Source organism: Dactylosporangium sp. NPDC049742 (assembly GCF_040674675.1).
In the GTDB taxonomy this organism is placed as follows: domain Bacteria; phylum Actinomycetota; class Actinomycetes; order Mycobacteriales; family Micromonosporaceae; genus Dactylosporangium; species Dactylosporangium maewongense.
The window spans coordinates 56,888-103,029 of sequence record NZ_JBFANF010000045.1; the positions used below are offsets into that span (position 1 = coordinate 56,888).

Sequence of the window (46,142 nt, forward strand, 5' to 3'; positions counted from 1 at the left end):
CTTGTTGGCGCCGTCGACGTGCGCGAACGCGTAGTTGATGTGGGTGATCTTGTCCCACGGGATGTTGCTGGCCAGGTACGCGGGCGCGCCGTTCTTGCCGGTCCGCCAGCTGGTGAAGTAGCCGATGATCCGGCGGCCGTGGTCGGCGCCCAGGTTCTCCCGGCCGTTGGTGTCGTAGACCTGGCAGTACGGCACGGTGACGCCCGGGGTCGGGTAGAGCCCGTCCGGGCGGCAGGCCGCGTGGTCGACCTCCGCGTTGGCGGTGGTCACGAAGAACGCCGCGCTCGCGGCCACGAGGGCCGCCGTCGCGGCGGACAAGAGGTGCAGGGTGCGTCGTCGCATAGAACCCTCCGCCAACCGTTAATAAAGTTAACAGTAAAGTGTCCTAGATGTATAACGGCATCGACGAGGGTGCGCAAGAGCCAGCCTTAGCGGAGCCTTAGTACGCGACTTATTTCTTTCGTTTACTGTTTGACTGCGCTGTACAGGTTGCGCATCGCGAGGATCGAGGACCGGACCTCCTGGAGCAGCTCGGTGGTCGCCAGGGGGCGCCCCCACTCGGCCGTCGCGAGGTCGTCCATGCCGATGGTCTCGATGCCGCAGCCGTACGTGAGGCCGAGCAGCCGGACCGCGTCGCAGTGCTGGTGCCGCACGTAGGGGTCGTTGGTCACCAGCAGCACCCGGTCCGTCGGCAGCGGCCTCCTGACGTGCTCGGCCCAGCCGATCAGGGTGCAGGCGGTGCTGGCCCGCAGCGGGAGCCGGGTCGACGCGGCCGCCAGGACGTGGATGTCGCCGTCCGGCCACGTCTGGTGCCACCAGCCGTCGCCGGACTCGGTCGTCGCCGGCTCCGGCAGGTCGAGGAACCGGCGCAGCGCGGCCGTCACCATGTCGGCCTCGGTCTCCAGCTCACCGAGGCCGAGGCGGAGACCTTCCCGGTGCTCCCGGTCGTCGCGGTGCCGCAGGCTGCCCAGCCCGGCGACGGTCGCGGCCGTCGTGCCGCCGCGGAGCAGCCTCGCCGTGAAGTCGGCGCGGCCGAGGGTGACCCGGATGCCGCCGCCGAGGACGACGACGTGGTCGTAGTGCTCATGGACGGGCTCCGGGCGGCCGCCGTTGCCGAGGGCGTGGATGAGGTCGCGGATCCGCTCGTCGTCCGCGCCGAAGCCGACGCGCGCGGTGTCGAACCGCTCCTTCGTCCCGGCCCTGAAGTCCCAGACCTTCGAGAAGCCCGCGACGTGGTCCAGCGTCTCCCGCGCCGGCGCGTCGGGCACCGCGCCGCCGAACCTGGCCACGAGCTCGCGCATCTGGGGCGAGGTCACCCAGCCCTCGATCGCGGCGGACGGATCCGTCCCGCCGGGCTCGCACGGCGGCAGCGGGAACGGCTCCATGCCGGCGAAGCCTACCTTCTCCAAAGTGGACGGTCGGGAGTATGACGCGATGATCGACTGCGAGATACCGTGTCGATACGCTCACGCCCCGGAGGTGGCCCCGCATGACGACCGCAGCACTTGCCCGCGGTGCGAACACCGCGATCGACGAGACGGCGGTCACGGCCCTCGTGGCCTGGCGCGCCGGCGTGACCGTCGACGCGTGCGCGCTGCTGGTCGGCGAGGGCGGCAAGGTGCGCGGCGACGCCGACTTCGTCTTCTACAACCAGCCGCGGGACGCCACCGGCGCGGTGACGCTCAGCGCCGACGGCCCGCGCGCGGCGACCCTCGCGGTCGACCTGGCCCGGGTCCCCGCGGACGTGGCGAGCGTCGTCATCGCGGGGTCGATGGACGACGGCACGTTCGACACCGTGCCGGACCTCGAGGTCACCGTGAAGGGCCGCCGCGGGCAGGTCGTCGCGCGGTTCCCCGTCCGCGACGTGGAGCCGGTCACCGCGATGGTGTTCGGCGAGTTCTACCGGCGGCAGGGCAAGTGGAAGTTCCGCGCGGTCGGGCAGGGCTGGTCCTCCGGCCTGGCCGGCCTCGCGACCGACTACGGCGTCTCGGTCGACTCCGACGACTCCGTCGCCGAGGTGTCGGGTGCGTTGCCGGCGGAGCGCCCGCGCCCCGACTGGTACGTCGCACCTCATGACCCTTCGCTGCTGCGGTGGTGGAACGGCACCGAGTGGACGATGCAGACGGTTCCGCTCATCCACGACACGCCGGCGGTCTGCGGCCGGTGCGGCGGGCCGAAGTACCGCAGCTACGCCGGCGTGCCCGCCACCTGCCGCCGGTGCGACCCCGAGATCGCCAACGTGCTCAACGTGTGGCGGGCCAGGGCGACCCGGGTCCTCGCCGCCACCGGCACGGCCGAGCCGGCCTGGTCGGAGCTGTGGGCCGAGCTGCGCTACCACCGGGTGCGCGAGGACGCCGGCCGCGAGACGCTGCGCCCGGTCGCCCTGCACCACCTGCACCAGCTGCTGACGTTCGCGTTCGCGGACGAGGTGATCGAGCAGCACGAGATGGACGCGTTCGACGACGCGGTCCGCGCGCTCGGCGTCGTCGACCCCGCGATCAGCCAGATGCGCCGCCGGCTGCGGCGCGGCCTCGAGCTCGGGCTGATCAGCGGCGGCGACGTGCCCCGGGTCGCCTCCAGCACCCTGCACCTCGACGCGGAGGAGATCCTGCACCTGGAGGTGCCGGCGACGCGGGTACGGCAGCTGGCCAGCGGCACGAAGCGCGACGGCGGCCGGCTGATCGTCACCAACACCAAGCTGCGCTTCGTCGGCGACGGCGCCGGCTCCGACCTCGTCTGGGCGAAGGTCATCGAGGCGCGCCCCGAGTACGGCACCGTCGTCGTCGCCGCGACCACCTCCCGGGGCGGCGGCACGTACGAGGTCGGCGACCCCGAGTACGTGGCCGCCGTGCTCACCGGGGTGCTGCGCGTGGCGAAACGCACCGCGGTGGCGCCGGCGCAGCGCGACTCCCGCTCCGTGTCGCCGGCGATCCGGGCCGAGGTGTGGCGCCGCGACGGCGGCGCGTGCGTGGAGTGCCAGGCCACCGAGTACCTGGAGTTCGACCACGTCATCCCGTGGAGCCGCGGCGGCGCGACCAGCGTCGGCAACCTGCAGCTGCTGTGCCGCCGCTGCAACCTCGCCAAGGGCGCCCGGATCTAGCTTTCCTGGACTTCCAGGTCCAGCCAGGCCGCGAGGTCTTTGACTTCCTTGTCGACCGCGGCCCTCTCGAACGGCTCGTCCTCATGGACCGCGTTGACCCGCAGGACCCGCTGCTTCCGGTCCGCGGTCGCGTCGAGCTTGCCGACGAGCCGGTCGCCGACCAGGATCGGCAGCGCGTAGTAGCCCCACCGGCGTTTCGCGGCCGGCTTGTACATCTCCAGGCCGTACTCGAACCCGAACAGCTCCAGGGTCCGCTTCCGGTCGTGGATGAGCCGGTCGAACGGCGACAGCAGCGCGGCCCTGCCCTCGAACGGCTCACCCAGGCGCTCCAGCTGCGCCGGGTCGACCCGCCAGACGCCCTTGACCCCCTCGACCACGGCCGGCTCGCCGACGTCACCGACGCCCCACGGCTCGATCGGCACCTCGGTCGTCTTCGCCCGCGCGATGCCCAGCGCCCGCAGTCGCCGCTCGCCCCGCCGCCGGACCGCCTCCTCCGCCGGCACCGGCGGATCGTCCGGGTACACCCGCCCGGCCAGATCCCACAGCCGGTCCCGCCCCTGCCGCCCCGCGACCGCCACCTCACCGCACGCCGCCATCAGGTCGAGCAGCCGGATGACGTTCTGGTCGTTGGTCCAGCCCGTCGACGCCCACGGCACCACGCACGTGTCGGGGATGGCCCGCGACGGCAACGGCCCCTCCGCCGTCAGCCTGGCGAGGATGTCCTTCCGGCACGCGTCGTTGGCCCCCATCCACTCCGGGTGCCGCCGATACTTGAACGCCCCGGGCGCGTCGTCACGGCGCAGCGCCATCTCCGCCGTGTACAGCGCCAGATCCTCCGCCGGCCGGACCGTCGCCGCCAGCTCGATCACCTCCCGCCGCTGCAACGCCCCGACCAACTCCGAGGGCGTGTACCCGCCGGAGCCGAGCCTGCTCCACGCCACGAGGTCCGCGGTCGGCGCGATGGCGGCGGTCGGGTCGATCTGCAGCAGCGCCAGGTGCCGCACCGTCTCGAGCAGCCCCGCCGGCCGCTCGTTACCCAGCAGCTGCGCCCGCACGGCGATCCGCCGCGCCTCAACGATCGATATCCGGAGCGTCGTCACCCTGCGAGGCTAGCCCTTCGATCTTGGCTGCCCTTCCGGGGTGGCTTTCCTCGCGTGGCCGCCTGTGTACCGCGAACCGACTCAGCTCCGACCGCATGGCACACCGGTGAGCCTGAACATCACGATGGCCAGGCCGACCACCGACGGCACCCTCACCTTCCGCGACGTTCCGCCCGGGGTCGACGCCAGCGCCGGCGGCGAGAGCACCCGCCAGTGGCTGTACTCCTCGCAGATCGTCCGCGACCTGGGCGCCGTCTACCTGCCCCGCCTCGCCGACGACCGGCTCGTCGTCCCGCCGGAGGAGACCGTCGCCTTCCTGCGCGAGTGCGCCCGGGTACTCGCCGAACTGCCCGCGGTACCCGCCGCACCCCCCCCCACTTCGAGGCCGACGAGTTCTACATCGAACGCTGCCTGATGACCATCATGCACGTCACCCACCTGGCCCGCCGCGCCAACTTCGGCGCCGTTATCTGGCGACCCCCGCCCCGCTGCCCGGGCGACGTTCAAAAGATCAAGCAGCGATCGCCTCCATTTCCCAAACCACCTCAAACCTGGCAATTCGCCCACCATGCCCATGGACGTGATCGTGTGCGCCGCCCGACCGACACCGCCGCCCGGCATTTGCTCTGTCCGGGTGAGCGCCGCCGCCCAGGAGTGGGTCGCTGTCCGGTCGAGAGGGAGGCGGGCGCCATCCGGTGAGTGCTGCCTGGTCGACGCTGCTGGGTGCTTGATCGACGCTGCCCGGCTGGTGCATGCCGCATTGGTGAATCCCCCGTCGGGTGGGTATCGCTGTCTGTGGCGGGCGCCCAGTTTCGTGGACGCCGCCGGCTGGGCGGGCGTCCCTGTCCGGTGAGCACCGTCTGGTGGGCGCTCAGTTCGTGGTGGGCGCTCAGTTCGTGGACGCTGGCCAGCGAACGCCGCTTGGTGAATGCCCCGTCCGGTGGGCGCCCCTGTCCGGTGAGTGACGTCCCCGAGCGAACACCAACGCCTGGCGGGTGTCCCTGTCCAGTGGGCGCCAGCCGGTCAGCGCCACCACCTGGTCGACGCCGCCCGCCGGGTAAGCACCGCTTCGCACCTGGTCGACGCTGCTGCCCGGTAGGCGCCGCCTCGTCGGTGCCTCCAGTCGATGGACGGCGTTGCCCCTGGTGGGCACCGCCGCGCCCTGGTGGGCAACCGTGGACAACCGCTGCCCTGGTGGGGCACCGCCGCGCCGGTGAGCGTCGCCGGTCGATATGCGCTGCCTGCCGGTGAACGCGGTTGCCCGGGTGAGTGCCGCCGGGCTGGTGAGAGTCGCCGGGGGCGGTGGGCGTCGTCGTCGATGCGTGAGGCGAGGAACTGGTCGAGGCCGGTGCGCCGGGGACCGCTTGCAAGCAAACCTTACCCCAGCGATGGAAATTGATCTCCGGAGTCGTTGCTGTCCGTAGTCTACGCTGGTCCGCCTGGTGGACAGGGGCTTGCGGAAGGTGAGGGGACCGGCACGTCGGGTGGGGGCGGCGTGCCGGTCCGCGGGGTGGTCAGCGCTTCATGCCGTGCTCGATCGCCTCGATGATGCGGGGGCGCAGCTCGGCGGCGCTGATGATGGCGTCCACGGAGCCGACGGTGACGGCGCGCTGGATGTTGTGTACGCGGTCGAACTCGGCGGCCACCTCGCCCAGCTTCTCGGCGCGGACCGCGGAGTGGACCTCGGCGAGCTGCGCGTTGAGGGCCGCCCGTTCCGCGCCGGTCGCGGCGGCGACCCGGGCCTGCAGGTCGGTGACCCGCGGGTCGGTGGCGGTGCGGTTGTTGACGTCGCCCGTGAAGACCACCGCGGCGGCCGGGGCGCCGCCCAGCACCGACGCGAACGAACCTTCGAGGGCGAGGACGGTCATGTTCGGGTTGAGGGCCTTGGAGAACACCACGAAGGCGCCGCCGTGGTAGCGGGAGATGACGCAGAAGACGATCGGGCCGTCGAAGTTGACGATCGCGCGGCCGATCTCGGCGCCGTACTCCAGCTGCAGCTTGCGCATCGACTCGGGGGAGCCGTCGAAGCCCGACAGGTTGGCGAGGACGACGAGCGGGCGGTTGCCGGAGGCGGCGTTGATCGCGCGGGCGGTCTTCTTCGACGAGCGGGGGAAGAGCGTGCCGGCGGTGTACGTGTCGGGGCCGTCGGTGGGCGGGAAGCCGCGCCGCGGCACGGAGCGGGACTCGATGCCGATGAGGCAGACGGGCCAGCCGCCGATGTGCACGTCCTGCACCGCCGACGTCTCCGCGTCGGCCATGCCGGCCCAGCGCTCCAGGACCGGGTGGTCCTGGTCGGAGACGGCCCGCATGACGGTCCGGATGTCGAAGGGCTTCTTCCGGTCGGGGTTGTGCGAGGCGGAGAAGATCTGCCCGACCGTGGTGAAGTCGCTGCCGGCGACATTGTGCGGAAAGTCCGAGACGTCCCGGCCGAAGGCATCCGAGGTAACAGCGCGACGCGGGCCGATCTCGCCGGGCACCACGTACGTGTGGTCGTAGTGCGCCATGAGGATGTCCCGGGCGGCCGGCAGGTGCGGCGCCCAGTACTGCGCCTGGCCGTTGGGGCCCATGACCCGGTCGTAGCCGCCGATGCCGTAGTTGTCCTCGGCGGAGACACCACCGGAGAAGTCCAGCGACTGCTTGCCGGTGAGGACCATCGCCGAGTCGGGGGTCATGACCAGGATGCCCTTGGTGTGCATGAGCATCGTCGCCTCGGCGTTCCAGTACGGCTGGGCGCCGACGTTGATCCCGGCGACCACGATGTTGATCTCACCGCCGGCCTGGGTGAACGTGACGATCCGCTTGAGGGCGGCGGCGACCCAGTCCATGTTCTCGGTGCCGGAGCTCATCGAGATCTTCGCGCCCGCGGACAGCGCGAACCACTCCAGGGGAACCTGCATCGACGCGGCGAGGTCGAGGGCGGCGATCACCCGGGAGCACTCGGGCTCGGCGAGGGCGCCGAGCGCCTTGGTCGGGTCGCCGAGGAGCACGACGCGGGTGATGCCCTCGGGGTGCCGGTCGGTCGGCGTGGTGACGACCCCGCAGACGATCGCCGCGGTGTTGCGCCCCTTCGGCCGGTCGACCGGCACCAGGACGCCTTCGACGAGGTCGTGCTCGACGAAGGAGCCGAGCAGCGAGGTCAGCTCGTACGGGTAGACGTTGCCGCGCCGGGCCGCCCGCAGGACCTTCTGGCGGTAGTCGTCCAGGGGCTGCAGCGGCTCGGTCGACGGCTTGTCGACGGACACCTGCACGCCGTGGCCGTGGTTGAGGGTGATGCGGACCGCGACCTCGCTGAGGTCACCCGCCGAGGTGCGCTGGCGGGCGATGAACTGCACCTCCTCGAGACCGGCGCCGGCCGTCGTCGGCAGGATGCGCTGGACGAGCGCGTTGAGCTCCTCGCCGGTCAGCTCGGTCGACGGCCACACGTACATGAGGATCCGGTTGGTGTCGAACCGCTTGTTCTGCGGGCGCTGCGCCTGGATGTTGCGGATCGCGTCGAGCCCGGCGGTGATCGCGTCCTCGACGGCGGGCAGCGCGACCAGGCGGCCGTCGGCCTCGCGCAGCGGCGTCAGGTCGCGGACCTGGCCCATCGCGATGAGCCGCTCGTCGGACGGGTTGCTGCGCGCGACCGCCTTGAACAGGTAGATCTCCTCGTCCGCGGACGGCAGGCGGGTGAGGTCGAACTCGCGCAGCCGGTGCAGCTGCAGCCGCTGCGCGATCTGCGGGTGCAGCCCACGCAGCAGCCGGTCCTCATCAAAGCCACCGGCGGAGGGGCGGAAGGTGAAGTGGTGGTGCATGACGGCGCCGCTGGTGCCGGCCACGGTGGTGGTGATGCGCCGGACCCCGTTGGGCAGCGGCTGCTCCGTCAGCAGTTGCCGCAGCCGTACGGCCATCGCGTCCGCGTCCGGCTGGTCCTCCCAGGTGACGTAGAGGTCCGCGACGAGACCGTGCTCGGCGACGCCCGCGGCCAGCTCGCCGACTGCCCCGATCGCGGCCGGAAGGGCGGCGATGTCCACGGCGGTGGTGACCACGCGCACGGTGTCCGAGGAGCCGGTCCGCTCGGCCGAGACGAAGCGGCAGCCGCCCGCCTCCCGCACGGTGACGCCGGACAGCGCCCGGTTGCCGTAGTACCGGCGGGTCACGACCTCCAGCAGCGCCGAGGTGTCGCGGCCGGGGCGCCCGATCCGCTGGCCGATGAGCCGCACGAGCGGCTCGGCGCTGGCGACCATCGCCTGGATCCGCTCGGCGCGGTCGGGCGCGTCGGGGTTGCGGTCGAGGTGCTGCAGGTCGGCGCGGACCGCGGCGTAGACCTTGGCGCGGTTGCGGCGCAGCAGCGGCTGGGCGAACCAGCGGAAGACGACGCCGCGGGCGAGGTCCGACACGGCGGGGAAGCGCACCTGGGTGGCCTCGACGAGGTGCTCGAGGGCCAGGCCCGCCCGCTCGCTCATCGACTCCACCGGCGGCGGGCCGGCCAGCCAGTGGCGCAGCAGCTCCGACACGACGGCGACGTCGGTGGACATCCGCTGCTGGGCGAGGAAGATGCGGAAGACCGCGGACTCCAGCTCCGGCGTGCGGTCCAGCTCGGTGACGCCGTAGTGGCCGAGGGCCTTGCGCAGCTTGGCCTGGAACCCGTCGGGGAGGCCGGCCCGGTCGACGTCGAGGCTCTGCAGGTAGCTGTGGAAGTACTCGCGCGGGCTGTGCACGGGGCTGCCCGGCTCCTCCTCGAACTCGCCGCCGGGCTTGTTGCGGCTGAGCTCCGAGAGGTCGGCGAACGTGGTGAGCAGGTCGATCTCGCCCTGCACCGGCCGGCCGCCCACCTCGGCGCGGGCGGCGAGGTAGCCGGTCAGCAGCCGCCGGCCGTCCTGCGGGTCGACGTCGAAGCCGAGCAGCAGGCTGCACAGGTCCTGCAGGCCGCGCTCGACCCGCTCGGCCGCGCTCACGCCGTCCCGCTCGGGTGGCAGCTCGATCTCGGCGACCTCCGGCGCGGCCTCCGCCTCGGTGGCCTCGCCGTCGGCGAGGGGCTCCAGGCGCATCAGCGGCGCGCCGGTCTCCACCTGGCTGCCGACGGACACGGGGCACTCGCGGACCCGGGCGCGGAACGGCGCGCGCAGCACCGTCTCCATCTTCATGCTCTCCAGCACGAGGATCGGCGCGCCGGCCTCGACCTCGTCGCCGACCGCGAGGGGGGTCGCGACGACCAGCGCCGGCGCGGGGGAGCGCACGACGCCGCCCTCGTCGCGGCTGACGCGGTGGGTGATGCCGTCGACCTCGACGAGGTGGACCGGGCCGTGGGTGGCGGTGACGAGCCGGAAGCGGTGGCCGTTGACGACGATCCGGCCGCTGTGGGCGTCGAAGCGCTCGATCTCGACGTCGACGGGGTGCACGTCACCGCCGCCGGAGACGCCGACCCGGTAGCGCTTCTGGCCCACGCGGGCGACGCTCACCCGGTACCCGACGCCGCGCAGCTTCAGGTCGAGGGGGCGGCCGGTCTCGTGCTGGACCTGGGGGCGCCCGCCGTGCGCGGTGGACAGCAGCCGGTGCCGGCTGATCTCCTCCTCGTCCTGGTATGCCTCGATCGCGGCGGCGGCGAGGGCGACCGCGGAGTGGCGGTGGCTGACGAGCCGGCCCTCGGCGCGGACCCGGTCGATCCAGCCGGTGTCGGCGCTGGCGTCGATGACCTCGGGCTGGTCGAGCAGGTCGAGCACGAAGCTCTTGTTCGTGGTGCCGCCCTCGATGATGACGGTCGTCTCGGCCATCGCGCGGCGCAGGCGGCCGAGGGCCTCGTCGCGGTCCCGGCCGTACGCGATGATCTTCGCGATCATGGAGTCGAAGTCGGCGGGGATGGTGTCGCCCTCGCTGACGCCGGTGTCGACGCGGATGCCGGGGCCGGCGGGCAGGACCAGGCGGGTGATGCGGCCGGGTGACGGCGCGAAGTCCCGGTCGGGGTCCTCGGCGTTGAGCCGGGCCTCGACGGCGTGGCCGGCCTCGCCCGGCTTCGGCCCGTCCAGGCGCCCGCCGCCGGCGACGTGCAGCTGCAGCCTGACCAGGTCGGTGCCGGTGGTGATCTCGGTGATCGGGTGCTCGACCTGCAGCCGGGTGTTGACCTCGAGGAACGCGAACAGCCGCTCACCCGGGTGGTAGAGGAACTCGACGGTGCACGCGCCGCGGTACCCGACGCTGACGGCCAGCCGCTCCGCGGACGCCTTGAGGCCGGCGGCCTGCGCGGGCTCGAGGACCGGCGACGCGGACTCCTCGATGATCTTCTGGTTGCGCCGCTGCACGGAGCAGTCGCGCACGCCGAGCGCCCACGCGGTGCCCTGCCCGTCGGCGATGACCTGGACCTCGACGTGCCGGGCGCCGGTGACGAGGCGCTCCAGGAAGACCACGCCGGAGCCGAACGCGCGCAGCGCCTCCTGGCTGGTCCGCTCGTAGGCGTCGGTCAGGTCCGCGGCGGAGGTGACCTTGCGGATGCCGCGCCCGCCGCCGCCGGCGGTCGCCTTGAGCATCAGCGGGTAGCCGATCTGCTCGCCCGCGCGCAGTGCCTCGTCCAGTGTGGACACCGCGCCGCGGCTCCACGGCGCGACCGGCACCCCCACCTCCTCGGCCACCAGCTTCGAGCCGATCTTGTCGCCGAGCTTGCGCATCGCCTCGGCGCTCGGGCCGACGAACGTCACCCCGAGCTTCTCGCACAGCTCCGCGAACGCGGGGTCCTCGGCGACGAAGCCCCAGCCGACCCAGGCGGCGTCGGCCCGGGTCTCGACCAGGGCCCGTTCGAGGACGGCGTGGTCCAGGTACGGCCGGGCGGAGGCGGGGCCGAGCGGGTAGGCGACGTCGGCCTCCCGCACGAACGTCGCGGTGCGGTCGGCGTCCGTGTAGAGGGCGATCGTCTCGATCCGCTCCCCGGTTTCGGCCGAAAGATCCCGGACCGCGTGGATGAGCCGCATCGCGGCCTCACCACGGTTGACGATGGCGACACGACTGAACACCGGTTGAGCCTCCCAATTGCCCCACACACAGCAGGCGACGTCCGGGTCCCGGAGCGCCGCCTGCACCTGGCTACACCCTGCGTGATTACCGCCGAGTACGCCACTGTGCCGCACGACGCATCCCGCACCCCTCGTGTTGTAAGAATCCTACAAAGGACATCCGGGTCGACGCTCGGGTGGACAGTGACCGGCATCACCCAACTATCACCTTGCGTACCCACTTCGTTCATCTCCGACACTGCGCAGTCACCCCCGACGCCGCGCGGTCAGGTCCGGCGCCGCGCGGTCAGCGTGTCTCCCACATCGAGGCCGAGGTGGGCGGCTCGAACTCCTCGAAGACCAGGAGGGTGCGGGTGTTCACCACGCCGGGCATGCCCTGGATGACGTCGAGGACGAGGCGGCGCAGGTCCGCGTTGTCCTTGGCGCGGACCAGCAGGATCACGTCGAACTCGCCGCCGACGAGGGCGATGTGCACGACGCCCGGCAGGGCCCGCAGGCGCTCGCCGACCACCCGCCACTCGGCCTGGCGCAGGTTGACCGTCACGTACGCCGACGTGCCCATGCCGGCGGCCACGTGGTCGACGTCGGCGTGGAAGCCGCGGATGACCCCGGTGTCGCGCAGGCGCTGGACCCGGGCGTAGGCGTTCGCGCGGGAGATGTGCAGCAGCTCGGCCAGGGTGCGCATCGACATGCGGCCGTCCCGGCTGAGCTCCACGAGGATGCGCCGGTCGATGTCGTCGAGCGGGGCGGCCACCTGTCTCGCCCACCTTCCTGAACGAGCCCTTAGGTTGGACGTTTGGCATCGTACGACGCCCTGGACACGAACATCTTCTCGGTTTGCCGCCGGGAGTGGAACGCGAATGGCGCGAGGCCCAGGATTGCGGCATGACGCGTGACCCGAGTCACCTGCTGCCGGGCGACGAACCGGTCGCCCTCATCGACGCGCGCGGCGAGGCCCTCGACCCAGGGCGCCACGCGCTTCCGGACAACGAAGCGCTCGTCAAGGCGCTCGGCGCGCTGCTCACCGCGCGGCGGCTCAACGACCAGGCCTACGCGCTCGTGCGGCAGGGGCGGCTCGCCGTGTACCCGTCGTCGCACGGGCAGGAGGCGTGCCAGGTCGCCGCGGCGCAGGTACTCGACGCCGGAGACTGGCTCTTCCCCACCTACCGGGACACGGTCGCCGCGGCCGTCAAGGGCGTCGACCCCGTCGAGGCGCTCAGCCTGCTCAAGGGCGACTGGCACTGCGGGTACGACCCGTACGAGCACAACGTCGCCCCGCACGCGACGCCCCTGGCCACCCAGCTGCCGCACGCGGTCGGGGTCGCGCACGCGGCCAGGCTCCGCGGCGAGCCGACCGTCGTCATGGCGATGTGCGGCGACGGCGGCACCAGCGAGGGCGACTTCCACGAGGCGCTCAACTTCGCCGCCGTGTTCCAGGCGCCGGTGGTCTTCTTCGTCCAGAACAACGGCTACGCCATCAGCGTCCCGCTGTCGCGGCAGACCGCGGCGCCGTCCCTGGCGCACAAGGGGATCGGCTACGGCATCAAGGGTGAACGCGTCGACGGCAACGACATGGCCGCCCTGCTCGCCGTGCTCGGCGCCGCCGTCGAGCGGGCCCGGTCCGGCGGCGGGCCGCAGCTGGTCGAGGCGCACACGTACCGGATGCAGGCGCACACCAACGCCGACGACGCCACCCGGTACCGCGACGACGCCGAGGTCGCGGCGTGGGTCGAGCGCGACCCGATCGCCCGGCTGCGCGCCTACCTGACCGGCCGGGGGCTGATCGACGACGCGGCGATCGCGGCCTTCACCGAGGAGGCCGAGCGGGTCGCCACGCACCTGCGCGACGGCCTCAACCGCGACGTCGAGCCGGACCCCGCCGACCTGTTCGCCCACGTGTACGCGACCCCCACACCCCAGCTGCGCGAGCAGGCGGCGATGGTGGCGGACGAGCTCAGCCGCGAAGGAAGCACCCGATGACCACAACCACGCACGAGAAGCTGTCGATGGCGCAGGCGCTCAACCGGGCCCTGCGCGACGCGCTCGAAGCAGACCCCACGGTGGTCGTGTTCGGCGAGGACGTCGGCGCGCTCGGCGGCGTCTTCCGGATCACCGACGGCATCACCGCCGACTTCGGCGAGGCACGCTGCTTCGACACGCCGCTCGCGGAGTCCGGGATCGTCGGGATGGCCGTGGGGATGGCGATGAACGGGATGCGTCCCGTCGTCGAGATGCAGTTCGACGCGTTCGCCTACCCCGCGTTCGAGCAGATCGTCAGCCACGTCGCGAAGATGCGCAACCGCACCCGCGGGCGGGTGGCGCTGCCGATGGTCATCCGCGTCCCGTACGCCGGCGGCATCGGCGGCGTCGAGCACCACTGCGACTCGTCGGAGGCCTACTACGCCCACACCCCCGGGCTGCACGTGGTCGCGCCGTCGACGCCGTCGGACGCCTACACGCTGCTGCGGGCGGCGATCGCGTCGCCGGACCCGGTCGTCTTCCTCGAGCCGAAGAAGCTCTACTGGAGCAAGGAGGAGGTCGAGCTGCCGTCCGGGGCGCCCGGCATCGGCACCGCCGTGGTCCGCCGCGACGGCACCGACGCGACCCTCATCGCCTACGGGCCCGCCGTCCCCGTCGCGCTCGAGGCCGCCGAGGCCGCCGCGCAGGAGGGGCGGAGCCTGCAGGTGGTCGACCTGCGCTCGATCGTGCCGTTCGACGACGAGACCGTGTGCGCGGCGGTGCGCTCCACCGGCCGGGCCGTGGTCGTCGCCGAGGCCGCCGGGTTCGCCGGGGTCTCCGCCGAGATCGTCGCCCGGGTCACCGAGCGCTGCTTCAACGCCCTGGCCGCGCCGATCCGCCGGGTCGCCGGGTTCGACATCCCGTACCCGCCGCCGAAGCTGGAGCACTTCCAGCTGCCCGGCGTGGACCGGGTCCTGGACGCCGTCGACGACCTGCAGTGGGAGCAGTGATGGCGACGTTCCTGCTGCCGGACCTCGGTGAGGGGCTCACCGAGGCGGAGGTCGTGCGGTGGCTCGTCGCCGAGGGCGACACGGTCGCCGTCGACCAGAGCGTCGTCGAGGTCGAGACGGCGAAGTCCGTGGTGGAGGTGCCGTCGCCGTACGCGGGCCGGGTCGAGACCCTGCACGCCCGGCCCGGCGCCACGGTCCAGGTCGGCAAGCCGCTCATCTCGATCGCCGCCGTGCAGCGCGAGCCCGCGAGCGTGGCGGCGGCCGCCAAGGAGGCCTACCGGGAGGAGGAGCGGGCCGGCTCCGGCAACGTCCTCATCGGCTACGGCACCACCGGCGCCACCACGACGGGCCGCACCCGCCGCCCGCGCGCCAACGTCCGCCCGGCCGCGCCCGCGTTCCCCGCCCCGGCGGTCCGGAAGGTCCCCCTCGTCGTCTCGCCGCTGGTGCGCAACCTGGCCCGCGCCAACGGCGTGGACCTGCGCACCCTGCAGGGGACCGGCGAGGGTGGCGTCATCACCCGCGCCGACGTGGAGCGCGCCACCGTCACGACAGCCGTCGCCGCGTCGGTACCGGGGGAGCGCCGGATCCCCCTGAGCGGCTTCCGCCGCAGCGTGTCGGCGGCACTGAGCCGCAGCCGGGCAGAGATCCCCGAGGCGACCGTCTGGGTCGACGTCGACGCGACGAAGCTGTGGCAGCTGCGCGAGAGCGTCCCCGCCGGGCCGGGCCTGATCGCGTACGTCGCCCGGTTCGTGGTCGCGGCCCTGCGCGAGTACCCGGTGTTCAACGCCCGCCTCGACACCGGCCGCCAGGAGATCGTCGAGCTCGACCGGGTCGACCTCGGCATCGCCGTGCAGGGCGCCCGCGGCCTCGTGGTGCCCGCGGTCATGGACGCCGGCGCGATGACGACCGCCCGGCTCGACCAGGAGATCCGCGCGGTCACGGCCAGGGCGCGGGAGGGCCGTTCGACGGCGGAGGAGCTGTCGGCGGGCACGTTCACGCTCAACAACTACGGCGCGTTCCGGGTCGACGGCAGCGCGGCCATCATCAACCACCCGCAGGTCGCGATCCTCGGCCTGGGCCGGATCATCGACCGGCCGTGGGTCGTCGACGGCCAGCTGTGCGTCCGTAAGATCGCGCAGATGAGCTTCGTGTTCGACCACCGCGTGTGCGACGGCGGCACCGCCGCCGGGTTCATGCGCAGCGTCGCCGACGCCATCGAGGAGCCCGCCTCCGTCATCGCCAGGCTGTGACGGTCGTCCTGCTCGACGGGTCGCCCCTGCCGGGCGGCCCGTCCGCCGACGTCGCCCTCGGCCCGCACCTGCTGCGGGCCGGCGCCGGCCGGGAGTTCCTGCGGATCTTCTCGCCGGCGCCGACGGCCGCGTTCAGCCGGCGCGACACCCTGCGCCCGGGCTACCCGGAGGCCGAGGAAGCGGTCCGCTCGGCCGGCTTCACCCCGGTGATCCGCCCGCAGGGCGGCACCCTGGCGCTCTACCACGAGGGCAGCGTCGTCGTGGACCACGTGTGCCGCACCCCGGACGCGTCCCGTGACCCCGTCGGGCGGTTCCGGCGGTTCGCGGCCCTGCACGCCGCCGTCCTCACCGGGCTCGGCGCCGACGCCCGGATCGGCGCCGTCCCGGGCGAGTACTGCCCCGGCGAGTACAGCATCAACCTCGGCGGCACGATCAAGGTCGTCGGCTCGGCCCAGCGGGTCACCCGGGACGGGTGGCTGTTCAGCTCCGTCTTCCAGGTGACCGGCGCCGGCCCGCTCCGGGCGCCGCTGACCGCCGCGTACGCCGCGCTCGGCTACGACTTCGACCCCGCCACCGCCGGTGCGTTGGAGACCGTGACGGTCGAGGCGGTCACGGCGGCGCTGACGGACGCCTACAGCATGCTGCGGGCCTGACCGAGCGGCTGGAGCAGGTCGGTCAGGGCGGCGACGACGCCCTCCTCCACCCCGGCGGTCATCCGGGTGGACGGCACCGAGACCGAGACGGCGTCGGTCGCCGGCACCGTCAGCGGCACCGCCATCGCGAAGCACATGATGCCCTCCGCGTTCTCCTCGCGGTCGACGGCGTACCCCGTCTCGCGGACCGTGGCCAGGGCCCGGTGCAGGGTGTCGCGGTCGGTGATCGTGCCGGCGGTCAGCCGCTGCAGCGGCCAGCTGAGCATCGCGTCGGCGTCGGCGTCGGGGTGCTGGGCCAGCAGCGCCTTGCCGAGGGCCGTCGCGTGCGCGGGCAGCCGGCGGCCGACGGCGCTGTAGAGGCGCAGGCGGTGGGTGGAGTCCCGCTTGGCGAGGTACACGATCTGGTCGCCCTCGATCCGGCCGAGGTGGACGGTCTCGCCGAGCCGGCGGGACAGCTCGTCGAGGACCCCCGACATCACCGCGACGCTGTCGTCGCCGTCGAGGTAGGCGGCGCCGACCTGCAGGGCGCGCATGCCGAGCCGGAAGCGGGTGCCGGTCTCGTCGGCGCGGACCCAGCCGCGGGCGGTCATGGTCCGCATGAGCCCGTGCAGGCTGCTCTTCGGGATGTCCAGCGCGCGGGCGAGGTCGACGAGCGTCCAGGCGCGCGGCTGATCCGCGAGGACCTCGAGCACGTCAAGGGTGCGCCCGGCTGACTTGACCGGCTGGAAGTCGTCCTGCACGGCGCCACTGTAGCGAACGGGCCGCGCTTGCACTATGTTCACACCCGTGACTGACGTTCATAGGAGTGAACAGCTCGCCCTGGGGCGGGTCGTGCCGGTGGTGGTCCTCGAGGACGCCCGGCACGCGGCGGCGCTCGGCGACGCCCTCGTCAAGGGCGGCCTCAAGGCCGCCGAGATCACCCTGCGCACCGCCGCCGGCCTCGACGCGATCGAGGCCATCGCCGGCCGCGACGACCTGGTCGTCGGCGCCGGCACGGTGCTCACCGCCCAGCAGGCCGAGCGGGCCATCGCCGCCGGCGCCCGGTTCGTGGTGACGCCGGGCTTCGCGCCCGCCGTCGTCGCCGCGTGCCAGGACGCCGGCGTGCTCGTCGTGCCCGGCGCCGCCACCGCCACCGAGATCCAGATGGCCCTCGACGCCGGCCTGGACATCGTGAAGTTCTTCCCGGCCCAGCAGCTCGGCGGCGCACCGATGATCAAGGCTCTCGCGGCGCCGTTCCGCGGGGTGCGGTTCATCCCCACCGGCGGCATCACCCCCGAGGTGATGCCGGACTACCTCGCCCTGCCGCAGGTCCTCGCGGTCGGCGCGAGCTGGATCGTCGCCCCCGACCTCCTGCAGGCCGGGCGCTGGGACGCGGTGGCCGAGCGGGCCGCCGCCGCGGTGGAGGCGGCGGCATGACGCTCACGCTACGCCCCAAGGACGAGTGCCGTTACGACCTCGTCTCGCTCGGCGAGGTGATGTTGCGCCTCGACCCCGGCGCCGGCCGGGTCCGCACCGCCCGCAGCTTCCAGGCGTGGGAGGGCGGCGGGGAGTACAACGTCGCCCGCGGCCTGCGCCGCTGCTTCGGCCTGCGCACCGCGATCGTCACCGCGTTCGCCGACAACGAGATCGGCCGCCTCCTGGAGGACCTCATCCTGCAGGGCGGGGTCGACACGTCGTTCGTGCGCTGGGTGCCGTATGACGGGATCGGCCGCGCCACCCGCAACGGGCTCAACTTCACCGAGCGCGGCTTCGGCGTCCGCGGCGCCGTCGGCACGTCGGACCGCGGCCACACCGCCGCCAGCCAGCTGCGGCCCGAGGACGTGGACTGGGACCACCTGTTCGGCACGCTCGGGGTCCGCTGGCTGCACACCGGCGGCATCTACGCGGCGCTGTCGGAGACCGCGCCGGCCACCGTCGAGGCCGCGATGACCGCCGCGCGCAGGCACGGCACGGTCGTCTCGTACGACCTCAACTACCGCCCGTCGCTGTGGAAGGCGGTCGGCGGCAAGGCCCGCGCGCAGGAGGTGAACCGCCGCCTCGCCGGCCTCGTCGACGTGATGATCGGCAACGAGGAGGACTTCACCGCCTGCCTCGGCTTCGCCGTGCCCGACACCGACATCCACGCCGGCGCGCTCGACGCCGGCAACTTCAAGGCGATGATCAAGGAGGTCGTCGAGGAGTACCCGAACTTCGCGGTCGTCGCGACCACGCTGCGCGCCGTGCACAGCGCCACCGTCAACGACTGGGGCGCCGTCGCCTGGGCGGGCGGCGAGTTCGCCGAGGCGACCCACCGGCCGGCCCTGGAGATCCTCGACCGGGTCGGCGGCGGCGACAGCTTCGCGTCCGGGCTCATCTTCGGCCTGCTCGAACGCGACGGCGGCATCGCCACCGCGGTCGAGTACGGCGCGGCGCACGGCGCCCTGGCCATGACCACCCCCGGCGACACCTCGATGGCGAGCCTCGCCGAGGTCGAGTCCCTGGTGCGCGGCGGCGGCGCTCGCGTCCAGCGCTGAGTGTCCCGGCGCTGGACGTCCAAGGTCGCACGTCCAGCGCTGGGCGACCGGCAAGACCACGGCAACCGGCGGCGCAGTGACCGGACCGCGGCGTTGTTGACCCCGGCGGGCACGCCTCGCACAGCCGCCCGCCGGGGTCCGTCATCGGTGCAGGGGCCGACTCAACTGTCGCGGAGCACCCCCGGCGGCGCTGTCCGCCCGCCGGCCGTCAATCGCCGGACGGCCGGGGGTCGCCGGTGGCGCGCAGGATGTCGGCGTCGAAGGTGCGCCGCGCCCGGAGGATGATCCAGGCGCCGAGCCCCAGCGGCAGCAGCAGCACGGTGAACGCGCCGCGCAGCGAGCCGGAGCCGCCGTCGCCGCCGAGCGCGTCGGAGGCGGCCCCGACGAGGAACGGGCCGGCCGCGCCGCCGAGCGTGACGACCGCGTTGAGGACCGCGAAGCCCAGGCCGCGCCGGTGCGCGGGCACCACGTCGGCGTTGGCCGCCGTCAGGTTCGGGATCGCCGCGGAGAACCCGGCGTTGGCGAGGAAGTAGCCGGCGATCTGCACGGGCAGCACCGGCACGAGCGCGGCGACGGCGAGGCCCAGCGCGCCGATGAACAGGGCCGTGCCGGCCAGGACCATCCGCCAGCCGGGGCGCCGGCCGTGGAAGCGGTCGCCGTACCGGCCGCCGACGATCACCCCGAGGACGATGCCGACGCCGCCGACCCCGCCCGCGATCCCGGTCGCGGCCGCCTCCTCCAGGCCGAACTGCCGCTGGTAGAACGTCGGCATCCAGAAGAACAGCCCGCCGAGGCCGAAGAACATGATGGTCAGCCCCGCGACCACCGACCGCAGCGTCGGGATCCGCACGAGCTGCCGCAGCTGCCGGTGTACGGGCACCGCCGCGGCCTCCGCCGGTCGTTCGGCGGGTGCGACACCGGCGGCCAGCGCGCCGATGCGGTCGCCGAGGCCGCGGACCGGCTCGCGGACGGTGAGGCACAGCAGCGCGATGACGGCCCCCGGCAGGGCCACGAACAGGAACGCGTGCCGCCACCCGACCGCCTGCGCGAGCGAGCCGCCGACGAGCACCCCGACCGGCAGCCCGACGAAGTACCCGAGGCGCTCCAGCCCGAACGCGCGCGCCCGGCCGCCGGGCGGGAAGTAGTCCGCGAGCAGGCTCGAGGCGGGCGGGTTGTAGAGCTGCCCGGCCGCGCCGAGCAGCACCCGGATCGCGAAGAGCACCGCGTAGGACGTGGCCAGCCCCGTCCCGAGGGTCAGCACCGCCCACGTGCCGACGACGCCGGCGATGATCCAGTTGCGCCGGCCGGTGTCGGCGAGACGGCCGGCCGGCAGCAGCAGCACCACGCCCGCGATCGCCCCCGCGGTGGGGATGGCGCCGACCGCCTTGTCGCTGAGCCCGAACTCCGCCTGGATCTGCGGCACGACCCCGGCCAGGAGGTTGTATTCGACCCGGTCGACGAACGCGACCAGCGCCACGCAGATCGCCGGCCACCACCCGAGCGGCGCGGTCCGCGTGGGCTCGACCGCCACCTTCGGCCGCCCGGAGTACGCCTCCACCAGCACGGTCCCGCCACGGTCGGTCTCGGTGCCCATGGCGGCCTCCTCGGTAGGGAAACAGTGTTTCCCTTACGGTCCTGGGGTCACCATAGGCGCCGGGCCCGCCCCACCACAAGATCGGTCCTCGTTCCTGCCGGCGGTGACGGCGGCGGCGACGGCGCGCTCGATGACGTCGAGGGCGGGGGTCGGCGCGGGCAGCGGGCGCCACAGGTGCTGCGGGCCGGTGGGTGGCGCGTGCGGGGGCGGGGCGCCGGGGGAGGGGACGTACCGGACGGGACGGTCGAGCAGCCAGGCGAGCAGGGCGGCGATCTCGGCGCCGCCGATGAGGGTGTCGCCGTCAAGGTGGTAGGTGGCGCCGGCGTGCCGGTCCGGGCGGCCGGCGGCGAGGTCCGCGGCCGACTCGGCGGCGACGCGGGCGGCGGCGCCGGTCACGTCCCGCAGGGCGACGAGTGGCCACCGGCGGTCGCCGAGCGGGGTGGTGAGGACCCCGGTGACCGCGGCGGAGACGGCCGCGGCCGCGGCGAGCGCGGCGAAGGACTCGGCGAAGGGCGCGCACCGCAGGACCGCCGTGCCGGGCGCCGGCGCGCGGCCGTCCACGCGCGCGGCGTGCCGGACGCCGGCGGGGCCGACCAGCACGTCGACACCCGTGACGGCCAGTGCCAGGGCGGCGGGCGGGTCGGCGCCGGGCACGGTGGTGGTGTCGCGGGGGACGCCGCTGACGGGAATCATGGTCCTGAGCATCGGCAGCGGTGCGCGGGCTGAGAAGGAGGCACTTCCGTGTCGGTCGCGAACACCGGGGTAACCCCGCAGGCCGGGCCGTGCGGCGACGACGACTGCGGCATCCGCGACCTCCTCGCCCGGCTCGGCGACCGGTGGACGGTGCTCGTGCTGGTCGAGCTGTCGCACGGGGTGCGGCGCTTCCGCGAGCTGGAGCGGGCGATCCCCGGCATCTCGCAGCGGATGCTGACGGTCACCACCAAGCGGCTGTGCCGCGACGGGCTGGTCGAGCGGACCGCGTACGCGACGATCCCGCCGCAGGTGGACTACCGGCTCACGCCGATGGGCAGCAGCATGGCCGGGATCATCACTGCGCTCGCCGACTGGTCGCGGGACAACATGACCGCGATCGGCGCGGCCCGCGCCCGCTGGGACGCCACCCAGCCGCCGGTCTAGCCGCCGATCTGGCCGCCGGTCTAGCCGCTGATCTCGCCGGTCTGGTCGCGCCGGTTCCGGTTCAGGGCGTAGAGGGCCGCGAGGCTGCCCGCGGTGATGACGCCGCCGGCGACGAGGATGCCGGCGCCGTTCTCGCGGACGCGCCTGCGCTCCTCGTACGTGGCGGACGAGCCGCGGGAGGACACGCAGCGCTCGCCGGGGCGCATGTGCTGCCCGCCGCAGTCGACGTCGTCGCTCCACGGCCGCCGGACGAGCCCGGTGCACAGCAGGACCACGCCGACGGCGAGCACGCCCACCATCACCTTCACCGGCGTCGGGGTCCGCTCCGGCGGCGGGGAAGAAGACATGCCGCACCCTCATTTCTGTAGTGGTCGCTAGACAATGGGCACCATAGATGAATTCTCTAGTGAGCGCTATACAATGACCGGCGTGACGACGCGGCGGGGGCGGCCCAGGCAGTTCGACCGGGGCGAGGCGCTGCGCGCGGCCGTGGAGGTCTTCTGGGCGCGGGGTTACGAGGCGACGTCCGTCAACGACCTCGCCACCGCGATGGGCGTCGGCGTGCCCAGCCTGTATGCCGCGTTCGGCAGCAAGCGGGCGCTGTTCGAGGAGGTCGTGGCCGAGTACACCCGGCTCTACCGGTCGTTCATGCAGGCCGCGATCGACGAGGAGCCGACGCTCACCGCCGGCGTGCGGCGGCTGCTGCACGAGGCCGCCGCGGCCTGCACCCGGCCCGGCCTGCCGCGGGGGTGCCTGGTGATCAGCGCGGCCACCAACACGACCTCACCGGAGGCCGAGGAGCTGCTGCGCGGGCTGCGGCTCGCCGGGCTCGAGGCGCTCGAGGCGCTGATCGGGCAGGCCGTCGAGGCCGGTGAGCTGCCCGCCGGCACGGACCCGCGCGGGCTGGCCCACTTCGTCACCGGCACCCTGCAGGGCATGGCCCATCAGGCCCGCGACGGCGCCGACCGGGAGGCCCTGGAGGCGGTCGCCGATCTGGCCATGCGGGCATGGCCCGCGCGGTAGGGAGAAAGACGGATGTTGATATGACCATGCGTTGGGTGGTCACCTGGTAGCTCGTTCACCTCCATCACCCAAGGAGGCTAGATGAGCCACCCCCGCAGGGGCACCATCCCACTCGCGATGGCCGTCGCCGTCGCGCTCGTGGTCGCCGCGATCAGCCCGGCCGGCGCCGCGCCGGCCGACGCGGTGACCGCCGAGACGTCCGCTCCCTACCTGGTGAGCGGGGTCGGCACGCTCGACCAGCGCAACCAGGTCGCCGGGACCGGCGCCGCGATCGACGGCATCGACCACGGCGTCGCGGACATCACCGCGACCCCGTCCGAGGTCGCGAGGCTGCGGCAGCTGGGCTTCACCGTCACCCGCGCGCTGCGGCCGGCGACGCCGGGCGGGCCCGCGACGATCCTCGACTTCCCGTCGGCGGACTCGATGTACCACAACTACGCGGAGATGACCGCCGAGCTCAACCAGGCCGTCGCCGACCACCCGGCGATCCTGCGCAAGAGCAGCCTCGGCACGTCGTACGAGGGCCGGGACATCCCGGTCATCAAGATCTCCGACAACGTCGCGGTCGACGAGAACGAGCCGGAGGTGCTCTACACGGCGCACCAGCACGCCCGCGAGCACCTCACCATCGAGATGGCGCTGTACCTGATCAAGCAGCTCACCGACGGCTACGGCACCGACACCCGGATCACGAACGTGGTGAACTCGCGCGAGATCTGGATCGTGCCGGACATGAACCCCGACGGCGGCGAGTACGACATCGCCACCGGCGCCTACCGGTCGTGGCGCAAGAACCGGCAGCCGAACAGCGGCAGCAGCAACGTCGGCACCGACCTGAACCGCAACTGGGGCTACAACTTCGGCTGCTGCGGCGGGTCGTCGAGCTCGACCAGTTCGGAGACCTACCGCGGGCCGTCGGCGTTCTCCGCGCCGGAGACCCAGCGGGTGCGCGACCTCGTGCTGAGCCGGCGCGTCGGCGGGGTGCAGCAGATCAAGACGCACATCGACTTCCACACCTACGGCAAGCTCGTGCTCTGGCCCTTCGGGTACACCACCTCGAACACCGCACCGGGCCTGGACGCCGACCAGGAGCTCACCTTCCGCACCCTCGGCACCCAGATGGCCGCCACCAACGGCTACACCCCGGAGCAGGCCAGCGACCTGTACATCACCGACGGCACCATCGACGACTGGCTGTGGGCCGACCAGGGCGTGTGGTCCTACACGTTCGAGATGTACCCGGGCAACTCCGGCGGCGGCGGCTTCTACCCGCCGGACGAGGTCATCGCCGCGCAGACCGCGCTCAACCGGGAGGCGAGCCTGCAGATCGCCGAGTACGCCGACTGCCCGTACCGGGTGATCGGCAAGGAGGCCCAGTACTGCGGCACCGCGCCGGGCACCACGGTCTGGTCCGACGACTTCGAGACCAACCTCGGCTGGACGACCAACCCGTCGGGCACCGACACCGCGACCACCGGCGCCTGGGAACGCGGCGACCCGGAGGCCACCGACTCCAGCGGCCCGAAGCAGCTCGGCACCACGGTCAGCGGCAGCAACGACCTGGTGACGGCGCGCCTGGCCGGTGCCGACGCCGGCGCCAACGACGTCGACGGCGGCACGACGAGCGTGCGCTCGCCGAGCATCACGCTGCCGTCGAGCGGGACACTGACGCTGAGCTACTCCTGGTACCTCGGCCACGGCAGCAACGCCTCGTCGGCGGACTTCTTCCGGGTCAGCGTCGTCACGGCGAGCGGCACGACCGTGCTGGCCACCGTGGCCGGCGCCGCCGCCGACCGGGACGCGTCCTGGTCGACCGGCAGCGTCAACCTCAGCGCGTACGCGGGGCAGAGCGTCCGGATCCTGTTCGAGGCGGCGGACGCGGCCACGGCCAGCCTGGTCGAGGCCGGCGTCGACAACGTCGTCATCCGGCAGTCGTAGCAAGTCGCAAGAAAAGTGGCCGCCCGTGTCTACGGCACGGGCGGCCCGCCGCGTGTATAGAGGCGTGACGTTCGAGGAGTACGCGTTCGCCCGCGCCGGGGCGCTGCTGCGCTTCGCCAGGCTGCTCACCGATGACGAGCACCGCGCCGAGGACCTGGTGCAGGACGTCCTCGCCAAGGCATACGCCCGCTGGGGCCGCATCTCGCGCACCGACCGGCCGGACGTCTACGTGCGCCGGATGCTGGTCAACACCCACCACTCGTGGTGGCGGCGGCGCAGCAGCCGCGAGGTGGCCGTCGAGGCCGTCGGCGAGCGGCCCGCGACCGGCGACGAGGCCGCCGAGGTGGCCGAGCGCGACGCGCTGTGGCGCCTGGTCCGGCAGCTGCCCAGGAAGCAGCGCACCGTCATCGTCCTGCGCTACTACGAGGACCTGGACGACGCGCGGATCGCCGAGATCCTGGACTGCTCCACCGGCACCGTGCGCACCCACGCGAAACGGGCCCTCGACACGCTGCGCGCCGCGCCGTCTGCCATCTCCACGGGAGGGTCCCGATGAACCTCGATGAGCGGCTCACCACCACGCTGCGGGACCGCGCCGGCGGCGACGTCGACCCGGCGCCGATCGTCGCGCACGCCCGCCGCCGCGGGCAGCGGATCCGGTTGCGGCGCCGGGCGGTCGCGGGCGCCGCGCTGTGTGCCGTGCTGCTCGCCGTCGCCGCCGTGGTGCCGTGGCGGCAGGCGCCCGACGCGCCGGCCGCGCCGGAGGTCGCCGCGCTCGCGCTGCCGGTCTCGCCGGACGTGGCGGGGGCCCTCGGCGATCCCGACAAGGTCGGCGCCGAGTGGGGGACCGTGCACTTCGCCGTCGGCGACCTCCTGGACGGCGCCGAGTACGCGACCTGGAGCACCAGGCCGGGCATCGAGAGCGTCCAGATCCTGCGCCGGGCCACGTTCACGCTCGCCGCCACCGCCGACAAGCTGGACGGTGCCGCGTCGCAGCTGGAGTCGGCGGGCCGGCCCGGGGCGCCGGTCGCCGTGGCCGTGGGGGGCCGCCCGGGGACGGCGCGCGCGGACGCGGGGCCTGCCGGCGGCCAGACCCTGTGGTCGGTGCGCTGGCAGCCCGTGGGCACCCTGTGGGCCAGGCTCGACGTGTACGCCGGCGGGGCCGACGAGGCGACGGCGGCCGCGGCCCGGGTGAGCTTCGACGCCGCCTACCGCTGCGTGGTGCCCTTCGAGCTGTCGAAGCTGCCCGCCGGCGCGCAGATCCAGGGCTGCTCGCTGACGCTCGGCGCGCGCGGCGGCTTCGCCGAGGGCGCCCTCATGATCGGCGACTACGGCCGCTGGCTCACGATCCGGGCCGAGCGCACGCCGCCGGGCATGGACGCCGTCACCGGAGACCTGGCCGCCGGCCCCTACCGCGTGGCGCGGGCCGGCGACGGCCTGCTGGAGATGCTCGTGCAGCCGTGCCTGGTCGACCTGTTCCTCACCGACCGCGGCAGCGGCTACACCGAGCAGGACGGCCTGCTGGTCCTGGGCGGCTACGCGCCCGTCCAGGACCTGGACCTCGACCGTCCCGGCTCGTGGTGACCCGGCGTGCCGCGACAAGGGCTAGAGGGCTGCCGCGGCGAGGTCCTTGGCGACGGCGGGCGTCACCGGGGTCGTCGGGCTGCCCGGGGCGATCCGCAGGTGCACCGTGGCGCCGGCGTCGAGGCCGAGCGCGAGGAACTCGTTGCGGGTCACGGTCACGATGACGTCCTGCCCGGCGGCCGTCGTGACGTCGATGCGGATCTCGAAGCCGATCCGGGTGATCCGGGAGACCTGCCCCGTCACGTCGTCCGCGCCGGTCGGGGTGGTGGCGATCTGCAGGTCGTGCGGGCGCACGAGGACGTCGCCGAGCTGGGTGACCGGGCCGAGGAAGCGCATGACGAAGTCGTTGGCGGGGCGGTCGTAGAGGTCGTCGGGCGAGCCGATCTGCTCGATCCGACCGTCGTTGATGACCACGATCTCGTCGGCGACCTCCAGGGCCTCCTCCTGGTCGTGGGTGACGAAGACGGTGGTGACCTCGACCTCGTCGTGCAGGCGGCGCAGCCAGTCGCGCAGCTCCTTGCGGACCTTGGCGTCCAGGGCGCCGAAGGGCTCGTCGAGCAGCAGCACCGTCGGCTTGATCGCCAGGGCCCGGGCCAGGGCCATGCGCTGCCGCTGGCCGCCGGACAGCTGCGCGGGCAGCCGGTCGGCGAACTGCTGCAGGTGCACCAACTTGAGCAGCTCGTCGACGCGCTCGGCGATCTCGTCCTTCGGGCGCTTGCGGATCTGCAGGCCGAAGGCGACGTTGCGGCGCACCGACATGTGCTTGAACGCGGCGTAGTGCTGGAACACGAAGCCGACGTTGCGCTTCTGCGGCGGGAGGTCCGTCGCGTCGACGCCCTCGATCTCGACCCGGCCGGTGTCGGCGCGTTCGAGGCCCGCGATGATGCGCAGCAGCGTGGACTTGCCGCCGCCGGACGGGCCGAGCAGCGCCGTGAGGCGGCCCGAGGGGATGCTCACCGACACGTTGTCGAGCGCGACGAAGTCCCCGAAGCGCTTGCCGACCCCTGCGATTTCGATGCTCAACGGTCTTCCTTCGGCCGGAGGACGGATACGACGATGATGCTCGCCACCGCGACGAGGGCGAGGAGGAACGCGGTCGCGTAGGCGCCGCCCTTGTCGAAGTTGAGGTACTTCTCCTCGACCACGAGCGGTGCGGTGCGGGTGAGCCCCAGCACGTTGCCGGACACGATCTTCACCGCGCCGAACTCGCCGAGCGAGCGGGCGAGGCTCAGCACGACGCCGTAGATGATGCCCCACTTGATCGACGGCAGGGTGATGCGGCGGAAGGTCTGCCACGCGTTGGCGCCGAGGCTGCGGGCGGCCTGCTCCTGCTCCTCGCCGATCTCCTCGAGGACCGGCACGACCTCGCGGATGACCAGCGGCAGGGCCACGAAGACGGTGGCCATCACCATGCCGGCCTCGGCGAAGATGATCTGCAGGCCCCAGCTCTCCAGGGTCGGGCCGAACCAGCCGTTGCGGCCGCCGTAGACGAGCACCAGCGACAGGCCGACGACGACGGGCGACACCGACAGCGGCACGTCGAGCAGGGCGTTGAGCAGGCGCTTGCCGGGGAAGCGGTAGCGCACCAGCAGGATCGAGATGCCGACGCCGAAGACCGTGTTGATGAGCACCGCGATGATCGCGATCTCGACCGACAGGTGCAGCGCGTGCACGATGTCCGGGTCGGTGAGGATGGCCCGCAGGTCGTCGAAGCCGTTCTTGAACGTGTTCTGGCCGACGAGGTACACCGGCCAGGCCACCAGGAAGAAGAGGTAGACCACGACGACCAGCCGGACCAGGTAGGTGACCGGGCCGCGCCGGCGGGTCCAGGCCTTGCCGGTGGTCCTGGTGGCGGTCTCGGCGGCGGGCGCGGGTTTCACGAGGGTGTCAGCCACGGCGGACCGTCCTTCGCTGGATCACGTCGAGGATCACGATGACGGCGAACGAGATCACCAGCAGCACGGTGGCGACGGCGGCCGCGTTCTCCAGGTGGTCGTTCTCGATGCTGCTGAAGATGCGCACCGAGGTGACCTCGGTGCGCATCGGGAGGTTGCCCGACAGCAGGACCAGCGAGCCGTACTCGCTGACGCCGCGGGCGAAGGACAGCGCGGCCCCGGCGGTGATCGCCGGGGTGAGGCTGGGCAGGATGACCCGCCAGAAGATCGTGAACCGGCTGGCGCCCAGCGAGGCGGCGGCCTCCTCGACGTCCTGGTCGATCTCGGCGAGGACCGGCTGCACGGTCCGCACGATGAACGGCAGCGTCACGAACAGGAACGCGACGAAGACCGCGACCCGGGTGTTGGCGATGTCGACCCCGATGGGGCTGTTCGGCCCGTACAGCGACAGCAGCACCAGACCGGCGACGATCGTCGGCAGCGCGAACGGGATGTCGACGAGGACCTCCAGGACGCGCTTGCCGAAGAAGCGGTCCCGGACCAGCACCCACGCGATGAGCGTGCCCATGACGACGTTCACCAGCGTCACCCCGATCGAGGTGAAGATGGTGAGCTCGATCGACGCGAGGGTCTGCTCGGCGGTGATCGCGTCCCAGAAGCCGCTCCACCCCGCGGAGCCGGCGACCGCCACGACCGCGGCGAGCGGGATGAGCACCAGGAGGCTGAACCACAGCATCGCGACCCCGAGCCCGAGCCCGGAGACGCGCGTGAGGGGGTGCCCGGACACGGCCGACCGGGCCGGCCGGCGGTTGCCCGCCGGCCGGCCCGTGACCGTGGTATCGGATGTCACTTGGCCTTGCCCGAGGCGGCGATGATCTTGACGATGAGGCCTTCCTTCTCGTCGAAGAACTTCTTGGAGAGCTTCGACCAGCTCTCGAAGTCCTTGTCGACGGTCAGGAGCTTCTTCGGTGCCGGGAACGGGTTGGCGGGGTCGATGGCGCCCTCGACGCCCTTGGTGTCGACGCCGGAGATGATCGGCCGGAAGCCCTTGAGCGCGAACTGGCGCTGACCCTTGTCGCTCAGCACGAACTCCAGCCACTCCTTCGCCTTCGGGTTGGCGTTGGTGAGGATCGCGCCCGGGTTCTCGATCAGGATCGTGGTGTCCGGGTAGACCCAGTCCAGCTTCTCGCCGCTCTGCCGGGCCAGGATGGCCTCGTTCTCGTAGGCGAGCAGCACGTCGCCGGTGCCGCCGAGGAACGCGGTGGTGGCGTCGCGGCCGCTGCCGGGCAGCGCGACGACGTTGGTGAAGAGCTTGGTGAGGAACTCGCCGGCCTGGGCGTCGGTGCCGCCGTTGGCGGTGATGTGACCCCACGCGGCCAGGGCGTTCCAGCGGGCCGCGCCGGAGGACGCCGGGTTCGGGGTGACGATGCCGATGCCGGGCTTGACCAGGTCGTCCCAGCCCTTGATGCCCTTCGGGTTGCCGGGACGCACCGCGAGGACCACGACCGAGGAGGACACGATGCCCTTGGTGGGGCCGGCGTTCCAGGTCGGGTCGACCAGCTTGGCGTCGACCAGACGGGTCACGTCGCTGGACACCGAGAAGTGCACGTAGTCGGCCTTGAGGCCGGCGACGACCGCGCGGCTCTGGTCGCCGGAGGCGCCGTAGGAGGTCTGGAACTTGACGCCCTTACCGGCCGGCGTCTTGTTCCACTCCGCGGCGATGGCCTTGTTCGCCGCCTCGGGCACCGCGAAGCCGACGATGTTGAGCGTGGTCGACTCGCCGGCGGCGCCGGCCTCGTCCTTCTTGGTGGTCCCCGCGCACGCCGACAGCAGTAAGCCGGCGGCGAGCATGAGCGCGGCGGTCGCTCTGATCCGGTGCTTCATGGGGAACCTGTCCTCCTGGGGTCGGCTGTGCTCAAGGGGGTGGTGCGGTGGTCGGTGTCCGGTTCAAGGTCGTCGGCGAGCAGGTCGGCGAGGGTGGCCCGGTCGACGACCGCGTTGACCGCGTCGTCGACCGACAGCCAGACCTTGCGCAACCCGCGGCCGACCCCGTCGTACGTCGCCTGCCCGGTCGGCAGGCCACGCACCGTGGTCAGTGCGCCGTTCATGGCGCGGAGGATCTCGCCGACCGTGACGGCTTCCGCCGGCCGGGCGAGGCCGTATCCCCGCTCCGTGCCGCGGTGGCTGTGCACGAGCCCGACGCGGCGTAGTTCGAGAAGCACCGTCTGCAGCGATCCGATGGACATCCGTTCGCTGCGCGCCAGTTCCGATGCCGTGATCCGGCCCGGCTCCGCCGCGGCGATCGCGAGCATCGCCCGGATCGCGTAGTCGGCACGGACAGAGATGTGCACCTCGCTGTGCTCCGATCGGTCCCCCGGCGCCTATTGCCTATCTTGTCTAGTTAGTAGGTAGGAATAGAATAGTTGGGGAGCGACCGGTGTCAAGACGTGTGGGTCGCGTTACACCGAGCGGGTGCCGGGCGGGGTGCCGGGCGGGGGTCAGGCCTGCTGGGCGCGCTCGGTGACCATCTGCAGGAGCACGGGGTCGATGACCTGCGGGTCCGCGCCCGCCAGCAGCCGCACGAGCGCCGGCCCGGCGTCCCGCGCCACGACGACCGTCAGGCTCGTCGACTCGAGCTGCGCCGGCGCGAGCCGGATGCCGTCGGACTGCGCGCCGTCGGTGGTCAGCACGACGACGCAGCCGGCGCTGACCCCGGCGGTGCCCCAGCCGGCGGCGTCGACGCCCCGGGCGAGATCCTTGAGCCGCGTGTCGACGGACGTGTTGGGCCGCCCGTCGGCGAACACCCGGCAGGGGTGCCCGTTCGCGGGGTTCAGCTCGTACCGGCCGGGGCGCACGCCGTCGAGCACGGCCACGAACGCCACGCTCCGGTCGCACACCACCGCGAACCGGAGCGTGCCGCCGCCCCGCCAGGGCATCGCCCGGGCCGCGGGCAGCGGGCCGAGCACGTCGTCGAGCCAGTCCGGCGGGTGGCCGCCGTCCAGCCAGTACCGCTCGCGGAACCGCTCGAAGAGCTGCCCGCGCTCCTGGTTGGCCCGGGCGGTCTCCGACTGCGCCATGTCCTGCCGGGCGTACCGCTCGACCTCGTGCACCGCGGTGACCTGGCCGCCGAACGCGACCAGCGTGAACACGACCATCACGAGGTTGACGAACGGGTCCTCGCCGATGCGGGTCAGGTAGGTCACGCCCGGCACCGCGTAGCAGGCGAGCGTCGCCGCGGCGGCCGGGCCGAACAGCCGCCGGGTGCCCAGCCCCCGGCGCAGGGCCGCGGCGACGCCGAGCGGCGCCGCGACGATCAGCGCGCCGCCCCACCAGACCCAGTCGAGCACCACCAGCCCGCCGAGCCCGCCGGCCAGGGCGAGCACGCCGGCGGCGATGTTGCGGCCCAGGTCCGGGTCGGTGGTCGGCGGCTCGATCAGCCGCGGCCGGACGGCCCCCGGCGGGTCGTCCGGCAGGACCCTGGTCGACGCCGGCGCGGGACTGGCGAACGACGACTCCCGGGTGGTCACGAGGTCCGCGGCGCGCAGCAGGTCCTCGCGCAGCCGCCGGGCGGACTCCTGCCGGTCCGCCGGGTCGGGCGACAGGGCCCGGCGCAGCACCGTGGCGGCCGGCTCGGGCACCAGGTCGAGCGCCGACCGGCCCGGCCCGGCCGGCGGGCCGCCGGTCAGCAGCGTGTGCAGGGTGGCGCCGAGAGAGTAGATGTCCGACGCGACGCTCTCGGCGTCCCCGGCGTGCACCTCCGGCGCCGTGTACCCCAGCGTGCCGATCCGCGCCGTCGCCGTGAACCGGCCGTCGTCGCGGTGGATCGCGGAGATGCCGAAGTCGGACAGCACCGCCGCGCCGTCGCCGGTGAGCAGGATGTTGCCCGGTTTGATGTCGCGGTGCAGGATGCGCGCCGCCGCGTCGTGCGTGTGGGTGAGGGCCTCGGCCACCTCCGCGCCGATGCGCAGCGCGTCGCCGACAGGCAGCGTCCCCTCCACCGCCAGCCGGTCGGCGACCGACCCGGCGTAGAGGTCCATGACCACGTAGCCCCGGCCGTCGGCGGTGAAGTCGGCCTCCAGCAGCCGCACGACGTGCGGCCGGCCCTGCAGTGCCTGGAGCGCCTGCACCTCGCGGCGGAACCGCCGCCGGTCGGCGTCGTCGAGGTCCCGGCGGTACACCTTGATCGCGACGGCGGAGGAGTCCATGGTCGCCTTGCGCGCCCGGTACACGTGCGCCTGCCCGCCCCGGGCGCTGATCAGCGTCAGGTCGCGGTAGCCGTGGATCTGCGGCGCAGTGGCCATGAGGCCTCCCGGATGGCAGGGCTGCGGCGAGTCTAACCGCCACCGCATCGACCACCGGCGGCTTTGCCGGACGCCCTCACCCGGGCTCACCCGCCCTCACACCGGCGGCCGGCTCCCGGACGCCTATGCTCCAACCCGTCACCGGACGACGGGGGGAGTGCGTGATGGCAGCAGCGGGGTGGCCGGAAGTGGCCGACGAGCTCGCCGGGGCGCTCGCGGCGCTGCGGCCCGAGGCGGCGATCTCCCTCTCCGGCGGCGACGGGTTCGTGCAGTTCATCCGCTTCACCCGCGGCTACCGGCTGGACGTGCCGTCGGTGTACATGCTCACCCGGGACGTGCCGGAGCGGGCGGCGGACCTCGCCGCGCTGGGGTGGCAGCCGGACGAGGACGGGACGGTGACCCTGTGCTTCCCGGAGGTCCCGGCGCCGGTGGAGCCGGCCGCGGCCCGGCGGCTCGCCGACGTGATCGTCCGGACGCTGCGCGACGTGCACGGCTTCGCCGACCCGGCCGGGGTGACGTACACGTCGTTCGACAACAACGGGATGCGGGCGCCGCAGCTGCGCACGGTCGCGGCCGAGGCCGGGCAGGAGGTGCCCGACGACCGGGACCCGGCCACGCTGCTGCCGGCGCCCTCACCGGCGTGGCGGCAACTGTGCGCGGTCTTCGCCGGCGGGCTCGGCGACTGGTCCCGCGGCGCGTTCGACCGGCTCGTCGCCGAGCAGGGCCGGCGGCCGGACGGCGACGAGCTCCTGGCCGCCGGTGGCGAGCGGATCGAGGCGCACGACTGGGACGCCGGGTACTACGGGCACGGCGAGATCAGCTCGCTGAGCGCGCGGCTGCCGGTCGGCGAGGCCGGCGTCGCCGAGGACTTCCGCCGGGCGCTCGCCGGCGCGGTCGCGGTGCTCGGCCACCCGCCGATCGTCGGCTCCGAGGGCCGGATGCCCCTCGCGCGCTGGCGCGGCGAGGACACCACGCTCACCCTCGAGGCCCTGTGGGGCCGGCACATCCGGCTGACGGCGGAGCCGACCGGCCCGCGCGAGAACGTCATCTACAACAAGCAGAAGTGGATGATGACGCCGGACGACTGGGCCCCGGACGAGCTGTGGTTCACCGAGCCCGACGTCGAGGCGCCGCAGGCGAAGGCCCTGCACGGCATGATGACCTACTGGCACTCGCCGTCGGAGACCCTCGACGGGACCGTGGACGAGCTGCGGGCCCTGTTCGCGTCGTGGTGCTCCGCGCTGCCGATGCTGCACCCGTACGCCAGCAGCGCCCGCTGGCGGTTGCGCCGCTCCACCGGGACCATGGTCGCCGAGGGCGAGTTCACCCGTGAGCGGGTGACGGCCCGGTTCGGCTGGTCCGACGAGTTCGGCGAGCGGGTGGAGACCGTCCCGGGCGGGGAGGTGGCCGCCGACCTCGCCGCCCGGGTGGCCGCCGCCCTCGACCGCGCCGGCGTCACCGCGCCCGGCGATCTGGACGGCGGCGCGTGGTCCGACACCCCCGCCGAGCGCCTCAACGCCCTCCGGCTCACCGTCAGGCGCTGAGGCTTCCCCGACGCCGCGCCGCTACGGGCGGATCGGCAGGACGTGCACGCCCGGCTGGGTGCCGCCGGTCGAGGTGCGGGTCAGCCCCGTCGGCGACGAGTCCAGCAGGGCGCCGTCGGTGCGGGACCCCGGCAGCTCGGCGAACGTCCCCGGCTGCCCCGTGCCGTTGGAGTAGCCGACCCCGGCGGGCACGGAGCTGAGGTCACCCTTGTCCCATTGGAGTCGGGTGTACCGCAGCACGATGTCGAACGCGCCGGGTGCGACGTCGCCGCGGTCGACGAGGTACAGCTGGAACGCGTTGAGCTTGTCGTCGTGCCGGTCGTAGTAGCCGACCCCGTTGAAGTCGACGCAGAAGGCGCGCCGGCCGTCGACGGTGCCGCCGCCGTAGCGGACCGGCTGGGAGCCCGCGCCGCGGGTGTCGACGTCGGCGAACCAGGCCGCGACGATCGGGGTGCGGATGGTGTCCATCGGCACCGCGGTGAACGTCGACAGCGGCCCGTCGAACGTGACGTTGCCGTTGTTGTTGACCCACAGCGAGCCGAACGTCCGGCCGTGGAAGTTCAGGTCGAACGGCAGGGTCACCTCCGGGCTCGACTGGTCGTCGTTGGGGGCGACCTCCGTGGCGTTGCAGGTGAGGTCCAGCTGCCGGCCGTCGGCCCGCAGCTCGTACCGGCCGGTGAAGCCGCCCTGGTCGGTGACGCGCAGCTCGTACCGGCCGGACTCGCGCAGCCCGGTGAACCCGAGCGTGCCGCAGCCCTCGCCGCGGGTCCGGCCGACCGGGCGGCCGCTCGGCGCGACCAGGGTGACCGCGAACGTGCCGTCGCCCGGGCAGACCCCGAACGTGGACACCGTGACCGAGTCACCGGCCTGGAGGGTGACGGTGAGGACGTCGACCGCGAACGCCGCGTCGAGCGACCCGGTCACCTTCTGCCCCAGGGTGATCTCGGTGGTGGTCTCCACGGTCTGCGCCAGCGCGGCGAGGTCCACCGTGGACCGCAGCCGGTTCGCCACCACGCCGGCGTCGGCGGCGAACGTGTCGTCGCCGGTGATGCCGACGTCCAGCACGCACTGTTCGAGCCCGGCGCCCGGCCGCAGCGCCCGGCAGACGGTCTCGGCGTGCGCCCGGGCCGCGGCCGGCAGCGCCGCCACCGACGCCTGGTCCACCGGGTCCACCGGGGTGACCCGGTCGGCCGGCAGGACGCTGCGCAGCAGCGAGGCCGGCCCGGTCACCCGCCAGCTCGCGGCGAACGACCCGTACAGCTGCGCACGGTCGCGGATGTCGCGCACGAGCGTGCCGTCGCGGGCGGTGAGGTCGTCGCGCGGGTTGCCGTCGGCGTCGCCGAGCACGCCGCGGACCTTCCCGTAGCGGGACTCGGCGAGGGTGACGAACATGTTGTCGCCGGTCCACCGCCCGGCGGCGAGTCTCGTGCCGTCGGGCCAGGTGACGACGGCGCCGCCGGCGGTGGTGAACGTGAGCGCCGCGCCGCCGGGCAGGGTGGTGCGCATGCCGGGGGTGAGCGGGACCGGCTGCCCGTCGAGGGTCGCGACGAGCGGGTCGAAGCGCTCGCCGGTCGCGGTGTCGCCGAACGCGATCACCGAGGTGCCGACGCGGGCGGCGACGGCCCGGTTGAGGCTGATCGCCGTGGTGCCGGGCCGGCGCACGAACCGGCCGTGGACCGCGAATTCGTCCACTGTGGACTCGGCGAGGACGTAGTCGCCGGCGGCGTGGAAGCCGAACGAGCCGCCGTCGAAGCTCACCAGGTGCGGGTCGCCGTAGGAGCCGCCGGTGCCGCGGCCGCCGCCCTCGCCGGTGTCGCCGGTGGTGCCGCCGTCCCCGCCTGGCGGGGGTTCGGTGCCGCCGGGCGGGAGCCCGCCGTCGCCCGGGTCCGGGTCGTCGGGCTCGTCGCAGGCGTCGCCGGCCCCGTCCCCGTCGGCGTCGGCCTGGGTGGGGTTCGCGACCGCCGGGCAGTTGTCGAGGGTGAAGGCGGCGCCGTTCCACGGCTGCGCGTCGGGGACGCCGTCGCCGTCCTTGTCGTTCGTCGGGTACAGCGCGGTGATGTCGCGCCGCTTCGGCTGGAGCAGGTCGTCCTTCAGCGGGACGGCGGCCTCGAACAGGATCGGCCGCGCATAAGTACCAGCGTAGGTGCCGGTGCCGGACGGCAGCGGCGTCGCCTCGAGGCGGCTGAGCGGGATCGTGGCGTTGGTCTCCAGCCAGGCGCCGGGGTCGCCGTCGCACAGGTCGATCGAGTCCTGCACGGTCATGGTGAGGTCGGCGACGAGCTCGACCTTCGTCCGGACGCCCTTGGCGTCGGCGGCCGGCACGAAGCGCAGGTCGCCGGTGAAGGTCCGGTCGTCGCGGACGTAGCCGGACGGCAGCCGCACCCCGCCGACCGCGCCGGCGATGTTGCCCGGCACGTCGTAGGGCCAGCTGAAGTTGACGTCGACCCCGCGGCCGATCGGCGGGTAGTCCGACACCTGCTTGGTGGTGGGGGTGGCCGGGGCGGCCAGCTGCGGCGGGGCGCCGAGCGCGGCGACGAGCTGGTCGACGACCTTGTCGCGGGCGTCGATGGTCGGGGCGTTCCAGCGGAACTGGCGGATCGCGGCGGCGTCGGTGATCGTCTCGCGGGCCGTGGTCGGCACGCCGCCGAGCAGGTACTTGGTCCACAGGTCGCGCGACGTCGTGCCGATGACCGCGCCGAGGAACGGCAGCAGCGTCGCGCGCAGGTAGGCGACGGCCCGGTCGGCGTCGGCGGAGGTGGCGAAGGGCGTGCAGTACGCGGCCGGCCCGCCCCACTGGTTGAGGACGCCGGGCTCGGGCTCGGTGCGGATCTCCTCGCCGTCGAGCACCGACAGCTGCACGACCCGCTCCCGCCCGACGACCCGCGACGGGATGACCGTGGCGGTCGGGCCGCCCGGGTTCACGCCGACGATCCTGGCGGTCGCCGGCTCCAGGCCGAGGACGGACGGGTCGACGGCGACGGTGATCGGCTTGGCGAAGCGCAGCCCGTCGGGTGACAGGTCGACGATCGGCGCGCCGAACACGTCCTTGGCGCCGCTGTAGCCGAGCGGCGTGATGTTCAGGTCGGTCGGCCGGCTGACGGCGCCGCGGGGGACCACGACCCGCCAGCCGGGGCCGGTGAACACCCCGCCGTCGGGGCTCAGCCGCACCGGCGCCGCGAGCGCCTGCACGGTCAGGTCCGGCGCGGTCCCGGCGGCCTTGTCGACGCGGGCGACGCTCAGGCCGCCGAGCCGGCCGGCCTTCTTCGCGACCAGGGCGATCCCGCCGTCGGGCAGGCCGCGCAGGACGTAGCCGCCGTCGGCGCCCGTGGTGGCGGTGCGGTCGCCGTACGAGACGACCGCGGCGGCGACGGGCAGCTTCGTGACCGGGTCGACGACCCGGCCGGCGACCTGGCCGGCGGCGGTGGCCGCGATCCGCTGCCGCACCTGGGCGCGGGCGGTGCCGGTGCGGCCGCCCGCCGGGTCCCAGGCGCGCACGTCGAGGCCGTTGGCGCGCTGCGGGTGCAGCAGCACCTCGACGGCGAACTTCCCGTCCGGCCCGGCGAACGTGGTCGCCGGCAGGACCCCGCCGTCGACGCGGACGGCGCCGCGGGCGAAGGTCCGGCCGGTGACGACGACGCTGCCGCGGTCGGTGTCCGCCGGGACGGTGAGCTTGACGGCGTCCTGATGGGGCCCGCCGGGCCCGCCGTCCGGCGTGCAGGCGCCCATGAGCGCCAGGACGGCGCAGAGCACCACCGTCCGGGTTCTCCGCTTTCGGTTCATCGTCACCTCGCGGTCGTCGGTGGGGCACGCAGCGTGCCCGGGCACCGACAGCCTTCCAACACATCGCAACTGGTCGATGCGGACAGAAGCGGCAAGTCACCCCGTCCAGCCGCGGCCGCGTGAACTGCCCGTGAACGCCCCGTCAACATCGACGTGTATCTGTCGACTAGCCGACCGTGCGGCCGATGAAACGTTCAGCCGGTAAATCGGTTGGGGCGGGGCGCGGGCGGCGTTACGGTCGGCCCGTGACCGGCGTACGGGGGTTCGTGCGGCAGGACCTGGCGGCCGTCCGCGCCGCGTTCGAGCGGAACTTCGCCGACGGCGCCGAGGCCGGGGCGTCCTTCTGCGCCACCGCCGACGGTGAGATCGTCGCCGACCTGTGGGGCGGGCACGCCGACGCGGCCGGGGCCCGGCCCTGGGAGCGGGACACGATCGTCAACGTCTACTCGATCACCAAGACAATGGCGGCGCTGACGGCGCTGCTGGTCGCCGACCGGGGCGAGCTGGACTTCCACGCGCCGGTCGCCCGGTACTGGCCGCAGTTCGCGGCCGGCGGCAAGGGCGACGTCACGGTCGCGCAGGTGATGAGCCACTCCGCCGGGCTGTCCGGCTGGCGCGAGCCCCTCGCGCCCGCGGACCTGTACGACTGGGAGAAGGTGACCGCCCTGCTGGCGGCGCAGGAGCCGTTCTGGCGGCCCGGCACCGCCTCCGGCTACCACGTGGTCACGCAGGGGTTCCTGATCGGCGAGATCGTCCGGCGGATCACCGGGCGGACGCTGGGCACCGTGTTCCGGCAGGAGCTCGCGGAGCCGCTCGGCGCGGACTTCCACATCGGGCTGCCGGAGTCCGAGGAGCCCCGGGTCGCCGACCTGGTCCCGCCGGACGAGGAGCCGTTCGCCGGCGGCCTGACCGAGCTGCAGGACAACGCGGCGCACAACCCGCGGCTGGACACGGCCGTGGCCGGCTCGCGGGCGTGGCGGGCGGCGGAGATCCCCGCCGGCGGCGGCACCGGCAACGCGCGGTCCGTCGCCCTGGTGCACACGGTCCTCGCCTGCGGCGGCGTCGCCCAGGGCCGCCGCCTGCTGTCCGAGGCGACCTGCCGCAGCGCCCTGGAGGTCCAGGTCGAGGGCACCGACCTCGTCCTCGGCATGCCGGTGCGCTTCGGGCTCGGCTTCGCGGTCGGCGGGCCGTTCATGCCCGGACCGGACACGCTGTACTGGGGCGGCGCCGGTGGCTCCCTTGCCGTCATCGACCTCGGCGCCCGGGCGACCTACGCCTACGCCATGAACAGGATGGGCGGCCCGGGCGACCTGCGCGGCTTCGCCCCGGTCTCCGCCGCCTGGACCGCCCTCGCGGCATCGACCTGATTCCTGCCGCATGCGTGGCGTACAAGCGGAAATGGCGCATTCACCAGGGGACCGAACGGCAACTGGTCCGCCTACGGCACCTACGTCCTGCCCCCGGTGTAGCCCCCGCGACGCGGCCGGCGGCGGGGCCGGGAACCCGCCCGCCGCCGGCCGGTCAGACGGTCACGGGGTGCAGACGCTCTCCCGGACCGGGGTGGCGGCGGACGTGCTGTCGATCCAGCCCTGGAACGTCGGGCCGGAGCCCGGCAGCTGGTAGTCGTAGCCGTAGAAGGCGACGAGCCCGAGGCCCTTCGCGTAGTAGTAGTCCTCCCAGCGGTTGTAGACCCCGTTGAACGTGTGCTGCGACTGCAGCCAGATCACGTTGCTCAGGGTCACGCCCGACGGGCTGGTCCACGACGCGAAGTACTGCATGAACACGATCCTGGACGGATCCGTGCCCCAGCCGGGCGCGGCGCCGCAGTTGCTCTTGTTGTAGACCCTGATCGACGGGCTGCGCACCAGGGAGTACCCCGGCGACACGTACCGGCCGATCCACAGGTCGCCCTGCGCGCCGCCGCTGGTGTAGAGCCCGTAGTAGGTGTTCGGGTCGGACGTGTCCCGGAAGCGGTAGATCGCGGTCGACGTCGCCCAGAGCTCCTCCCAGTGCGCGTTCTTCACCTGGTAGTAGCGGCCGCCGGAGTACTGCAGCTGGTTGTTCTCGCCCGTGTTCATGTGGTGCGGGGTACTGTCGGCACCGTCGGCCCGGATGACGTACGTCGCCAGGTCGTACGGCGGGTTCTCGCCGCCACCGCCGGTCAGCGACACGTCGTCGAACGCCACCCAGCCGCCGTTGGTGGCCGGCAGGTTCGACGTGGCGATCGCGACGTGCAGCGTGCTGCCGGCCGTGTAGGCGAACGAGCACGACACGGTGATCCACGAGCCGGTGTTGGTGGGCGCGGAGCGGCAGTAGGTGCTGTCGAACAGCCCGTTGTCGGCCTGGACGAACGACTGCTGCACGCCGCCGGACCCGCGGACCTTCGCGCTCAGCGTATACGTCCCGGACGGCGCGCCGGCGATGTTCTGCCAGCTCGCCAGGTATGCGTTGAGGCTCGTGCCGCTGCCCTGCCCGTTGGGGTGGAAGAACGCGTTGGGCACCCCGCCGGGCGGGTCGGCGCAGCACGTCTCGGTGCCGGCCGCCCCGCCGCCGGTCGGCATGTTCCAGCTCGCCGTCCCGCCGGAGAAGGTGCCGTTGCTGACGTACTCCGCCGCCGTGGCCGGCTGCGGCGCGACCAGGACGGCGCCGAGCAGCGCGGCGGTGGCCAGGGCGGCCAAGGAACGCCTCAGCACTGCGGCACCATGGTCTTGACGTCGTACGTCGTGGAGATCCAGGTGTCGGCCGCGTAGCCGGTGGCGCCGGTGGCCGGGTTGGTGATCCGGTCCCACGTGGAGGACGGCCAGTAGCCGCCGCCGACGTACTCGCCGAAGGTGTAGCAGGTGATGTTCACGACGGCGCCGTACGCGGCGGAGCCGACCGAGCCGTAGCCGGTGCCCGGGCCGGACCGGATGTTCAGCGACGGGCTGGCCAGGATCGTGCCGGTCACGTTGCCCGGCGGGTTGCCGAGGCGGTTGACCGCGGCCTGCGCCGCCGACAGGTAGCCGCTGTAGGCGCCGTTGTTGTAGGTCGACCACGGCTGCCAGTACGTGCCGCTGTAGGAGATCGTGTAGGCGGCGTTGGCGTTGCACTGGGCGTTGTACGCGCAGGTGTCGCTGACCTCCGGGTGCCAGCAGTTGTTGATCTGCCACAGCCCGCGGTCGGTCGAGCCGTTCGGGCAGCCCTGGCCGGCCGGGTTGTATCCGGACGCCGACGGGTTGCACGACGACTCGGCCATCGCGATGGCGACGGCGGTGACGAGGGAGTTGCCGCGGAACCCGGCCGCGTAGCCGGTCTGCGCGCACAGGTCGATGCCGGTCGCGGCGTGCGCGGCGGTGGGCACGACCAGCGTCAGCGCCGCGGCGAGGAGTGCCACGAGGGGGTACAGGAGGCGACGCATCGCATTCCTTTCGAGGGGGTCTGTCGAGGGGGAGCTAGCGTCCGGCCCATTCGGGGTCGGCGTAGGACCAGCCGATGTAGGGAGCGCCCGGCCAGCTGAGGTTCACGCGGCGCACGGTCGGCGCGGAGGTGATGTAGTTGCCGTTGCCCTCGGACAGCATCACGTGGCCGAAGTAGCCGTTGATCGGTGCGCTGTTGAAGAAGACCAGCGCGCCCGCCGGCGGGGTGCCCGTCGTGTGGATCAGGCCGCGGTTGTACAGGCTGTTGTAGTGCACGATCGCGGACGCGTACCCGCTGGCGGCGCGGCCGTAGGCGTGCCCGACGAAGTTGTCGCACCAGCCGTCCCAGGCGTGGTTGGAGTCGCCGAGGTCGCCGTTGGTGTACGCCTGCCCGATCACCGACCTGGCCCAGGCCAGGGCCCGGTCCTCGCGGGTGCCGGTCGGCGGCGGCCCGCCGCACTCGGGCTCGCCCGGGAGGTACTGGTTGAAGCCGGGCGTGTTGGTGTAGTAGTCGCTGATCCAGCCGACGGCCGGCGAGCTGATCTGGTGCCAGACCGTGTTGCCGCTGATGTTGCGGCCGCGCACGGCGCACTCGGCGACGAACGGGGTGCCGTCGCCGAGCACGGCCACCGCGGACGCGCCCGCGTCGTAGGGGCTGGTGCGCACCTGCAGCCCGGCGCCGCCGGTGCCGGTGACGCTGTACCCGCTGATGCCGGCCGCCGCCGGGGCCGCCGTGCCGGCGAGCAGCGCGACGGTGACGCCGAGGGCGAGCAGGATCGCTCTGACCTTGCGATGGTGCACGCGGAACCTCCCTGGTCGAACGCTGAAGAATGCGCGCAGGACGGCGGCCGGCGATCCGGGTATCCCCGGGCCGGGTGTTCATTCGAGCCATTCGGATACATGCGCGGCGCCACGCGAAGCGTGAGATCCTATTGACCGGCGACAATCAAGCGGGCATTCGATACCGGCCCGATCTTTCCCGTGTGCACGGTTGGAAAGCACGGGCTTGACGCAGGTTGACACCAGGCTTTACACGGCAGGGAGCGTCCATGACGGGTCAAAACGGAAGTTCCGGCGGGCCGCCGTCGGCCGAGGACCGGCTCACCGAATTCGTCGCCGATCTCGCCGAGCTGCGCCGCGGGGCGGGCCAGCCGTCGCTGCGGAAGATGGCCGGCGCGAGCCATTACTCGCACACCGCGCTGGCGGGCGTGCTGTCCGGCAACCGGCTGCCGTCGCAGGAGCTGACCCTCGCGTTCGTGCGGGCCTGCGGCGGCGACGACCGGGAGTGGCGCGAGCGCTGGCGCCGCGAGCACGACCTGCTGCACCGGCCGGCCACCGCTCCTCCCGAGCCGGCCACGGCCGCCGTCGCTCCGCCCGGGCCGGCCGACGTGGTCGCCTCGCCCGGATCCCCGGACGGTCCCGCCCGTGGCCCCATCGCGCTGACGGTCGGGATCGCCGCCCTGGTCGTGTCGCTGGTCGTCGCGGTCGCCGCCGCCACCGGCGCGTTCACGTCCGGCCCCGCGACCTCCCCGTCCGCCGGCGCGTCCGGTACACCCGCCGCGAACGCCTCCGGGGCGGCATCGGCGGCCGGGTCCGCCGCCGCGGACGGCAGCGACCCGCAGGAGCAGCGCTGCCAGCTCGACGCGGTCAGCGCCCGCACCGTGCCCGTCCCGGACCGCGACGCGTCCCAGCCGCCGTACGGCAGCCTCACCCTGCGGTTCTCGCCGCACTGCCACGCCGCGTGGCCGCTGTTCGTCTCCACCGAGCGGGTCCCGACCGGCGCCACGATCCGGCTGCGCGCCACCCGCCCCGCCGACGGCGGGACGAGCGGGTTCGACTACCCGTACATGGTCCCGCCCCAGGTCTTCAGCGTCTTCGGCAACGTCCTGGGCACCGGCCGGGGCTGCGTCACGGTGTCGGTCGAGATCACCGCCCCGCAGACCGCCGCCCCGCTCGCCACCGCCGAGACCCCCTGCCTCCAGCCGTCATAGCCGGCGGTCCTCGATCACCGCACGGGTACGGTCGTCCGCGGGCACCAGGATCCGCAGGCGCAGCCACGGCGCGTGGGCGGGGCGGCTCTGGACCGACAGGAACGCGAGGTCGCCGAGCACCGGGTGCGGGATCCGCTTGCGGGACGGCTCCAGGACCCGCACGTCGTGCCCGGCCCACCAGTCCCGGAACGACGGGCTGCGGGCGGTGAGCTCCTCGACCAGCGCCACGGAGGCGGGGTCGCCGGGGTGCCGGGCGTGCTCGCTGCGGAAGTCCAGCAGGTTCGCGCGGGCGGTCCGCTGCCACGCGGGCGACCCGGTGTCCCAGCCCGCCGGGTCGAAGAGCCACAGCAGCAGGTTGCGCCGCCCGCCCGCCGGGGGCGCGACCAGGCCGGACATGATGATCTCGGCGGCCCGGTTGTGCGCGACCACGTCGAACCGGGGGTCCAGCACGAACGCGACGTGCGGCAGCAGCGCGTCGACGAACGCGGCCGTCTCCTCGTCGACCGGGCCGTCCCCGGGCTGCGGCGGGGCCACGGCGGCGAGCAGGAAGAGGTGGTCGCGCTCCGACGGGGTCAGCGCGAGGGCGCGGCTCAGCGCGAGCAGCACCTGCGCGGACGGCGCGACGTCGCGGCCCTGCTCGAGCCACGTGTACCAGGACAGGCCCACGCCGGACAGCTGCGCGACCTCCTCGCGGCGCAGGCCCGGCGTGCGGCGCCGGCCCGGGCCGGGGTCCAGGCCGGCGTCCTGCGGGCGCAGCGCCGCGCGGCGGGTCCGGAGGAAGTCCGCCAGGGCGGCGCGACGGGCGGCGCTGGGTGTTGGTGCGGGTCCCACGATGGACCATCCTCTCCCGCTGTCCGCTCCGGGACCGAATCCTGGGCCGGTGACCGATGACGACGTGACCTTCCTCGAGCTCGGCGCGGGCGCCGGGCCGTTCCTGCTCCTGCACGGCGGCGCCGGGCCGCACTCGATGCTGCCCTTCGCCGAGCTGCTCGCCGCGGCCCGGGACGCGCGGGTGATCGTGCCGACGCACCCCGGCTTCGCGGGCACGCCCCGGCCCGCGGACCTCACCACCGTCGCGGGGCTCGCCGAGCGGTACGCCGGCCTGCTCGACCGCCTGGACCTCCGGGACGTGACGGTGCTCGGCAATTCGATCGGCGGCTGGGTCGCCGCCGAGCTGGCGCTGCTGCACAGCCCGAGGGTCGGCCGGGTCGTGCTGGTGAACGCGGTCGGCCTCGACGTGCCGGAGCACCCGGTCGCCGACGTGTCCGGCCTGAGCCCGGCGGGGCTGGCCGAGCTGTCGTTCCACGACCCGGCGCGCTTCCCGCCGGACCCGAGCCGGCCGAAGCCCGACCTGGCGGCGCTCGCCGCGTACACCCGGATGTCGATGACCGACCCGGGCCTGCGGGACCGGCTCGCCGCGGTCGACCTGCCGGTGCACGTGGTGTGGGGCGAGTCCGACGGCATCGCCCCGCCCGCCTACGGCCGCGCCTACGCCGCGGCCATCCCCGGCGCCCGGTTCACGCTGCTGCCGGGCGCCGGGCACCTGCCGCAGCTGGAGGCCCCGGACCGGCTGCTCGCCGCTGTCGCCTAACCGACACCGCGGGCGGCGGACAGACCCCACGCCCGGCGGCGACCAACTCCTCGACACCCGCTTCCGTCGAAGGAGCCCCGCATGCGCTGGATCCGCCTGTACGCCGCCCTGATCGTCCTGCCGGTGGCGGCCTGCACCGCAGCAACGCCGGTACCGGCGCTGACCACACCGCCGCCCGCCGCCACCACGACCGGTCCGGTGGCCACCACCACGACCGGTCCGGTGGCCACCACGACCGGACCGGCGGTCACCCCGCCCTCGCAACAAGCCACGCCGCCGGCGCCGGTGCGCAAGCCGTCCCCGAAGCGGGACACCTGCCTCGGCGCGGTGCTGTACACGTTCGACCCGGGAAGGGCCGGAACGTGGCCCAGGCCGTGCATCGAGGTCGGCGGGGTCGTGCGGATCACCCCGCACGGGCCGTGGGACTTCGGCGTCGCGCCGGCCGGGCGGGTCGACTGCTTCTACGAGGGCGGGACGCACGAGTGCCGGCTCGTCGGCACCGGGGCGGTCACGTTCACCACGTCGAGCGCCCGGAAGCTGACCGTCGACGTCGTGGCGGCCGTGTCGCCCCGGCGCCCGTCGACCGAGTGCCAGACGAGCGGCACGTACGTCCTCGACGCCTCCTACGGCGGGCCGCCGTGGGCGGCGATCTGCCTGCGGACCGCCGTCACGCTGCGGATCGAGCACCACGGCCCGGAGGGCGTCACGGCGAGCCCGGCCGGGCTCATGTCCTGCCGCTACGAGGCCGCCGTGCGCGTCTGCCGGCTGCTGAAGGCGGGCACCGTGCGGCTGACGGTCGTCAACCCGAACGAGACCCGCCCGCTGACCATCGTGATCGTCCGGTAGCCGCGGCTACCGTGGTGCCCGTGACCGACGGCGGCACCCCGATCGAGGCCCTCGCGGCGCGCGCCCGGGGCGGCGACCCCGCGGCGCTGGACGCGCTGCTGCGGGCGGTGCGCCCCGAGGCGCTGCGGCTGTGCGCGCGGTTCCTGCCGTGCCGGGAGGACGCCGAGGAGGCCTGCCAGGACACCCTGCTCGCGGTCGCCGCCGGCATCGGCACCTTCACCGGGCGGGCCGCGTTCCGGACCTGGCTGTTCGCCGTCGCCGCCAACAGGTCCAGGTCGACCTATCGGCGGCTGCGGCAGCGGTACGAGCGGGAGGCGCACGCGTCGCCGCCCGACCGCCCCGACCCGCGCCGGACGAGCGTGGTCGCCGGGACGCGCCTGGACCTGCTCGACGGCCTGGAGGCGCTCGGGGCGGAGCTGGCCGAGCCGGTCGCCCTGCGCGACGTGCTGGACCTGCCCTACCGGCAGGTCGCCGAGCTCCTGGCGCTGCCGGAGAGCACCGTCAGGTCGCGGATCCACGAGGGGCGGCGCCGGCTGCGGGAGCGGCTCACCTGACGATCACGATCAGGGTGCCGTCGTCGCCCTCGGGCCGGTCGACGGTGATCGTGACGTTGCCGGGGCGCAGGAAGCGGAAGCTGTGGATGGCCGCCTCGTAGGTGCGGACGACCATCGACTCGGGGGTCGCCCGCACCGTGCCGGGCCCGGACGGCCCGATCTCCAGGACCGCGCCGACGCCCAGGCAGAGCGTCGGGCTGATCTCGAAGATCGTGTCGGCCGGCACCCGGTGGACGACGGCGCCCAGGCACGCCGAGGGAAGGCTGGGCGTCGGCGACGGCCGGGGGGACGGCGAGGGCGACCGGGGCGCGGCCGGCCCGGCGAGCAGCCGCGACGCCGTCGGTGAGGCGGGCTGGGCCGCCGGGCCGGGCCTGACCGACGCGGACGGCGCACCGGCGGCG

The 46,142-nt window shown here is 73.6% G+C and carries 40 protein-coding genes (1 of these 40 cut by a window edge); 19 read left to right on the plus strand and 21 right to left on the minus strand.

What is annotated here, in order from left to right; genetic code table 11:
• Both AB0J72_RS40045 and AB0J72_RS40050 read right to left on the minus strand, forming a co-directional pair.
• Window positions 1-342, minus strand: the beginning of a protein-coding gene (locus AB0J72_RS40045) for a glycosyl hydrolase family 18 protein (protein WP_363408902.1). It extends 2,247 nt beyond the left edge of the window; only the first 342 of its 2,589 coding nucleotides appear in the window; the start codon lies at window positions 340-342; its stop codon lies beyond the left edge, outside the window.
• A gap of 122 nt (window positions 343-464) precedes the next feature.
• Complete coding sequence (locus AB0J72_RS40050; RefSeq protein WP_363408905.1) at window positions 465-1,385, minus strand: hypothetical protein; 921 nt, start codon at window positions 1,383-1,385, stop codon at window positions 465-467.
• A 104-nt stretch (window positions 1,386-1,489) separates the two neighbouring features.
• Here AB0J72_RS40050 and AB0J72_RS40055 point away from each other — a divergent pair, with 104 nt between their 5' ends.
• A complete protein-coding gene (locus AB0J72_RS40055) occupies window positions 1,490-3,100 on the plus strand; it encodes a TerD family protein (RefSeq protein WP_363408908.1) in 1,611 nt (536 codons plus the stop codon).
• Here the strand turns inward: AB0J72_RS40055 and AB0J72_RS40060 are convergent.
• Window positions 3,097-4,200: a crosslink repair DNA glycosylase YcaQ family protein gene (locus AB0J72_RS40060; protein WP_363408911.1), complete on the minus strand. Its 1,104-nt coding sequence runs from the start codon at window positions 4,198-4,200 to the stop codon at window positions 3,097-3,099. The genes AB0J72_RS40055 and AB0J72_RS40060 overlap by 4 nt on opposite strands.
• A gap of 106 nt (window positions 4,201-4,306) precedes the next feature.
• Here AB0J72_RS40060 and AB0J72_RS40065 point away from each other — a divergent pair, with 106 nt between their 5' ends.
• Window positions 4,307-4,615, plus strand: a complete 309-nt coding sequence (locus AB0J72_RS40065) for a hypothetical protein (protein WP_363408914.1) — start codon at window positions 4,307-4,309, stop codon at window positions 4,613-4,615.
• Window positions 4,616-5,714: 1,099 nt separating this feature from the next.
• Here AB0J72_RS40065 and AB0J72_RS40070 read toward each other — a convergent pair.
• Window positions 5,715-11,183 (minus strand): biotin carboxylase N-terminal domain-containing protein, encoded by a 5,469-nt coding sequence (locus tag AB0J72_RS40070; RefSeq protein ID WP_363408917.1) that lies wholly within the window; start codon window positions 11,181-11,183, stop codon window positions 5,715-5,717.
• A gap of 286 nt (window positions 11,184-11,469) precedes the next feature.
• Window positions 11,470-11,937, minus strand: coding sequence for an Lrp/AsnC family transcriptional regulator (locus tag AB0J72_RS40075; protein ID WP_344501971.1), 468 nt, complete (start codon window positions 11,935-11,937; stop codon window positions 11,470-11,472).
• Between the two features lie 131 nt (window positions 11,938-12,068).
• Between AB0J72_RS40075 and pdhA the strand changes: the two genes are divergently transcribed.
• Genes pdhA through AB0J72_RS40095 form a run of 4 tightly spaced genes read left to right on the plus strand, consistent with a single transcriptional unit; the run spans window position 12,069 to window position 16,055 of the window.
• A complete protein-coding gene (gene pdhA / locus AB0J72_RS40080) occupies window positions 12,069-13,163 on the plus strand; it encodes a pyruvate dehydrogenase (acetyl-transferring) E1 component subunit alpha (protein ID WP_363408921.1) in 1,095 nt (364 codons plus the stop codon).
• Entirely contained in the window at window positions 13,160-14,152 is a 993-nt protein-coding gene (locus tag AB0J72_RS40085) for an alpha-ketoacid dehydrogenase subunit beta (protein WP_363408924.1), read from the plus strand. The genes pdhA and AB0J72_RS40085 overlap by 4 nt, the downstream gene beginning before the upstream one ends.
• Window positions 14,152-15,402, plus strand: a complete 1,251-nt coding sequence (locus AB0J72_RS40090; protein WP_363408927.1) for a dihydrolipoamide acetyltransferase family protein — start codon at window positions 14,152-14,154, stop codon at window positions 15,400-15,402. The genes AB0J72_RS40085 and AB0J72_RS40090 overlap by 1 nt, the downstream gene beginning before the upstream one ends.
• Window positions 15,399-16,055, plus strand: coding sequence for a hypothetical protein (locus AB0J72_RS40095; RefSeq protein ID WP_363408930.1), 657 nt, complete (start codon window positions 15,399-15,401; stop codon window positions 16,053-16,055). Before AB0J72_RS40090 ends, AB0J72_RS40095 begins: the two co-directional genes overlap by 4 nt.
• Here the strand turns inward: AB0J72_RS40095 and AB0J72_RS40100 are convergent.
• Window positions 16,034-16,795 (minus strand): IclR family transcriptional regulator, encoded by a 762-nt coding sequence (locus AB0J72_RS40100; RefSeq protein ID WP_363408933.1) that lies wholly within the window; start codon window positions 16,793-16,795, stop codon window positions 16,034-16,036. The genes AB0J72_RS40095 and AB0J72_RS40100 overlap by 22 nt on opposite strands.
• Window positions 16,796-16,841: 46 nt before the next feature.
• Here AB0J72_RS40100 and eda point away from each other — a divergent pair, with 46 nt between their 5' ends.
• Both eda and AB0J72_RS40110 read left to right on the plus strand, forming a co-directional pair.
• Window positions 16,842-17,471: a bifunctional 4-hydroxy-2-oxoglutarate aldolase/2-dehydro-3-deoxy-phosphogluconate aldolase gene (gene eda / locus AB0J72_RS40105; protein ID WP_360559050.1), complete on the plus strand. Its 630-nt coding sequence runs from the start codon at window positions 16,842-16,844 to the stop codon at window positions 17,469-17,471.
• On the plus strand, window positions 17,468-18,568 hold the full coding sequence (locus AB0J72_RS40110; protein WP_363408936.1) for a sugar kinase: 1,101 nt from the start codon (window positions 17,468-17,470) through the stop codon (window positions 18,566-18,568). Before eda ends, AB0J72_RS40110 begins: the two co-directional genes overlap by 4 nt.
• Before the next feature lie 208 nt (window positions 18,569-18,776).
• Here the strand turns inward: AB0J72_RS40110 and AB0J72_RS40115 are convergent, their stop codons facing one another.
• Together AB0J72_RS40115 and AB0J72_RS40120 are read right to left on the minus strand one after the other, a co-directional pair.
• Window positions 18,777-20,162: an MFS transporter gene (locus AB0J72_RS40115; protein ID WP_363408939.1), complete on the minus strand. Its 1,386-nt coding sequence runs from the start codon at window positions 20,160-20,162 to the stop codon at window positions 18,777-18,779.
• Window positions 20,163-20,195: 33 nt separating this feature from the next.
• Window positions 20,196-20,855 (minus strand): hypothetical protein, encoded by a 660-nt coding sequence (locus AB0J72_RS40120; protein ID WP_363408942.1) that lies wholly within the window; start codon window positions 20,853-20,855, stop codon window positions 20,196-20,198.
• 48 nt (window positions 20,856-20,903) lie between these two features.
• Here AB0J72_RS40120 and AB0J72_RS40125 point away from each other — a divergent pair, with 48 nt between their 5' ends.
• Complete coding sequence (locus AB0J72_RS40125) at window positions 20,904-21,299, plus strand: helix-turn-helix domain-containing protein (RefSeq protein ID WP_363408945.1); 396 nt, start codon at window positions 20,904-20,906, stop codon at window positions 21,297-21,299.
• A gap of 20 nt (window positions 21,300-21,319) precedes the next feature.
• On the opposite strand, the gene AB0J72_RS40130 is transcribed toward AB0J72_RS40125, so the two are convergent.
• Window positions 21,320-21,646 (minus strand): hypothetical protein, encoded by a 327-nt coding sequence (locus AB0J72_RS40130; RefSeq protein WP_363408948.1) that lies wholly within the window; start codon window positions 21,644-21,646, stop codon window positions 21,320-21,322.
• 82 nt (window positions 21,647-21,728) lie between these two features.
• Between AB0J72_RS40130 and AB0J72_RS40135 the strand changes: the two genes are divergently transcribed.
• From AB0J72_RS40135 to AB0J72_RS40150, 4 genes are all read left to right on the plus strand, one after another.
• Window positions 21,729-22,322, plus strand: a complete 594-nt coding sequence (locus AB0J72_RS40135; protein ID WP_363408950.1) for a TetR/AcrR family transcriptional regulator — start codon at window positions 21,729-21,731, stop codon at window positions 22,320-22,322.
• Between the two features lie 81 nt (window positions 22,323-22,403).
• A complete protein-coding gene (locus AB0J72_RS40140; protein WP_363408953.1) occupies window positions 22,404-24,260 on the plus strand; it encodes a M14 family zinc carboxypeptidase in 1,857 nt (618 codons plus the stop codon).
• Between the two features lie 64 nt (window positions 24,261-24,324).
• The gene (locus tag AB0J72_RS40145) at window positions 24,325-24,816 is read left to right on the plus strand and encodes a SigE family RNA polymerase sigma factor (RefSeq protein WP_363408956.1); all 492 of its coding nucleotides are present in this window, start codon (window positions 24,325-24,327) and stop codon (window positions 24,814-24,816) included.
• Entirely contained in the window at window positions 24,813-25,844 is a 1,032-nt protein-coding gene (locus AB0J72_RS40150; RefSeq protein ID WP_363408959.1) for a hypothetical protein, read from the plus strand. Before AB0J72_RS40145 ends, AB0J72_RS40150 begins: the two co-directional genes overlap by 4 nt.
• A gap of 21 nt (window positions 25,845-25,865) precedes the next feature.
• On the opposite strand, the gene AB0J72_RS40155 is transcribed toward AB0J72_RS40150, so the two are convergent.
• The 6 genes from AB0J72_RS40155 to AB0J72_RS40180 form a co-directional block, all read right to left on the minus strand.
• On the minus strand, window positions 25,866-26,867 hold the full coding sequence (locus AB0J72_RS40155; protein WP_363408962.1) for a sulfate ABC transporter ATP-binding protein: 1,002 nt from the start codon (window positions 26,865-26,867) through the stop codon (window positions 25,866-25,868).
• Window positions 26,864-27,739 carry a sulfate ABC transporter permease subunit gene (locus AB0J72_RS40160; protein ID WP_363408965.1) on the minus strand — a complete coding sequence of 292 codons (876 nt, stop codon included), beginning with the start codon at window positions 27,737-27,739 and terminating at the stop codon, window positions 26,864-26,866. Before AB0J72_RS40160 ends, AB0J72_RS40155 begins: the two co-directional genes overlap by 4 nt.
• Window positions 27,732-28,589, minus strand: a complete 858-nt coding sequence (gene cysT, locus AB0J72_RS40165) for a sulfate ABC transporter permease subunit CysT (RefSeq protein ID WP_363408968.1) — start codon at window positions 28,587-28,589, stop codon at window positions 27,732-27,734. The genes AB0J72_RS40160 and cysT overlap by 8 nt, the downstream gene beginning before the upstream one ends.
• Window positions 28,586-29,623, minus strand: coding sequence for a sulfate ABC transporter substrate-binding protein (locus tag AB0J72_RS40170; protein ID WP_363408970.1), 1,038 nt, complete (start codon window positions 29,621-29,623; stop codon window positions 28,586-28,588). The genes cysT and AB0J72_RS40170 overlap by 4 nt, the downstream gene beginning before the upstream one ends.
• Entirely contained in the window at window positions 29,620-30,090 is a 471-nt protein-coding gene (locus tag AB0J72_RS40175) for an Rrf2 family transcriptional regulator (RefSeq protein ID WP_363408973.1), read from the minus strand. The genes AB0J72_RS40170 and AB0J72_RS40175 overlap by 4 nt, the downstream gene beginning before the upstream one ends.
• A gap of 147 nt (window positions 30,091-30,237) precedes the next feature.
• Window positions 30,238-32,040 carry a serine/threonine-protein kinase gene (locus AB0J72_RS40180; protein WP_363408976.1) on the minus strand — a complete coding sequence of 601 codons (1,803 nt, stop codon included), beginning with the start codon at window positions 32,038-32,040 and terminating at the stop codon, window positions 30,238-30,240.
• A gap of 164 nt (window positions 32,041-32,204) precedes the next feature.
• Here AB0J72_RS40180 and AB0J72_RS40185 point away from each other — a divergent pair, with 164 nt between their 5' ends.
• Complete coding sequence (locus AB0J72_RS40185) at window positions 32,205-33,584, plus strand: hypothetical protein (RefSeq protein ID WP_363408979.1); 1,380 nt, start codon at window positions 32,205-32,207, stop codon at window positions 33,582-33,584.
• 21 nt (window positions 33,585-33,605) lie between these two features.
• Here the strand turns inward: AB0J72_RS40185 and AB0J72_RS40190 are convergent, their stop codons facing one another.
• Entirely contained in the window at window positions 33,606-37,364 is a 3,759-nt protein-coding gene (locus tag AB0J72_RS40190) for a nidogen-like domain-containing protein (protein ID WP_363408981.1), read from the minus strand.
• Window positions 37,365-37,609: 245 nt separating this feature from the next.
• Between AB0J72_RS40190 and AB0J72_RS40195 the strand changes: the two genes are divergently transcribed.
• Window positions 37,610-38,731, plus strand: coding sequence for a serine hydrolase domain-containing protein (locus AB0J72_RS40195; protein ID WP_363408984.1), 1,122 nt, complete (start codon window positions 37,610-37,612; stop codon window positions 38,729-38,731).
• Window positions 38,732-38,893: 162 nt separating this feature from the next.
• Here the strand turns inward: AB0J72_RS40195 and AB0J72_RS40200 are convergent, their stop codons facing one another.
• From AB0J72_RS40200 to AB0J72_RS40210, 3 genes are read right to left on the minus strand one after another with little or no spacing between them, the layout of a single operon-like run.
• Entirely contained in the window at window positions 38,894-40,057 is a 1,164-nt protein-coding gene (locus AB0J72_RS40200) for a hypothetical protein (protein WP_363408987.1), read from the minus strand.
• Window positions 40,051-40,761, minus strand: coding sequence for a hypothetical protein (locus tag AB0J72_RS40205; RefSeq protein ID WP_363408989.1), 711 nt, complete (start codon window positions 40,759-40,761; stop codon window positions 40,051-40,053). The genes AB0J72_RS40200 and AB0J72_RS40205 overlap by 7 nt, the downstream gene beginning before the upstream one ends.
• 34 nt (window positions 40,762-40,795) lie before the next feature.
• Complete coding sequence (locus tag AB0J72_RS40210) at window positions 40,796-41,560, minus strand: hypothetical protein (protein ID WP_363408992.1); 765 nt, start codon at window positions 41,558-41,560, stop codon at window positions 40,796-40,798.
• A gap of 248 nt (window positions 41,561-41,808) precedes the next feature.
• Here AB0J72_RS40210 and AB0J72_RS40215 point away from each other — a divergent pair, with 248 nt between their 5' ends.
• On the plus strand, window positions 41,809-42,750 hold the full coding sequence (locus AB0J72_RS40215; protein WP_363408995.1) for a DUF2690 domain-containing protein: 942 nt from the start codon (window positions 41,809-41,811) through the stop codon (window positions 42,748-42,750).
• Here AB0J72_RS40215 and AB0J72_RS40220 read toward each other — a convergent pair.
• A complete protein-coding gene (locus AB0J72_RS40220) occupies window positions 42,745-43,581 on the minus strand; it encodes a helix-turn-helix transcriptional regulator (RefSeq protein WP_363408998.1) in 837 nt (278 codons plus the stop codon). The two genes, AB0J72_RS40215 and AB0J72_RS40220, sit on opposite strands and share 6 nt — an antisense overlap.
• Window positions 43,582-43,630: 49 nt before the next feature.
• Between AB0J72_RS40220 and AB0J72_RS40225 the strand changes: the two genes are divergently transcribed.
• The 3 genes from AB0J72_RS40225 (at window position 43,631) to AB0J72_RS40235 (ending at window position 45,741) form a co-directional block, all read left to right on the plus strand.
• Entirely contained in the window at window positions 43,631-44,341 is a 711-nt protein-coding gene (locus AB0J72_RS40225; RefSeq protein WP_363409001.1) for an alpha/beta hydrolase, read from the plus strand.
• A gap of 81 nt (window positions 44,342-44,422) precedes the next feature.
• Window positions 44,423-45,187 carry a hypothetical protein gene (locus AB0J72_RS40230; RefSeq protein WP_363409004.1) on the plus strand — a complete coding sequence of 255 codons (765 nt, stop codon included), beginning with the start codon at window positions 44,423-44,425 and terminating at the stop codon, window positions 45,185-45,187.
• 20 nt (window positions 45,188-45,207) lie between these two features.
• The gene (locus AB0J72_RS40235) at window positions 45,208-45,741 is read left to right on the plus strand and encodes an RNA polymerase sigma factor (RefSeq protein WP_363409007.1); all 534 of its coding nucleotides are present in this window, start codon (window positions 45,208-45,210) and stop codon (window positions 45,739-45,741) included.
• Here the strand turns inward: AB0J72_RS40235 and AB0J72_RS40240 are convergent.
• Window positions 45,734-46,142: hypothetical protein (locus AB0J72_RS40240; RefSeq protein ID WP_363409010.1), on the minus strand; the 409-nt coding region annotated here is incomplete at its 5' end. The genes AB0J72_RS40235 and AB0J72_RS40240 overlap by 8 nt on opposite strands.

What these genes read in the sequence shown, in the direction of transcription:
- pdhA (WP_363408921.1), top strand. Translation starts at nt 12,069, where the DNA reads ATGACGCGTGACCCGAGTCACCTGCTGCCGGGCGACGAACCGGTCGCC.
- AB0J72_RS40130 (WP_363408948.1), bottom strand. Translation starts at nt 21,646, where the DNA reads ATGTCTTCTTCCCCGCCGCCGGAGCGGACCCCGACGCCGGTGAAGGTG.
- AB0J72_RS40185 (WP_363408979.1), top strand. Translation starts at nt 32,205, where the DNA reads ATGGCAGCAGCGGGGTGGCCGGAAGTGGCCGACGAGCTCGCCGGGGCG.
- AB0J72_RS40055 (WP_363408908.1), top strand. Translation starts at nt 1,490, where the DNA reads ATGACGACCGCAGCACTTGCCCGCGGTGCGAACACCGCGATCGACGAG.
- AB0J72_RS40150 (WP_363408959.1), top strand. Translation starts at nt 24,813, where the DNA reads ATGAACCTCGATGAGCGGCTCACCACCACGCTGCGGGACCGCGCCGGC.
- AB0J72_RS40180 (WP_363408976.1), bottom strand. Translation starts at nt 32,040, where the DNA reads ATGGCCACTGCGCCGCAGATCCACGGCTACCGCGACCTGACGCTGATC.
- AB0J72_RS40085 (WP_363408924.1), top strand. Translation starts at nt 13,160, where the DNA reads ATGACCACAACCACGCACGAGAAGCTGTCGATGGCGCAGGCGCTCAAC.
- AB0J72_RS40140 (WP_363408953.1), top strand. Translation starts at nt 22,404, where the DNA reads ATGAGCCACCCCCGCAGGGGCACCATCCCACTCGCGATGGCCGTCGCC.
- AB0J72_RS40120 (WP_363408942.1), bottom strand. Translation starts at nt 20,855, where the DNA reads ATGATTCCCGTCAGCGGCGTCCCCCGCGACACCACCACCGTGCCCGGC.
- AB0J72_RS40090 (WP_363408927.1), top strand. Translation starts at nt 14,152, where the DNA reads ATGGCGACGTTCCTGCTGCCGGACCTCGGTGAGGGGCTCACCGAGGCG.
- AB0J72_RS40110 (WP_363408936.1), top strand. Translation starts at nt 17,468, where the DNA reads ATGACGCTCACGCTACGCCCCAAGGACGAGTGCCGTTACGACCTCGTC.
- AB0J72_RS40050 (WP_363408905.1), bottom strand. Translation starts at nt 1,385, where the DNA reads ATGGAGCCGTTCCCGCTGCCGCCGTGCGAGCCCGGCGGGACGGATCCG.
- AB0J72_RS40215 (WP_363408995.1), top strand. Translation starts at nt 41,809, where the DNA reads ATGACGGGTCAAAACGGAAGTTCCGGCGGGCCGCCGTCGGCCGAGGAC.
- AB0J72_RS40170 (WP_363408970.1), bottom strand. Translation starts at nt 29,623, where the DNA reads ATGAAGCACCGGATCAGAGCGACCGCCGCGCTCATGCTCGCCGCCGGC.
- AB0J72_RS40115 (WP_363408939.1), bottom strand. Translation starts at nt 20,162, where the DNA reads ATGGGCACCGAGACCGACCGTGGCGGGACCGTGCTGGTGGAGGCGTAC.
- AB0J72_RS40205 (WP_363408989.1), bottom strand. Translation starts at nt 40,761, where the DNA reads ATGCGTCGCCTCCTGTACCCCCTCGTGGCACTCCTCGCCGCGGCGCTG.
- AB0J72_RS40230 (WP_363409004.1), top strand. Translation starts at nt 44,423, where the DNA reads ATGCGCTGGATCCGCCTGTACGCCGCCCTGATCGTCCTGCCGGTGGCG.
- AB0J72_RS40190 (WP_363408981.1), bottom strand. Translation starts at nt 37,364, where the DNA reads ATGAACCGAAAGCGGAGAACCCGGACGGTGGTGCTCTGCGCCGTCCTG.